Source organism: Aquabacterium sp., assembly GCF_016234775.1.
In the GTDB taxonomy this organism is placed as follows: Bacteria; Pseudomonadota; Gammaproteobacteria; order Burkholderiales; family Burkholderiaceae_C; genus Aquabacterium.
In genome coordinates, this window is sequence record NZ_JACRAH010000043.1 from 1 (window position 1) to 56,338 (window position 56,338).

47 protein-coding genes and 1 pseudogene are annotated in these 56,338 nt (G+C 62.1%); 34 read left to right on the forward strand and 14 right to left on the reverse strand.

Features of this window, described 5'->3' with window-relative positions; genetic code table 11:
* The 8 genes and pseudogenes from HY836_RS13280 to HY836_RS13315 form a co-directional block, all read left to right on the forward strand.
* Nucleotides 1–303, forward strand: a pseudogene (locus tag HY836_RS13280) (50S ribosomal protein L2); the annotation flags it as partial.
* Nucleotides 304–316: 13 nt separating this feature from the next.
* Nucleotides 317–592, forward strand: coding sequence for a 30S ribosomal protein S19 (rpsS, locus tag HY836_RS13285; RefSeq protein ID WP_035037932.1), 276 nt, complete (start codon nt 317–319; stop codon nt 590–592).
* Nucleotides 593–604: 12 nt separating this feature from the next.
* Nucleotides 605–934: a 50S ribosomal protein L22 gene (rplV, locus tag HY836_RS13290; protein WP_290641308.1), complete on the forward strand. Its 330-nt coding sequence runs from the start codon at nt 605–607 to the stop codon at nt 932–934.
* A gap of 13 nt (nt 935–947) precedes the next feature.
* Nucleotides 948–1,811 carry a 30S ribosomal protein S3 gene (gene rpsC / locus HY836_RS13295; protein ID WP_290676636.1) on the forward strand — a complete coding sequence of 288 codons (864 nt, stop codon included), beginning with the start codon at nt 948–950 and terminating at the stop codon, nt 1,809–1,811.
* A 2-nt stretch (nt 1,812–1,813) separates the two neighbouring features.
* On the forward strand, nt 1,814–2,230 hold the full coding sequence (rplP, locus tag HY836_RS13300) for a 50S ribosomal protein L16 (RefSeq protein WP_035037937.1): 417 nt from the start codon (nt 1,814–1,816) through the stop codon (nt 2,228–2,230).
* A 21-nt stretch (nt 2,231–2,251) separates the two neighbouring features.
* On the forward strand, nt 2,252–2,452 hold the full coding sequence (gene rpmC / locus HY836_RS13305; protein WP_290676637.1) for a 50S ribosomal protein L29: 201 nt from the start codon (nt 2,252–2,254) through the stop codon (nt 2,450–2,452).
* A complete protein-coding gene (gene rpsQ, locus HY836_RS13310) occupies nt 2,449–2,718 on the forward strand; it encodes a 30S ribosomal protein S17 (protein WP_290676638.1) in 270 nt (89 codons plus the stop codon). Before rpmC ends, rpsQ begins: the two co-directional genes overlap by 4 nt.
* 154 nt (nt 2,719–2,872) lie before the next feature.
* Complete coding sequence (locus HY836_RS13315) at nt 2,873–3,376, forward strand: peroxiredoxin (protein ID WP_290676639.1); 504 nt, start codon at nt 2,873–2,875, stop codon at nt 3,374–3,376.
* 97 nt (nt 3,377–3,473) lie between these two features.
* On the opposite strand, the gene HY836_RS13320 is transcribed toward HY836_RS13315, so the two are convergent.
* The gene (locus tag HY836_RS13320; protein WP_290676640.1) at nt 3,474–3,974 is read right to left on the reverse strand and encodes a DUF962 domain-containing protein; all 501 of its coding nucleotides are present in this window, start codon (nt 3,972–3,974) and stop codon (nt 3,474–3,476) included.
* 322 nt (nt 3,975–4,296) lie between these two features.
* On the opposite strand from HY836_RS13320, the gene HY836_RS13325 reads away from it, so the two are divergent.
* The 3 genes from HY836_RS13325 (at nt 4,297) to HY836_RS13335 (ending at nt 8,006) form a co-directional block, all read left to right on the forward strand.
* Entirely contained in the window at nt 4,297–5,415 is a 1,119-nt protein-coding gene (locus HY836_RS13325; RefSeq protein ID WP_290676641.1) for a 3-deoxy-7-phosphoheptulonate synthase, read from the forward strand.
* Nucleotides 5,416–5,514: 99 nt separating this feature from the next.
* Nucleotides 5,515–6,183 (forward strand): response regulator transcription factor, encoded by a 669-nt coding sequence (locus tag HY836_RS13330; protein WP_290676642.1) that lies wholly within the window; start codon nt 5,515–5,517, stop codon nt 6,181–6,183.
* Nucleotides 6,180–8,006, forward strand: coding sequence for a hybrid sensor histidine kinase/response regulator (locus HY836_RS13335; RefSeq protein WP_290676643.1), 1,827 nt, complete (start codon nt 6,180–6,182; stop codon nt 8,004–8,006). Before HY836_RS13330 ends, HY836_RS13335 begins: the two co-directional genes overlap by 4 nt.
* On the opposite strand, the gene HY836_RS13340 is transcribed toward HY836_RS13335, so the two are convergent.
* On the reverse strand, nt 7,948–9,114 hold the full coding sequence (locus HY836_RS13340) for an MFS transporter (protein ID WP_290676644.1): 1,167 nt from the start codon (nt 9,112–9,114) through the stop codon (nt 7,948–7,950). The genes HY836_RS13335 and HY836_RS13340 overlap by 59 nt on opposite strands.
* A 13-nt stretch (nt 9,115–9,127) precedes the next feature.
* On the reverse strand, nt 9,128–10,087 hold the full coding sequence (corA, locus tag HY836_RS13345; protein WP_290676645.1) for a magnesium/cobalt transporter CorA: 960 nt from the start codon (nt 10,085–10,087) through the stop codon (nt 9,128–9,130).
* A 321-nt stretch (nt 10,088–10,408) separates the two neighbouring features.
* On the opposite strand from corA, the gene HY836_RS13350 reads away from it, so the two are divergent.
* The 8 genes from HY836_RS13350 to HY836_RS13385 all read left to right on the forward strand — a co-directional run bounded on the left by HY836_RS13350 (nt 10,409) and on the right by HY836_RS13385 (nt 27,273).
* Entirely contained in the window at nt 10,409–11,347 is a 939-nt protein-coding gene (locus tag HY836_RS13350; RefSeq protein WP_290676646.1) for a LysR family transcriptional regulator, read from the forward strand.
* Nucleotides 11,348–11,431: 84 nt separating this feature from the next.
* The gene (locus HY836_RS13355; protein WP_290676647.1) at nt 11,432–12,664 is read left to right on the forward strand and encodes an acyl-CoA dehydrogenase family protein; all 1,233 of its coding nucleotides are present in this window, start codon (nt 11,432–11,434) and stop codon (nt 12,662–12,664) included.
* A gap of 12 nt (nt 12,665–12,676) precedes the next feature.
* Nucleotides 12,677–13,783 (forward strand): phosphotransferase family protein, encoded by a 1,107-nt coding sequence (locus tag HY836_RS13360; protein WP_290676648.1) that lies wholly within the window; start codon nt 12,677–12,679, stop codon nt 13,781–13,783.
* A gap of 30 nt (nt 13,784–13,813) precedes the next feature.
* Nucleotides 13,814–14,509, forward strand: coding sequence for a histidine phosphatase family protein (locus HY836_RS13365; protein WP_290676649.1), 696 nt, complete (start codon nt 13,814–13,816; stop codon nt 14,507–14,509).
* A 72-nt stretch (nt 14,510–14,581) separates the two neighbouring features.
* Nucleotides 14,582–15,529 (forward strand): alpha/beta hydrolase, encoded by a 948-nt coding sequence (locus tag HY836_RS13370; protein WP_290676650.1) that lies wholly within the window; start codon nt 14,582–14,584, stop codon nt 15,527–15,529.
* A gap of 33 nt (nt 15,530–15,562) precedes the next feature.
* A complete protein-coding gene (locus HY836_RS13375) occupies nt 15,563–16,318 on the forward strand; it encodes an SDR family oxidoreductase (protein WP_290676651.1) in 756 nt (251 codons plus the stop codon).
* Between the two features lie 139 nt (nt 16,319–16,457).
* On the forward strand, nt 16,458–18,197 hold the full coding sequence (locus HY836_RS13380; RefSeq protein ID WP_290676652.1) for a ShlB/FhaC/HecB family hemolysin secretion/activation protein: 1,740 nt from the start codon (nt 16,458–16,460) through the stop codon (nt 18,195–18,197).
* A 37-nt stretch (nt 18,198–18,234) separates the two neighbouring features.
* Complete coding sequence (locus HY836_RS13385; RefSeq protein ID WP_290676653.1) at nt 18,235–27,273, forward strand: hemagglutinin repeat-containing protein; 9,039 nt, start codon at nt 18,235–18,237, stop codon at nt 27,271–27,273.
* A gap of 32 nt (nt 27,274–27,305) precedes the next feature.
* Here the strand turns inward: HY836_RS13385 and HY836_RS13390 are convergent, their stop codons facing one another.
* The 3 genes from HY836_RS13390 to HY836_RS13400 are packed head-to-tail and all read right to left on the reverse strand — an operon-like array spanning nt 27,306 to nt 29,364.
* Nucleotides 27,306–27,671, reverse strand: a complete 366-nt coding sequence (locus HY836_RS13390; RefSeq protein WP_290676654.1) for a response regulator — start codon at nt 27,669–27,671, stop codon at nt 27,306–27,308.
* A gap of 13 nt (nt 27,672–27,684) precedes the next feature.
* Nucleotides 27,685–28,974: an HD-GYP domain-containing protein gene (locus HY836_RS13395; RefSeq protein WP_290676655.1), complete on the reverse strand. Its 1,290-nt coding sequence runs from the start codon at nt 28,972–28,974 to the stop codon at nt 27,685–27,687.
* Nucleotides 28,975–28,998: 24 nt separating this feature from the next.
* The gene (locus HY836_RS13400) at nt 28,999–29,364 is read right to left on the reverse strand and encodes a response regulator (RefSeq protein WP_290676656.1); all 366 of its coding nucleotides are present in this window, start codon (nt 29,362–29,364) and stop codon (nt 28,999–29,001) included.
* Nucleotides 29,365–29,544: 180 nt separating this feature from the next.
* Here HY836_RS13400 and HY836_RS13405 point away from each other — a divergent pair, with 180 nt between their 5' ends.
* Nucleotides 29,545–32,760 carry a CHASE domain-containing protein gene (locus HY836_RS13405; RefSeq protein WP_290676657.1) on the forward strand — a complete coding sequence of 1,072 codons (3,216 nt, stop codon included), beginning with the start codon at nt 29,545–29,547 and terminating at the stop codon, nt 32,758–32,760.
* A gap of 16 nt (nt 32,761–32,776) precedes the next feature.
* Here the strand turns inward: HY836_RS13405 and HY836_RS13410 are convergent, their stop codons facing one another.
* Nucleotides 32,777–34,834, reverse strand: a complete 2,058-nt coding sequence (locus HY836_RS13410; RefSeq protein ID WP_290676658.1) for an NADPH-dependent 2,4-dienoyl-CoA reductase — start codon at nt 34,832–34,834, stop codon at nt 32,777–32,779.
* A 219-nt stretch (nt 34,835–35,053) separates the two neighbouring features.
* Here HY836_RS13410 and HY836_RS13415 point away from each other — a divergent pair, with 219 nt between their 5' ends.
* The 3 genes from HY836_RS13415 (at nt 35,054) to HY836_RS13425 (ending at nt 37,117) form a co-directional block, all read left to right on the forward strand.
* The gene (locus tag HY836_RS13415) at nt 35,054–35,635 is read left to right on the forward strand and encodes an outer membrane beta-barrel protein (protein ID WP_290676659.1); all 582 of its coding nucleotides are present in this window, start codon (nt 35,054–35,056) and stop codon (nt 35,633–35,635) included.
* A gap of 161 nt (nt 35,636–35,796) precedes the next feature.
* Nucleotides 35,797–36,351, forward strand: coding sequence for an outer membrane beta-barrel protein (locus tag HY836_RS13420; protein ID WP_290676660.1), 555 nt, complete (start codon nt 35,797–35,799; stop codon nt 36,349–36,351).
* Between the two features lie 202 nt (nt 36,352–36,553).
* Nucleotides 36,554–37,117, forward strand: coding sequence for an outer membrane beta-barrel protein (locus tag HY836_RS13425; RefSeq protein ID WP_290676661.1), 564 nt, complete (start codon nt 36,554–36,556; stop codon nt 37,115–37,117).
* 87 nt (nt 37,118–37,204) lie between these two features.
* Here the strand turns inward: HY836_RS13425 and HY836_RS13430 are convergent, their stop codons facing one another.
* The 4 genes from HY836_RS13430 to HY836_RS13445 form a co-directional block, all read right to left on the reverse strand.
* Entirely contained in the window at nt 37,205–37,876 is a 672-nt protein-coding gene (locus HY836_RS13430) for a DUF799 domain-containing protein (protein WP_290676662.1), read from the reverse strand.
* Nucleotides 37,877–37,880: 4 nt separating this feature from the next.
* Nucleotides 37,881–38,255, reverse strand: a complete 375-nt coding sequence (locus HY836_RS13435) for a DUF4810 domain-containing protein (protein ID WP_367114697.1) — start codon at nt 38,253–38,255, stop codon at nt 37,881–37,883.
* Nucleotides 38,256–38,274: 19 nt separating this feature from the next.
* Complete coding sequence (locus HY836_RS13440; RefSeq protein WP_290676663.1) at nt 38,275–38,955, reverse strand: CsgG/HfaB family protein; 681 nt, start codon at nt 38,953–38,955, stop codon at nt 38,275–38,277.
* 157 nt (nt 38,956–39,112) lie between these two features.
* Entirely contained in the window at nt 39,113–41,308 is a 2,196-nt protein-coding gene (locus tag HY836_RS13445) for a malate synthase G (RefSeq protein ID WP_290676664.1), read from the reverse strand.
* Nucleotides 41,309–41,617: 309 nt separating this feature from the next.
* Here HY836_RS13445 and HY836_RS13450 point away from each other — a divergent pair, with 309 nt between their 5' ends.
* Nucleotides 41,618–42,541 carry a LysR family transcriptional regulator gene (locus tag HY836_RS13450; RefSeq protein WP_290676665.1) on the forward strand — a complete coding sequence of 308 codons (924 nt, stop codon included), beginning with the start codon at nt 41,618–41,620 and terminating at the stop codon, nt 42,539–42,541.
* Nucleotides 42,542–42,548: 7 nt separating this feature from the next.
* Nucleotides 42,549–43,004, forward strand: coding sequence for a DUF2214 family protein (locus tag HY836_RS13455; protein ID WP_290676666.1), 456 nt, complete (start codon nt 42,549–42,551; stop codon nt 43,002–43,004).
* 133 nt (nt 43,005–43,137) lie between these two features.
* On the opposite strand, the gene HY836_RS13460 is transcribed toward HY836_RS13455, so the two are convergent.
* Both HY836_RS13460 and HY836_RS13465 read right to left on the reverse strand, forming a co-directional pair.
* Nucleotides 43,138–43,419, reverse strand: a complete 282-nt coding sequence (locus HY836_RS13460; protein WP_290676667.1) for a hypothetical protein — start codon at nt 43,417–43,419, stop codon at nt 43,138–43,140.
* 181 nt (nt 43,420–43,600) lie between these two features.
* Nucleotides 43,601–44,938, reverse strand: a complete 1,338-nt coding sequence (locus HY836_RS13465) for a serine/threonine-protein kinase (RefSeq protein ID WP_290676668.1) — start codon at nt 44,936–44,938, stop codon at nt 43,601–43,603.
* 280 nt (nt 44,939–45,218) lie between these two features.
* On the opposite strand from HY836_RS13465, the gene HY836_RS13470 reads away from it, so the two are divergent.
* The 9 genes from HY836_RS13470 (at nt 45,219) to HY836_RS13510 (ending at nt 54,819) form a co-directional block, all read left to right on the forward strand.
* Nucleotides 45,219–46,112, forward strand: coding sequence for a metal-dependent hydrolase (locus HY836_RS13470; RefSeq protein ID WP_290676669.1), 894 nt, complete (start codon nt 45,219–45,221; stop codon nt 46,110–46,112).
* A gap of 44 nt (nt 46,113–46,156) precedes the next feature.
* Complete coding sequence (gene argS, locus HY836_RS13475; RefSeq protein WP_290676670.1) at nt 46,157–47,848, forward strand: arginine--tRNA ligase; 1,692 nt, start codon at nt 46,157–46,159, stop codon at nt 47,846–47,848.
* Nucleotides 47,849–47,879: 31 nt separating this feature from the next.
* Entirely contained in the window at nt 47,880–48,572 is a 693-nt protein-coding gene (locus HY836_RS13480; RefSeq protein WP_290676671.1) for an SPOR domain-containing protein, read from the forward strand.
* A gap of 30 nt (nt 48,573–48,602) precedes the next feature.
* Nucleotides 48,603–49,271: a thiol:disulfide interchange protein DsbA/DsbL gene (locus HY836_RS13485; RefSeq protein ID WP_290676672.1), complete on the forward strand. Its 669-nt coding sequence runs from the start codon at nt 48,603–48,605 to the stop codon at nt 49,269–49,271.
* A 126-nt stretch (nt 49,272–49,397) separates the two neighbouring features.
* Complete coding sequence (lptA, locus tag HY836_RS13490) at nt 49,398–50,039, forward strand: lipopolysaccharide transport periplasmic protein LptA (protein WP_290676673.1); 642 nt, start codon at nt 49,398–49,400, stop codon at nt 50,037–50,039.
* Nucleotide 50,040: 1 nt separating this feature from the next.
* Nucleotides 50,041–50,817 carry an LPS export ABC transporter ATP-binding protein gene (lptB, locus tag HY836_RS13495; protein WP_290676674.1) on the forward strand — a complete coding sequence of 259 codons (777 nt, stop codon included), beginning with the start codon at nt 50,041–50,043 and terminating at the stop codon, nt 50,815–50,817.
* Between the two features lie 23 nt (nt 50,818–50,840).
* A complete protein-coding gene (locus HY836_RS13500; RefSeq protein WP_290676675.1) occupies nt 50,841–52,385 on the forward strand; it encodes an RNA polymerase factor sigma-54 in 1,545 nt (514 codons plus the stop codon).
* A 92-nt stretch (nt 52,386–52,477) separates the two neighbouring features.
* The gene (locus HY836_RS13505) at nt 52,478–53,197 is read left to right on the forward strand and encodes a DUF599 domain-containing protein (RefSeq protein WP_290676676.1); all 720 of its coding nucleotides are present in this window, start codon (nt 52,478–52,480) and stop codon (nt 53,195–53,197) included.
* Between the two features lie 20 nt (nt 53,198–53,217).
* A complete protein-coding gene (locus HY836_RS13510; RefSeq protein WP_367114698.1) occupies nt 53,218–54,819 on the forward strand; it encodes a THUMP domain-containing protein in 1,602 nt (533 codons plus the stop codon).
* Between the two features lie 235 nt (nt 54,820–55,054).
* Here HY836_RS13510 and HY836_RS13515 read toward each other — a convergent pair whose 3' ends face one another.
* Nucleotides 55,055–55,861 (reverse strand): 16S rRNA (uracil(1498)-N(3))-methyltransferase, encoded by an 807-nt coding sequence (locus tag HY836_RS13515; RefSeq protein ID WP_367114699.1) that lies wholly within the window; start codon nt 55,859–55,861, stop codon nt 55,055–55,057.
* Between the last annotated feature and the right edge of the window lie 477 nt (nt 55,862–56,338).

The window sequence follows — 56,338 nt, forward strand, 5'->3', positions numbered from 1 at the left end:
CGCCTGCGCTCCGGTGAAGTTCGCAAGATCCACATCGAATGCCGCGCCACCCTGGGTGAAGTGAGCAACGAAGAGCACAGCCTGCGTCAATACGGTAAGGCCGGTGCCATCCGCTGGAAGGGTATCCGCCCGACCGTTCGTGGCGTCGCCATGAACCCGGTGGACCACCCGCACGGTGGTGGCGAAGGCCGTACTGGCGAAGGTCAAGTCCCTGTGTCCCCATGGAACACATTGACGAAGGGCTATCGCACCCGCAACAACAAGCGCACGCAGACCTTCATTGTGTCGCGTCGCAAAAAGTAAGAGGTAGGCTGATATGGCTCGTTCTCTTAAAAAGGGTCCTTTCATTGACCACCACTTGGCCGCCAAGGTCGAGAAGGCAGTGGCTACCAAGGACAAAAAACCCATCAAGACCTGGTCGCGTCGTTCCACGATCCTGCCTGAGTTCATCGGCCTGACGATTGCTGTGCACAACGGCAAGCAACACGTGCCCGTGTACATCCAGGATCAGATGGTTGGCCACAAGCTCGGCGAGTTCGCCCTGACCCGTACATTCAAGGGTCACCCAGGCGACAAGAAAGCCAAGAAATAAGGAGCAGCAACGATGGAAACCAAAGCAATCGTTCGCGGCGTTCGCCTCTCTTGCGACAAGGGTCGCCTGGTGGCTGACCTTATCCGTGGCAAGAAAGTCGATCAAGCCCTGAACATTCTGGAATTCACCCAGAAGAAGGCCGCCGGCATCATCAAGAAGGCTCTGGAGTCGGCAATCGCCAACGCCGAGCACAACGACGGTGCTGACATCGACGAACTGAAGGTCAAGACCATTTATGTGGAGCAAGGCACCACGCTGAAGCGTTTCACCGCCCGTGCAAAGGGCCGTGGCAACCGCATCAGCAAGCCAACTTGCCACATCTATGTGACCGTGGGCAACTAAGCAGAGGCTGACTATGGGACAAAAAATCCACCCAACCGGCTTCCGCCTGGCCGTCACCCGCAATTGGGCATCGCGTTGGTACGCTACCAACCGCAACTTTGCCTCGATGCTGGCTGAAGACCTGGAAGTCCGTGAATTCCTGAAGAAGAAGCTCAAGAACGCGGCTGTGTCGCGCATCTTGATCGAGCGTCCCGCCAAGAGCGCCCGCATCACCATTTTCTCGGCTCGTCCGGGCGTGGTGATCGGCAAGAAGGGCGAAGACATCGAGAACCTGAAGCTCGAACTGGCCAAGCGTCTGAATTGCCCGGTCTCTGTGAACATCGAAGAAGTGCGCAAGCCTGAAGTCGATGCACAGCTGATCGCCGATTCGATCACGCAGCAGCTGGAAAAGCGCATCATGTTCCGTCGCGCCATGAAGCGCGCGATGCAGAACGCCATGCGTCTGGGTGCTCAAGGCATCAAGATCATGTCGTCCGGTCGTCTGAACGGCATCGAAATCGCTCGTACCGAGTGGTACCGTGAAGGCCGCGTGCCTCTTCACACGCTGCGCGCCGACATCGACTACGGCACCTCCGAAGCTCACACCACCTATGGCGTGATCGGCGTGAAGGTGTGGGTCTACCGCGGTGACCGTCTGGCCAATGGCGAAGCCCCTGTGCTCAAGGGCGACGACAGCCAAGACGACCGTCGCAACCGTCGTGGTCCTCGTAACGACCGTCCTGGTGGCGATCGTCGTCCCGGCGGCCGTGGCGGCCCTGGCCGTGGTGCCCCTCGTGCTGATGGCGCTCCAGCTGATGGCAGTGACAAGCCTGCTGTCGCCGCTGATGCCAAGCGCGTTCGCAAGGTAGCACCTGCTGCCGAGGCGAAAGGAGAATAAACATGTTGCAACCTAATCGTCGCAAGTTCCGTAAGGAACACAAGGGCCGTAACACGGGTGTTGCCACCCGCGGTGCTGATGTGTCCTTTGGTGATTTCGGCCTGAAGGCGACCGAACGTGGCCGTATTACGGCTCGTCAGATCGAAGCCGCACGTCGTGCGATTTCGCGTCACATCAAGCGTGGCGGTCGTATCTTCATCCGCATCTTCCCGGACAAGCCCATTTCGAACAAGCCCGCCGAAGTCCGTATGGGTAACGGTAAGGGTAACGTCGAGTACTACGTCGCTGAAATTCAGCCCGGCAAGGTGCTCTACGAGATCCAGGGCGTGCCCGAAGAACTCGCTCGCGAGGCGTTCACGCTGGCCGCTGCCAAGCTGCCACTGAGCACCACGTTCGTTGGCCGCCAGTTCGGCATCTAATCTAGGCGTAAGGAGAAAGTTATGGCGAAAGCCTCTGAACTGCGCGCCAAGGATGTGGCCGCACTGGAAACCGAAATCAAGGACTTGCTGAAGTCGCACTTCAACCTGCGTATGCAGCGTGCTACCCAGCAGCTCAATGACCACTCGGCTCTGAAGAAGACTCGTCGCGACATCGCTCGCGTCAAGACGATTCTGGCTGAGAAGAAAGGAGCCGCCCAATGACGGAAGCTCAAACCAAAGTGACCCGTACCCTCGTGGGTAAGGTTGTCAGCGACGCTCGCGCCAAGACCGTGACCGTGCTGGTCGAGCGTCGTGTCAAGCACGAGCTTTACGGCAAGATCGTGGCCAAGTCGAGCAAGTACCATGCTCACGACGAGAACAATGAGTTCAAGTTGGGTGACGTGGTCGAGATCACGGAAAGCCGTCCTCTGTCCAAGACCAAGAACTGGGTTGTGTCCCGTCTGGTCGAGAAGGCACAAGGCGTCTGATCTTTGACGACTTTGGTGATCTGATCGATTGCCACAATGCCGCCGGGGAGTAATCCTCGACGGCAGCAAGCAAAACCGGCTTGCCAGTCATACTGGCGGCCGGTTTTTTCTTTTTCTGAACGTTTTTCAGCAGACCACGAACAAGGAGTTGGTGATGATCAAAGTCGGAGACAAGCTGCCCGCAGGCACATTGTTCGAGTACATCGAGGTGGAGGGCGAAGGTTGCAGCCTGGGTCCCAATGCGTTCGACATCAGCAAGTCGACCGCCGGCAAGACCATTGCCATCTTCGGCTTGCCCGGGGCCTTCACGCCGACCTGCTCGGCCCAGCACGCACCGGGCTATATCGCCAAGGCTGATGCCTTCAAGGCTGCAGGTGTGGATGAGATCTGGTGCGTGTCCGTCAACGACGCGTTCGTGATGGGGGCCTGGGGCCGTGAGTTGAAGGCAGCGGGCAAGGTGCGCATGTTGGCCGATGGCAGCGCGGACTTCGCCAAAGCCACAGGCCTGACACTGGACCTGGCCGCCAAGGGCCTGGGCCTGCGCTCCGGCCGCTACAGCATGCTGGTCAAGGACGGCGTGGTCACGGCCTTGAACGTGGAAGACGGCGGCGGCTACAAGGTCAGCGATGCCGAGACCTTGCTGGCGCAGATCAAATAACTCACCCGCAGATCGGGCAGCAAAAAGGCGGCTTCATGAGCCGCCAGTTTTTTGCTTGGACGCCTTGAAGCGGTGTGATGCGCAGGCGCGGCGTTGATCAGCGAGGCGAGCCAGCCCGCGCATTGACCTCGGCTTCGACTTCCTTGCGCATGCCCATCAGAAAGCCTGCTTCGGCGGCGATGAACAGGGGCCCGATCAGCAGGCCAATGATGTCATCGACAAAGGCGGGTTTGCGGCCTTCGAAGTAGTGCCCGATGAACTGGATGACCCAGCCGACAAAGAACAGGCCGCCGCCGACGCTCAACCAGGTGCTGGTGGGCAGCCCAGACAGTGAATGGGCCAAGACCAGGCAGCCCCAGAGGTAGGCGCCCAGCACCACGCCATAGCGCACATCCAGTCGCAGGTAGTAGGCGGTCACCAGTGCGGAGATCACGGCGCCCGGCGTCAGCCAGAGCAAGTCTGGCGACAGGGCCGGACGGGACAGCAGGATGCACACGGACGCCACGATCATCGGGATGCCGATGAAGTGGGTGACGATGTTGCGGCGGTCCCGGTGATAGGCGGCGTACTGGCTGAGTTGTTCTGTCAGGGTCTTCATGTCGACTTGAGGCGGTACTGGATTGTTGAGGATGCTAGCGGGCCCAGCGTGCGCAAGGTGTCACGTACCGGACGATTGCGTGTAACTTTGGCTATCGAGCCGATCGCTACAGATCAAACCGCGCCTCGAACAACCGTGCTACATTAACAAACATGAATCGCGCTCGCTTTTACTTTTGGTACTTTTACTTCTCGCCCGCAACCGGCGCAGGAGTGGCCAACGCGTAAGCGAACCACACCAGATCCTGAAAACCGCCGGTCTACCCCGGCGGTTTTTTTTCGACTTTGATTCGTCCGTAACATCGCCCGCAACAGGAAGCCCCATGAACGCCAAATCCAGTGCCGCAGAAGGCTGGGTACCGCCCGCCGACAAGACCTCGCAGACCGACGATCAGCGCATCAAGAACGTGACGCCGCTGCCGCCGCCCGAGCACTTGATCCGCTTCTTCCCGATTCGCGGCACGCCCGTCGAGACGCTGGTGTCGAGCACACGCAAGGCCATCGGCAAGATCGTGCACGGCAAGGACGACCGCATGCTGGTCATCATCGGCCCTTGCTCCATCCACGACCCGGCTGCGGCCATCGAGTACGCCCGCAAGCTGCTGGTGCTGCGTGAACAGTACGCCGACACGCTGGAAGTCGTGATGCGCGTGTACTTCGAGAAGCCCCGCACGACCGTGGGCTGGAAGGGCCTGATCAACGATCCGTACATGGACGAGAGCTTCAAGATCGACGAAGGCCTGCGCATGGCCCGTCATCTGCTGCTGGAGATCAACCGCCTGGGCATGCCCGCTGCCAGCGAGTTCCTGGATGTGGTCTCGCCTCAGTACATTGGTGACCTGATCAGTTGGGGCGCCATCGGCGCGCGCACGACCGAAAGCCAGGTGCACCGCGAACTGGCTTCCGGCTTGAGCGCCCCCATCGGCTTCAAGAATGGCACGGACGGCAACATCAAGATCGCCACGGACGCCATCCAGGCTGCCGCCCGCCCGCACCACTTCCTGTCGGTGCACAAGAATGGCCAGGTCGCCATCGTCGAGACGGCCGGCAACCCAGATTGCCACGTGATCCTGCGTGGCGGCAAGGCGCCGAACTATGACGCCGAGAGCGTGGCGGCTGCCTGCAAGGATCTGGAGTCAGCCAAGCTGCATCCTTCACTGATGGTGGACTTCTCGCACGCCAACAGCTCCAAGCAGCATGAGCGTCAGGTGGTGGTGGCCAAGGACATCGCCGAGCAGGTCTCTGGCGGTTCGACGAAGGTGTTCGGTGTGATGGTGGAAAGCCACCTGTGCGCTGGTGCTCAGAAGTTCACGCCTGGCAAGGATGATCCGTCCAAGCTGGTTTATGGGCAGAGCATCACCGATGCCTGCATTGGCTGGGATGATTCTGCGAACGTGCTGGGCATCCTGTCGGACGCCGTGAAGGCGCGACGCGCTCGCTGAGATCACCCTTAAGAGGGGAATCAGGGCCGATCCTAGGTGATCGGCCTTTTTTATTGGCGATGAGGCGCGATACTGCGAAGAAGTGTCTGTTTCTGCTTCATGAGTGCTGCAAGTCCCCATTTTTTGCTGGTTGATGACCACGCCCTGTTTCGCACCGGGCTGGGGATGATGCTGTCGCAGAACTGGCCGCAATCACGGGTGACGCAAGCCACGACGCTGACCCAGGCCAGAGCCGTGCTGGCACAGGAGCAGCCCGATCTGATCCTGCTGGATGTGCACCTGCCGGATGGGCACAGCCTGATGGACTTGCCCACCTTGCGTGCGTTGGCGCCAGATTGCCCCGTGCTGATGATGTCAGCGGAAGTCAATGGGCAGCAGATCCTGCAGGCCAGGCAGGCCGGCGTGACGGGTTTTCTGCCCAAGGTGGCCTCGGCCTCGGAGGTGCTGGAGGCCGTGCGCTCGGCGCTGGGGGGGCAGATGTCGTATGCGGCGGTGCCGTATGAGGTGCTGTCTCAGGCTGGTGGCGAAGGCGATACACCTGCTGCCGTGATGGAGGTCGCCGAGGCCGAACTCCGTCTGAATGATCGCCAGTTGAACATCCTGCGCTACCTGGGCCGCGGCACGCCGAACAAGGCGATTGCGCGCCAGATGGGCATGAACGAGAGCGAAGTGCGTGCGGAGGTGTCCTGGTTGACGGAGTGGCTGGGCGCGACCAGTCGCGAGCAGGCGCATGCCGAAGCAGTGGCTCGCGGGCTGTTGCAGCCATGAACCTGCGCATGCTGCTGGCGCGTGCCTGGCGCTTTGACAGCCCGAGGGTGCTGTCCGCGCAAATGGAGTTGCTGGACCGCAACCTGCCCTATGCCTTCGTGATCTCGGCCGTGGCGGCCTTATTGACCGGGCTGATCTGCAGCCGGGCGCTGCACTTGCCGGGTGCCTGGAACTGGGCCATGGCCACATGCGGCATGTCCCTGCTGTGCCTGTCCGTGCGGCAGGCTTTGCCCAGGCCCACCGATCGCGGCAAGGTGCTGATCTACGCGCACATGGTGCGATTGCTGGCCGGCCTCAGCGGGGTGTGTTGGGGCGCTTTCGGGGTGTTGCTGCTGGACCAGCCCAACCCCATGTCGATCGCCATCGTGCTGTGCGTGACGGCGGGCATCAATTCAGGGGGGCTGGCCGTGTTCGCGCCTTCGTGGCCTGTGGCCGTCACCTATTGGGTGACCAACATCGTGCCGGTGATGGCGGTGCTGCTGCGCTCGCGAGATGAGCTCAGTGTGATGATGGGGCTGGCGGTCATGCTCTACCTCATCGCGATGACGGTGTTTTCCTACTTCGCGTCGCGGGGTGCCTTGAGGGCCATCGAGCTGGGCTTCGAAAACGAGGGTCTGGTGTTGCGCTTGCGGGATCAGACCCAGCGAGCACTGGACGCCCGCCAGGTGGCAGAGCAGGCACTGGCGGAGGCCGAAGATGCCAACCGCGCCAAGACAGTATTCCTGGCTTCCGCCAGCCATGACTTGCGCCAGCCTTTGCATGCCATGGGCTTGTTCCTCAATGCGCTGGCTCGTGCCGAACTGAACGGCCGTCAGCATCAACTGCTGGAGCAGGCTCAGGCGTCAGCTCAGGCCACGGGCGAGATGCTCAACACCCTGATGGACTTTTCCAAGGTGGATGCAGGGGTGGTCAAGCCGCAGATGCAACCCTTCGCCTTGCAGCCCATGCTGCGCAAGCTGGAGCGCGAAATGGCGCCGTTAGCCGAAGAGAAGGGCCTGGCTTTCCGCATGCGGGACACTTCGGTGATCCTGCACGCCGACCCTGCCTTGGTCGAGATGATCCTGCGCAATCTGGTGCTCAATGCCATCCGCTATACCGAGCATGGGGCTGTGTTGATGGCGTGCCGTCGGCGTGGTGCGAGGGCATTGGTCGAGGTGTGGGATACCGGCATTGGCATTCCCGGGGATCATCACGCCGAGATCTTCCGGGAGTTCCACCAGTTGGGCAACCCGGAACGCGATCGTCGCAAGGGCCTGGGTTTGGGACTGGCCATTGTGGAAGGGTTGGCCAGGGCGATGAGCGTGGACGTGTCCTTGAAGTCGGTGCCGGGGCGGGGCTCGGTATTCAGGCTGGCGCTGCCGGTCAGCCAGTCGCCATGGCACGAGGCCGATGTCCTGCAGCACGATGAGCCTGATCTGAGTGGGTTGCGTGTGCTGCTGATCGACGATGATGAAACTGTGCGGGCGGCCATGTGCGATCTGCTGGCCGGTTGGGGGTGCTGGTGTGAAGCCGTGGCCTCTGATGATGAGGCCTTGCGGGTTTTGAACCGTTTCGATCCGGATGTGGTGCTGGCGGATTACCGTTTGCGCAGCCACCGCACCGGGCTGCAGGCTGTGGAGGCCGTGCGCAAGCGATTGGGCCACGACGTACCCGCGGCCATCATCACGGGGGACACGGCTGTGGAACGCTTGCGTGAGGCGCATGACAGCGGGCTGCCTTTGCTGCACAAGCCGGTGCCTGCAGACCGCTTGCAGTCCACCTTGTTCAGCTTGTGGCGCGAGGCCGTGAACCGTCAGCCCTTGTCTGCATCAGCAGCAGGCTGAGCGCGAGCACGGCCAGCCAGCTGCCTTGGCCGCCCACGCCAAAGTGATCGAACACCCAACCGCTGATGAGCGGCCCCAGGGCGCCGCCAGCCGTGTAGCCGGCGATCATGGCTGAGGTGCCTGCCAGGGCGGAGCTGTCGGCAAAATCATGGGCCACGCGGATCATGCTCAAGGTGTAGAGGGCACCGCCAATGCCGCCCCAGGCCGCGGCACAGATCCAGATCAGTGAGGGCCAGGTGGCAGCCTGCACGAAGGCGACGGCGCTGAGCACCAGCACGCCGGCCCCCAGGGCAAACAGGCGCCGGGCGGGCATGTGGTCGGCCAGCCACCCGGTGGGGTACTGGAAGAGGAAGCTGCCCATGCCGAGGGCGCCCGCAATCGAGGTGGCGGCCGCCAGGTTCATGCCGATCTGTGAGCCATAGGCCGTGGTGATGGAGCCCAGGCCCACTTCAAACACGCCGCCCACCACGGCGGCCCAGGCCAGTGCCGGCCGAAAACGCCAGGCGCTCATCAGGCTCATGGGCTCGTGGTCATCGTGCATGGCCTTGAGTCGGGTGATGGCCGGCGCCAGTGTGATCAGCAAGCCCAGCGCCAGGCCGCCTGCGGCGATGGCGTTGGACTCGGTCGGGCCGATACCCAGCAGGCCCGGCAGCATGGGGCCCAGGGCCATGCCGGCGCCCAGGAGCGCCTGATACAGCCCGGTGAGGCGCCCACGGTGGCTGGGCGGCACATTGTGGGCAATCAGGGCTTCGGTGGCGTTCCAGGCTGCCGCCGCGCCCATGCCGGCCATCAGGCCCAGGGCGCACCAGACGCGGTAATCCGACGTGACCAAGTAACCCAGGCAGGAGATCAACTCCAGCAGCAAACCGACCCGGTAGGCCTGGCCCACACCGATGCGCGCAAACACGTGCGGCACCAGCGGCACCAGCATGGCCACGCTGATGAAGGGCAGCATGGCAAACAGCCCGATCGCGGTGTTGCTGGCGCCACTGGTTTGCAGGCGCACGGCGAGCACCGGATTGAGCAGGCTGTAGCTCAGCACCACCAGTGTGGTGCCCAGCATCACGCGCAGCAGGCCTGGCGCGAGAGTCAAGCGGGGCGCGCTCACGGGTGTTGGCGCTTCAATTCAGCCAGCCTTTTCGACGGAAATACCAGAATGGCGTGACGGCCGACATGAGCATCAACACGACGGCAAATGGGTAGCCCAAAGACCAGTTCAGTTCCGGCATGGCCTGGAAGTTCATGCCGTAAATGCTGGCAATCAGTGTGGGGGGCAGGAAGGCCACGGAGGCCACCGAGAAGATCTTGATGATCTTGTTCTGGTTGATGTTGATGAAACCGACCGTGGCGTCCATCAGGAAGTTGATCTTGTCGAACAGGAAGGCGGTGTGGCTGTCCAGCGAGTCGATGTCGCGCAAAATCTGGCGGGCTTCCTCGAACTGGTCGGCATTGAGCATGCGGGCGCGCATCATGAAGCTCAGCGCGCGGCGCGTGTCCATCACGTTGCGGCGAATGCGGCCATTCAAGTCTTCCTGGCGGGCGATGGCGGCCAGGGCGTCGGCGGCAGCAGCGTCGTTCACCTCGTTTTGCAGCACCTTCTTGCTGACCTTTTCCAGGTCGTCGTAGATGCCCTCGAGCGTGTCGGCGGAGTACTCGGCGTCGGCGTCGTACAGCTTGAGCAGCACGTCCTTGGCGCCTTCAATCAGGGCCGGGATGCGGCGCGCGCGCATGCGCAGCAGGCGGAACACCGGCAGGTCTTCCTTGTGGACCGAGAACAGCACGTTTTCATGCAGGATGAAGGCCACGCGCACGTTGCGTGGTGTTTCGTCATCGTCGATCAGAAAGTCCGAGCGAATGTGGATGGCGCCTTCGTCTTCATAAAAACGGGCGGACTCTTCCAGGTCGTCATCAATGATGTCGGCAGGAATGACCAGGCCGAACTTGACGGCGATCCAGCCTTTTTCTTCCGGGGTGGGGTCTTCCAGGTCGACCCAGACCGGACGAGCAGGTGTCAGCTCGTCGAGGCTGTCGATTTCTTCCTGAAACAGCCGGCCGTTGGCCAGCGTGAACACGTTGAGCATGCGAACTCCAGCACTTGGGCGCCATCACGGCATGGTTGAACCGTGTGACGCGAAGCTTGGGTGAGAAGGGGTGATGTGGTGTGCCGCCCCCTCCCGCTGTCAGCCCCGTTGTTCAGGGCACACCTGGTTTGCGCGCCCCTGATTGCAGGGCCGGACCGGGTGGCTGGAGTGGGCGGTCACCTAGGGTGACTGTCCAAGGTGATCGCTCCAATGGCGCCGCTTTGGCGGCGAGGCTTTGATTATCGCTCGCTATGCTTGCCCATAAGGTGGGATGTGCTGCAAAAAGGTCCCGTGTTCCGGGTGGGTGTATGGTTTGGGGCCATGGCCATTCCGCTTTCCCGCATCGACCTCAACCTGTTTCGCGTGATGGATGCCGTGTACGAGCACGGCGGCATCTCCGGCGCCGCGCGGCATCTGCATCTGAGCCAGCCGGCCGTGAGCCACGCGCTGGCCCGCTTGCGGCGCCTGTGGGGTGACCCGCTGTTTGTGCGGCAGGGCAACAACATGGTGCCCACAGAGTTGACCAGGCGGGTGATCGGGGAGGTGCAGGCGCACTTGCGGGGCTTGCAATCCCTGATGGCGCAAGCCGAGACCTTCGACCCCGCAACGCTGGACATGACCCTGCGCCTGGGCATGCGCGATGTGCTGGAGGCCATCACCTTGCCGCCTCTGGTGGCCAGCCTGAGCAAGGTGGCGCCCCGCGCGCGCCTGGCCAGCGTGCGGGTGCCGCGCGACGCGCTGGAGCGGGTGCTGACGCAAGGCGAAGTCGACCTGGTGATCGACCGCGAGCGGCGTGTGGGCGGGCGCATCAAGGGCGAGCACCTGGCCGATGAAAAGCTGGCGGTGTTGATGCGCAAGGGGCACCCTTTGAGCAAGCGACGCTGGGACCTGGCGGCGTATTTCAAGTGCCAGCACGTGATGGTGACGCTGCAACCTGATCAGCCCGACCCGCTGCAGCCCGTGTGGGCGGCCAAGGGCCTGGGCGAGCGCGACGTGATCCTGCGCTGCCAGCACTACTTTGCGGCGGCCAACGTGGTGGCCCACAGCGACGCCTTGTTGACGCTGCCCCACACCTATGCCGAAGAGCTGACCCGGGCCTTGCCGCTGGTGCTGCGCGAGTTGCCTGCGCCGGTGCCGACGATGGCCATCTGGATGTACTGGCATGCCGACCGTGACGGCGACCCGGTGCACCGCTGGATGCGCGACAGCGTGGCCGACGGCGCGCGCCAGGCCATGCAGCTTATGCATGACTTGCGATGAAAATTCATCATTTGATGCACAGCTTGAGCCGGCGTAGCATCCCGTGTATTGATCCTCACATGACGACCCCATCAGGAGACCAGCATGGACTTCCAGCCCAGTGACCGCGCCAAGAAAACCGCCGAGCGCGTGCGTGCCTTCATCAAGGAACACATCGAGCCCATCGAGGGGCAGCACTGGCACGAGATCCTGGGGCAGCGCCACGGTGAAGACTGGACGCAGTGGAAGATCCCGCCGCGCGTGGAAGAACTGAAAGCCAAGGCCAAGGCCGAGGGCCTGTGGAACCTGTTCCTGCCTGATCCCGAACTGGGCGCAGGCCTGAGCGTGCTGGAGTACGCCTTCAGCGCCGAAGAAACCGGCCGCTCGATGATGGCGCCCGAAATCTTCAACTGCAATGCCCCGGACACCGGCAACATGGAGGTGATCTGGAAGTACGGCAGCGACGAGCAGAAGAAGCAATGGCTGACGCCGCTGCTGGCCGGCGAGATGCGTTCGGTGTTTTTCATGACCGAGCCCGATGTGGCCTCGTCTGACGCCACCAACATGGCGGCCACCGCCGTGATCGAGGGCGACGAGATTGTGCTGAACGGCAAGAAGTGGTGGTCGTCCGGCGTGGGTGATCCGCGCTGCAAGATCGGCATCTTCATGGCGCTCACGCCCAACCCCGATCTGGGCCGCCACAACCAGCACTCGATGGTGCTCGTGCCCATGGACACCCCGGGCGTCGAGATCAAGCGCATGCTGCCCGTGTTCGGCGAATACGACGAGCCACATGGCCACGGCGAGGTGCACTTCAACAATGTGCGCGTGCCGGTGAGCAACTTCATTGCCGGGCCGGGCAAGGGTTTCGAGATCGCGCAGGGCCGTTTGGGCCCCGGCCGCATCCACCACTGCATGCGCTGTATTGGCGCGGCCGAGAAGTCGCTGGAGCTGGCGATCAAGCGCGGCATCGAGCGCACGGCCTTCAAGAAGCAGCTGATCAACCTGGGCGGCAACCGCGAGCGCATCGCCGAAGCCCGTGTGGCCATTGACCAGGCCCGCCTGCTCACGCTGCAAGCGGCGTGGAAGATCGACACCGTGGGCGTGATGGGCGCGCTGACCGATGTGTCCGCCATCAAGGTGGTGGCCCCGACCATGCTGCAAAACGTGGTGGACTTCGCCATCCAGATGCACGGGGGCATGGGTGTCTCGCATGACGTGCCTTTGAGCGCCTTCTTCAACCAGGCCCGCAGCCTGCGCCTGGCCGACGGCCCCGATGAGGTCCACAAGGGCATGATCGCCCGCCTCGAGTTGATGAAATACGGCGTGATGAAGTAAGCGGGACTGACATTGAGCGACAACACGAACAACAAAGGCATCGAAGACCAGGGCGGGCGCGTCCGTGCTGGTGAAGAGCTCAATGTGGCCGGTGTGGACGCGTGGCTGAAAGGCCATGTGCCCAGCTTGCAAGGCCAACCCGAAATCACGCAGTTCTCGGGTGGCGCCTCGAACTGGACTTACCGCCTGAAGTACGCCAGTGGCGAGCATGGCGGCGACTTCATCCTGCGCCGCCCACCCGCTGGCACCAAGGCCAAGGGCGCGCATGACATGGGTCGGGAATACCGCGTGCAAAAGGCGCTCAAGCCCGTGTACCCCGTGGTGCCCACCATGATCGGCCTGTGTGAGGACGAGGCCGTGACCGGCAGCGAGTTCTACGTGATGGAGCGCATCGCCGGCATCATCCCGCGCAAGAACATGCCGCGTGGTTTGAGCCTTGACCAGCGCACCACACGCCAGTTGTGCACCAACGTGCTCGACAAGCTCGTCGAGCTGCACCAGGTGGATGTGCAAGCCACTGGCCTGGACAGCCTGGGCAAGGGCAGCGGTTATTGCAAGCGCCAGATCGAAGGCTGGAGCGACCGCTATACCAAGGCCAAGACCTGGAACGTGCCCTCATACAGCTACGTGATGGCCTGGCTGAAAGAGCGCACACCGCAAGATGTGGCCAACGTCGTCATCCACAACGATTGGCGCTTCGACAACGTGATCCTGGCCGAGCAGGACCCGACCAAGGTGATCGGTGTGCTCGATTGGGAAATGGCCACGCTGGGCGATCCGCTGATGGACCTCGGCAACGCCCTGGCCTACTGGATCCAGGCCGATGACAACAAGCTGATGATGGCCACGCGCCGCCAGCCCACGCACTTGCCTGGCATGCTGACGCGGGAAGAGGCGGTGGACTACTACCTGGACAAGTCCGGCTACAAGCTGGATCGCCAGCGGGACTGGGTCTTCTACGAGGTCTATGGCCTGTTTCGCCTGGCCGTGATCGCGCAGCAGATCTATTACCGCTATCACCACAAGCAGACGCGCAACCCGGCGTTCAAGAACTTCTGGATCATCGTCAACTACCTGGATTGGCGCTGCAAGGGCCTGATCAAGCAGGCCCGGCGCTGATGCCCTGATCGGCCACGAAAGACACACACCATGGGTGCCATCTATCTACTGCGACACGGCCAGGCTTCGTTTGGCTCCAACAACTACGACCAGCTCTCGCCCACAGGCCATCAACAGGCCAAGGTGCTGGGTGCGGCCTTGAAGGCGCGTGGCGTGCAGCCCGATGTGCTGGTCAGCGGCACCATGCAGCGCCATCTGGAAACGGCGGCTGGGGCTTTGGGCGAAATGGGCGTCGAGCGCACGGGTATGCACCAGCACTCCGGCGTCAACGAGTTCGACCATGAAAACGTGATCGAAGTGGCCGAGCCTCGTTATGTGGACAAGCTCGTCATGATGAGCGACATGGCCGCCTCGGGGGACCCACGTCGCACCTTTCAGAAGTTCTTCCAGGATGCCGTGACCCGCTGGGTGGGAGGCAACCACGATGACGAATACAAGGAGCCGTGGTCCGTCTTCAAGCTGCGCGTGGTGTCGGCCCTGGAAGACCTGGTGAAGCAGACGCCGCCCAAGGGCAGCACGCTGGTGTTCACTTCGGGCGGCACGATCAGCGTGATCTGCGCCCACCTGCTGGGCCTCAACGATGCGCAGGCCTTCACCATCAACTGGACGCTGGCCAATGTGGGCATCACCAAGATCCAGGCCGGGCGCGATGGCTTGCATTTGTTGTCGGTGAACGAGCATGCACACGTCGAGGGTGTGCAACCGTCATTGCTTACATACCGCTGACATCACTGACGCATACTGACGGGCTGCAGCCGGCACGCGGACGCCGGCCTTGACTCAAACAGGACAGCAAAGATGAAAGCCCTCAAGATCGCTGGTGGTGTATTGGCTTTGGTGGTGGCGCTGGCAGGCGTGGGTGTGGTGACGGCGTGGGCGCCGGATCGCGCACCCGAAACCCTGACTGCCCGCTGGGCCCAGGCCCCCTCGCAGTTCGTGGCCGTAGACGGCATGCAGGTGCACCTGCGTGACGAAGGCCCGCGTGAAGATCCTCAACCCATCGTGCTGCTGCACGGTACATCGGCCAGCCTGCATACCTGGGATGGCTGGGTGGCCGCCTTGAAGGACAAGCGCCGCGTCATCCGCGTGGACATGCCCGGCTTCGGCCTGACCGGCCCGACCCCTGATGGCCAGTACACCTTGCCGGTCTACACCCACTTCGTTGTGGCTGTGATGGACAGGCTGGGCGTCAAGCAGGCCGTGATCGCGGGCAATTCCTTTGGTGGCAACATCGCCTGGAAGACGGCGGTGGACTATCCGGATCGCGTCAGCAAGCTGGTGCTGGTGGACGCGGCCGGCTATGCCTATCAATCCAAGTCGATCCCGCTGGCCTTCAAGCTGGCGCAGATCCCGGCCTTGCGCCCGGTCATGAGCAAGCTGCTGCCCCGCCGCATGATCGAATCCAGCGTGAGCAATGTGTATGGTGATCCGTCGAAGATCACGCCCGAGCTGATCGACCGTTATTACGAGCTGACGCTGCGCGCCGGCAACCGCGATGCCCTGGTGCAGCGATTCGTGCAGAGCAAGTCCGGCGAGTCTGAAGACCAGATCAAGACGATCACCAAGCCCACGCTCATCATCTGGGGCGGGCAGGATCACTTGATCCCACCAGACAACGCCGACAAGTTCCAGCGCGACATCCAGGGCAGCCGCCTGGCGGTGTTCGATGCCCTCGGCCACGTGCCGCATGAAGAAGACCCGGCATCGACCGTGGCCGCTGTGCTGACCTTCCTGGATCAGCACTGATCACACATCAAGACATTCGGAGACAGACACACCATGGCCCAACGCAGACAGAACATCCTCATCACCGGCGCCAGTTCGGGCCTGGGTGAAGGCATGGCACGCGAGTTCGCTGCCATGGGCCGTAACCTGGCCTTGTGCGCGCGGCGTGTGGACAGGTTGGTGGAGCTCAAGGCCGAGCTGGAGGCCAAACATCCTGGCGTGAAGGTTCATGTGCGCTCGCTGGATGTGAACCAGCATGAGCAGGTGTTCGAGGTTTTCCGTGCGTTCAAGCAGGACCTGGGGCAGATCGACCGCGTCATCGTCAACGCAGGCCTGGGCAAGGGGCAGCCGATTGGCAAGGGCCGCTTCGATGCCAATCTGCAAACGGCTCAGACCAACTTCATCGCCGCCCTGGCGCAGTGCGAAGCGGCGGTTGAGATCTTCCGTGCGCAGAACAGCGGTCATCTGGTCAGCATCTCCTCGATGAGCGCCATGCGCGGGTTGCCGCGCAATCTCACTACTTACGCGGCGACCAAGGCAGGCCTGGCGGCCTTGACCGAGGGCATCCGTGCAGACCTGCTGCGCACGCCCATCAAGGTCACCACGATCTATCCGGGCTACATCGAAACCGAGCTGAGCAGCAAGTCGGCCAAGACGCCTTTGATGGTGGATACGGCTTCGGGCTGCCGGGCCCTTGTGGCCGCCATCGAGCGGGAGCCCGCCAAGGCTTGCGTGCCGAGTTGGCCATGGACGCTGGTGGGTTGGTACATGCGTAACGCGCCGCTGTCCTGGATTGCGAAGATGTCTTGATTCTTGATATTTCGTAGCTTTTTGTCACCATTTGGCACGTTTGGCTGATTTCCCTACCCTCTAACGAGGGTGCTTGCACTAGATTTGCTCCTTCAAGCCGATCAGTGGGGTCGGCGTTCATGCAGCTCGTGGCAACTGAATGGCAAATCAAGCATCCAAGGTGGTAGCGTCGTACGCGGCGTGGGGTCTGGTTCTCACAGTGGCGAGTTCGCCGGCATGGGCGCAAAGCCCGGCCGATCTGGACGCGGCGCGGCGGCAGGCGGAGGCGCTGCAGCGGCAGCAGCAAGAGCAGATCAAGCGTGATCAGGATGCCTTGCAGCCTGGCGAGAAAGCGCCGGGTGGGGTTGATACCCGCAAGCTGGTTCCCAAGGTGGATGCGTCCAAGGCAGGTGGCAAGTGCCGTGACATTGGTGAGATTGTCATCCATGGCGCGCCGCGCCTGCCCTCGTCGGTGCGTGAGCAGATCGACAAGCAGTTCGCCGGGCACTGCCTGGGTGTGACCGAGATCGAGCAGATCCTGGGTGAAATCACCAAGGACTACGTGCTGCGTGGGTATGTCACCACCCGTGCCTATCTGCCTGCGCAAGACCTGAGCAAGGGCAAGCTGGAGATCACGGTCGTCGAAGGCACGATCGAGAAACTGCGCATTGAAGACAAGGGTAGCCGCAGCTTTGCGCCGGGCAACACCATTCCCGCCAAACCGGGCGACGTGCTCAACCTGCGTGATCTGGAGCAGGGCATCGATCAAATCAACCGCCTGGCCTCCAACAAGGCCACGCTGGACATCCAACCCGGCAGCCAGGCGGGTGGCAGCGAAGTGGTAATCCGAAATGAGCCCGAATCTTTCTATCACTGGTTGTTTTCGTTTGACAACCAGGGGAGCGTGCACACAGGCAAGAACCAGGGTGGCGTCAGCCTGTCGACCGACAGCTTGTTGGGATGGTCTGAGTTCATGCTGTTCACGCACCGTGAGGCCATCCCCGGTGAAAAGTTGAACACCTGGTCAACCAGCGATTCGTTCATGCTGAGTGTGCCCTACGGTTACAACACCTTCAGCTACAACGGCTGCATTTCGCGCTATGTGAGCACCATCCTGGCGCCGAGCGGTCTGGAGCTCATTGCCAGTGGTGACAGCACCTGCAATGCCGTGACCTGGGACCGGGTGGTCTACCGCGATGCGAGTACACGCGCCAATGTGTCGAGCACCTACACGAACAAGGAGTCGCGCAGCTATCTGGAAGGGCAGTTGCTGGGCGTGAGCAGCCGCAAACTGACCGTGCTGGATCTGGACGGCAATGTCACGACGGGTCTCGGGCCGGGCATTCTGGGGCTCAGCGTGGGCTGGGCAGAGGGCTTGAGTTCTGCCGGTGCCTTGCGAGACATGGATGACCTGCCTTTTGAGGCGCCTCGGGCGCAGTTCAAGAAGCTCAAGTACGGCGCATCCTACAGCCTTCCCTTCCAGTGGTTGGGGAATGAGTGGTCGCTCAATTCGACCTTGACGGGGCAATCGGCGCGCACGACGCTGTATGGCTCTGAGCAGATGGCCATTGGTGGCATCTACACCGTTCGCGGATTCGTGAACAGCACGCTGGCAGGCGACAGTGGTTATTACCTGCGCAATGACCTCTCCATGCGCCAGACGATCTCCTTGGCCGGGGTGGCTTTGCCTACACGTTGGTTCGTGGCCTTGGACATGGGAGCCGTGCGCAACCGCGTGCCGGAAGTGCCCCAAGGTTCGTTGGTGGGCGCGGCTCTGGGCGCGTCTATCAGCTGGAAGGGGGCCACCTGGGACATCTTCGGTTCCTGCCCCGTGGCCATGCCGCAATTCCTGAATCGGGAATCCTGCCAGACCTGGTTTCGCCTGAGCCTCGCGATCTGATCGATCGTTCCCTTCTCCGCATTCGAAAGTAGTCGCCATGAACGGACACGCTTCCCTCAATCGCAGCTTTACCCTCGTCTGGAGCGACGCGCTGCAGACCTATGTCGTCGCCCCGGAAACAGCTCGCCGCCGCAGCAAGCGCTCGGGCTCTGCGCTCAAACCACTGGTGCACGCTGCTGTGGTGGCGGCGGCGGCCTTGGGTGCCCTGACAGAAGCCCATGCGCAGGTCAAAGCGGCCACGACCGTGGTGCCCACTGGTGGCAATGCCAATGCCTACATCGCACCCAATGGCGTGCCGGTGATCAACATCAACACGGCCAACGCCGCGGGGATCTCACACAACCAGTTCACGCGCTATGACGTTGAAATCAACGGCATGGTGCTCAACAACGGCAACACCAGTCAGGTGGCGCGCCAATCACAACTGGCTGGTCAGGTGATGGCCAACGTCAACCTGATTGATGAAGCGCGCATCATCCTCAACGAGGTGGTGTCCACGCGCCGAAGCACCCTGGCTGGCTTCACCGAGGTGCTGGGTCGCAAGGCCGATGTGATCGTGGCCAACCCCAACGGCATCACCTGTACGGGCTGCGGTTTCATCAACACGGATCGCGTGACGCTGACGACCGGTACGCCCAACATGGCGCCCAATGGCAGCCTCAATGGCTTCACCGTCAACCGGGGTGACATCCTCGTCAATGGTTCAGGCTTCAACGCCAGCGCGCAGCAGGTGCTGGATCTGGTCGCGCGTTCCGTGAGGATCGATGGGCAGATCAACGTGCCTGATCTGGGTATCGTGACCGGCGCCAATGTCTGGAGCTACGACACACGCAACGTGACGGGCAGCGCCACGGCCACGGGTACCGTGCCGGACTACGCCATCGACTCCAGCGCGCTGGGCGGCATGTACGCTGGCCGCATTCGCCTGGTGGCGACGGAAGCCGGTGTGGGCGTGCGCATGCTCGGCGAAGCAGCCGCCTCGGCTGACGACTTCACATTGACATCGGCAGGCAAGGTCGATATTCGCAGCAAGGTGTCTGCCGAACGCGATCTGAGTGTGACCAGCACGATGACGGGCGGCGATGCGGTGAGCCTGACGGATGCGAACTTGTCAGCAAGGCGCGATCTGGCGCTGACAGCGACAACAGGTGGCGCCACGCTCAATGGCAGCGTGCTGGTGGCCACCCATGACCTCAGCATGACGCTGGGGAGCTTGAGTGATACGGCATCCAGCACGGTGATGGATGACAACAACAAGCGCTATGCAGGCCATGCGCTGAACCTCAACGTGACACAGGCGGCCAGTCTGGACGGTACGACCTGGGGCAGTGGTGGCACCTGGTCTGGCACCGTGGGCAGCTTGTCTGTAGGTGCTTCCGGTGCGACCTTGTACGCATCAGATACCTTGTCGCTGACTGCCACGACGGGCAATCTGTCTCTGGCCACGGCGGCTGTGGTGGCCACGAATGACCTGAGTCTGACGGCCACGTCCGGCGCGATCAGCACGGCAGCCGGTGCTGGGCAGGGCATTCAGAGCAGCAGCGGCAACATCGCACTGACATCGGCCACGGGTTTGACCAACGCGGGCGTGATCACGGCCGATGCTGGCAACGTCACAGCGCGCCTGGACGGCACCGTCACCAACAGCGGCACCATCTTCGCGCATGGTGCGCTGGACATGGCCGATCGCAACAACACGACTACCGAGAACCTGAGCAACAGCGGCACCATGCTGGCCGAAGGCAGCTTGTCGCTGAAGGGCGCTGCCATGACCAACACGGGTGGCATCCAGGGCACCACGGGCAGCACGGTCACGGGCACCTCGTTCAACAACAGTGGCTTGTTCGTGGCCTCCGCCACCGCGGGTGATTCGGGCTCGTTCACGCTGGCATCCTTGACCAACAGCGGCACGGTCCAGTCGGCTGAAGACCTCTCGGTTGCACTCAGCAGCAGCTTGAGCAACAGCGGCAAGTTGCTGGCCGACCATGATCTGAGCATCGCCAACGGCAGCGCCTCGGTCAGCATGAGCAATACCAGCACGGGCGTGATCCAGGCAGCCAACGCGCTGTCTGTCACTGGCAGCCAGACAGCCTTTGGCACGCAAGCCGGTGTGCTGCTTGGCCATACAGCAACGTTGAACATCGCCAGCCTGAACAACAGTGGCACGCTGCAGTCTGACACCAGCATGAGCCTGACCACCAGTGGTGCGGCAATCAACAGCGGTACTGTGCTGGCCAAGACGTCGATGACGTTGACGGGTGCCAGCCTGAGCAACAGTGGATGGCTGGAGTCTGACACCACGATGGGCTTGAACCTGACCGGTGCCTTGACCAACACCAGCAGTGGCACCATTTTGGCCAAGACCACACAGTCCTTCACGGCGGGTAGCCTGAGCAACGATGGCGAGATTCAGGCCGATGGTGCGCAAACCGTGAACATCAGTGGCGCGGCCACCAACACCGGCACGATCCTGGCGCAAAGTACGCAGAGCTGGACTTCCGGCAGCCTGAACAACAGCGGTACCCTGGAAGCCGATGCGGCGCAAACCATGACTGTCAGCGGGGCCGTGACCAACAGTGGCACGCTGCTGGCCAGCACCACACAAACAGCCAGCCTGGGCAGCCTCAATAACAGCGGTATCTGGGAAGCCGATGACGGCGCCAGTTTGACGGTGACGGGTGCCATCACCAACTCCGGCAAGCTGATCACCTCCGCCACCACAGGGCACAACGGCAGCATCACGGCGGCTACGCTGAGCAACACCTCGGCGGGCACGATCCAGGCGGCGCAGAACCTGTCGATCAGCTTGAGCGGTGCCACGCTGAGCAACGCCGGCAAGATCCTGGCCGCCAACGACTTGAGCGTGAGCTCGACGGGCAGTGGCCTGACACTGAGCAACCTCAGTGGCGGCTACCTGCAATCGGGCACCAGTGCGGGCGATACGCTGACTTTGTCCGGTACGGGCTTTGTGCTGGACAACCAGGCCGGCTCGCGCCTGTTGAGCGATCAACTGCTGCTGACCCTCGCTTCCCTGACCAACGCGGGTACCTTGCAAGGTGGCACCGCCGCCAGCACCATCAGCGTGAGCGGCACGCTGAACAACAGCGGCACCATGACCCTCTCGACCAGCAATGGCGGCAGCGGTACGGTGACGGCGGATACCGTGACCAACAGCGGTACCCTGCAGTCACAAGGCGCCATGGCCTTGAACATCGCCACCATGCTGACCAACAGTGGCACGACCTTGTCCGGCGGCAATGTGACCGTGCGCGGCACGGATGCCAGCTATGCCATTGACAACACCGGTCGCTTGGAGGCCGGTGGTGCCTTGGATCTGAAGGGGCAAAGTGCCGGCAATGGCGTGACGATTTCGGTGGGTGGCAGCGGTGTATTGCGAGGCGCCTCGATGGCCATGAACACCAGCAGCCTGACCATCGCCAATGGCGGCATGGTCAACACCACCGGTGCCATGGACCTGACCCTGGGCAGCCTGAGCATGGGCGGCACCACGTCACGTATCGTGGCGGGCTCGGGTTCGTCCACCATCGGCATCAGCAACAGCTTCACCAACCCGGGTGCGATCTATGCATCGGGCAACCTGACGCTCACAGCGACCAGCATCAACAACAGCACCACGGGTGGCATCGCGGCGAGCGGCAACCTCACCACGCAAGCCACAGGTGGGGCGTTTGACAACTACGGTGCGCTGTACGCAGGCGGCACGCTGACCGCATCGTCGACGACCACCTTCACGAACCGCGGCACCACCTCGGCCGCCCAAGGCACGATCGATGCCGGTGGCGCCATCAGCATCAGTGCGCCTACCTTCGTCAACAGCAGCACGATCAATGGCAACGGCAACATCACCATCACGGCTGCGACCTTCCACAATGATGTGGCTGGTGGCGATACGCGCCAATGGGTGACGGTCAGCGATTCGGGTGACGTGTATGACCGCACCGATGACTGGTATGACTTCCCGGACGACTACAGGCGCGAGTACTGGTATCGCACGCGTCGCGTCGAGCAGCAGTTCTCCGGCGGTACGCCTACATTCAAGCCTCAGATTCTGGGCGGCCAGACGGTGACGATCCAGAACTTCAACACCGGCACCAACGTGGGCGGTGTGATTTCTGGCAACACGGTGACCTTGTCGGGCAATGGCGGTGGCAGCACCTTCACGAACAACGATCTGTCCCTGAACTACATCACCTATCGACACGACTGGAACTACTACACGCACTGGATCGCCCTGGGCCCGGCCAAGTATGACGATCATGTCTTGAACGACAACGCGGAAGTACAAACCGGGGCAGGCCAGGTCAGCAATATCGGGGCGGGCATCTTTGCCAATACGCTGAACGCTGGTGGTTTTGCCTTGACCAACGCCGGCTCGCCATACAGCGCGTCAGCCAACAGTCGCAGCACGAGTGGCACATCGGGCGGCAGCGTGAGCGGCAGCGTGTCGGGCACGTCCGGTACAACGGGTTCAGGAGGTTTGACGGGTGGGGGAGGCGTGGGAGGTACCACGCCGGTCGTTGGCAGCAATCCACTCGACTTTTCTGGCTTGATCCTTAGCTTGCCCGGTAACCCCAACGGTTACTTTGTGCCTGTGTTGGGCCCCAACGCGCGCTATCTGATCGAGACCAATAGCCTGTACGCAGTCGGGTCCAACTTCGTGGGGTCCAACTACCTGGCTGAACGGTATGGCTTCAATCCGGATACGGTTGAAAAGCGCCTGGGTGACTCGAACTACGAGGCCTACTTGATCCGTCAGCAACTGATCAAGCAGACTGGTAACAACATCATTGCGGGGCAGGCTGATGAATCCTCGCAGATGAAGAACCTGATGGACAACGCTGTCACACAGGGCAAGCAGTTGGGCCTGACGTGGGGGCAGCCGTTGTCTGCAACGCAGATTGGCAACTTGAAGGAGGACATGGTCTGGATGGTGGAGGTTACCGTGGCAGGCCAGAAGGTGCTGGCCCCCGTGGTCTACCTGTCGGCGGCTACGAAGGCAGGCATCGAGTCCGGTGCCGTGATCGCGGCCAAGGATGTCAACCTCAACCTGACCTCGCTGACCAACACGGGCGGCACGATCAGTGGCAGCAACTCGCTCAACATCACCTCGCAAGGCGACATCACCAACCTGAGCGGCACCATCAAGGGTGGTGACGTCAGCCTGGCGTCAACCAAGGGCAGCATCCGCAACGAGACCCTGGCCACGACCACAGGGGGCGACAAATACCAGAACACGGTGATCGGCAAGACCGCCACGATCACGGCCACCAAGGGGTTGACCCTGGACGCCGCCAAGGACATCACCGTCAAGGGCGGTCAGGTGGCAGCAGGTGGTGATGCGTCCCTGTCTGCCGGTGGCAATGTCACGTTCGACACCATCGAAAACAAGAAGGCCAATACCACCTCATCGAGCTCCTCCAATGGTTTGACCTCAAGCGTGACCACCACCACGGTGGCCACCACCGAGCAGATCAAGTCGGGCCTGACCAGCGGTGGCAACCTCAGCATCAAGTCCAAGAATGACATCACCCTGGCCGGTACGGACGTGAACGCCGGTGGCAATGCCAACCTGGATGCGGGCGGCAGCGTCAACCTGCTGGCACGCGCCAACAGCACCAAGACCACATCGAGCACGACCACGTCGGGCTTGGGCGTGGGTGGTGGCCTGGTGGGCAGTCAGACCACGGACAGCGTCAAGGGCAGCGACCGCAATGTGGGCACGACGCTCAACGTAGGCGGCAACGCCGCGGTGACGGCCAAGAAGGACATCACGCTGCAAGGTGCGACCGTAGACGTCAAGGGTGACGGCAAGCTCGACGCCGGCAACAACATCAACATCCTGGCCGGCAAGGACGCCGATTACAGCAAGACCACCACCAAGACGTCCACCTTCCTCAAGGTGGACAGCGGCAGCGGCGAATCCGGCTCGAACTCGCAGTCTTCGTCCGGTTCGAAGTCGGGCAACGGGGCCGCATCGGCCAACGCCAGTGCTTCCGCTGATGCGAACGCCAGTGGCAAGGGCGGCCTGATCCTGGGTGAAAGCTCCACGAGCACGACCACCACACTGGATCAGCGCAGCGTGGGTTCGAGCGTGAAGTTCGGCGGCAATGTGGATGTCAATGCCGGCAACACGCTCACGCTCAAGGGCTCGGAGTTGTCGGCTGGCGGGGATGCCAACATCAACGCCAAGGACGTGAAGGTCCTGGCCGGTGAAAACATCAAGACCAGCAGCACGACCACGTCGACCACGTCGATCGGCTTCATGGGCGAGAGCGACAACAAGGCCAATGCGCAGGCCAAGGCTGGTGCGTCGGCTGAATCGGGTGGTGCAGGCGCCTCCGGCAAGGCCAGCAAGTCCGGCGTGGGCGGCACGGCGGGCGCTGACGCCAACAAGCTGGGTGCACAAGCATCCGCTGATGCATCGGCCGAAGCCAGCAGCGAGAACAAGCTGGCCCTGGCGCGCACCAGCAACACCTCGGACAGCTCGTTGGACATCACCCACACTGGTTCTGCCATCAAGTCCGGTGGCAACATGAAGATCAACGCCAGCAACGCGCTGACCACGGTGGGCTCGTCCATCGAGTCGGGCGGGAACATGGATGTCAAGGCCAAGGACATGAGCTTCCAGGCCGCGCAGGACGTGCATGAAACCCGCAGTTCCAGCGATGTGACCTCGGTGGGCCTGTATGCCGACGCCAGCGCATCGGCCAAGGCGCAAGCCAACGCGAAGGCAGGTGGCGGCAGCATGTCGGCCAGCGGATCTGCGAGCGCCGAAGCCAAGGCTGAAGGCAGTGTGGGCCTGTATGGCAACAACACCAAGAGCAGCGATGTCAAGGGTGAGACCACTGCGGTGACCTCCAGCCTCAAGGCGGGTGGCAACATGACGCGCACGGCCACCAACAGCATCACCGATGTGGGCACCAACATCGAAGCGGGCGGTGACTTCTCGCAGTCGGCCAAGACCATCACCAGCAAGGCCGCTCAGAACACCACTTACGAGTCGTCCAAGTCTGAGAAGAACGAGGCCAAGCTGGGCCTGTATGCGGAAGCCGGGGCCAGCGCGTCAGCCAGTGCCAATGGCTCTGCGGGCATCGGTGGCGCCGTGAGCGGCACCAATACCAGCACCAGCGCGGATGCGGCCGCCGGAATCAAGGCCAGCTACGAAAACGACAAGAGCGCCAGCTCATCGTCAAGCAGCACGGCCGTGGTGTCCACCATCAAGGCGGGCGGCAAGGTGTCCAGCACATCGAGCGGCAAGACCAGCCTGGAAGGCACGCAGATCAACTCCGGTGGTGACACCGAGCTGAATGCAGGGTCGCTGGACTACAAGGCCGCGGCCAACACGAGCACGTCCACCAGCACCGAGGGCAAGGGCCAGGGCGAACTCAAGGTCGACATCAAGCTCAAGAGCGGCAGCCTGGCTGGCGGTTATGAGACATCGACCACCAAGGAAAGCTCTTCCGAGGCCGTGGTGGGTGGCATCAATGCCGGTGGCAACCTCAAGATCAACACCAAGGGTGATACCCGTCTGGAAGGCACGCAGCTCAGCTCGGGCGGCGACACCAGCATCACCACCGGTGGCAACCTGAAGGTCGATGCCGCGCGCAACACACAGACCAGCTCCACCACGGGTTACAACGTGGCGGCGGAGATCTCTGGTGGCAAGAGCAAGAGCGGCTCGTCCGGCGGCTTCGAGGCCAGTGGCGGCTACAACGACAGCAGCTCGAACGCTTCGCAAGCAGTGGTGAGCAACATCCAGTCGGGTGGCAAGCTCAACGTCAAGTCGGGTGGTAACGCCAGCTTCGAGGGCACCAACATCGCCTCCCAGGGTGATGCCAGCATCGCCGCCAAGGGCGACCTGGCCTTCAATGCGGCCAAGGACACGGCATCGAGCAAGTCCCTGGACGTGAGTGCCAACATCGGCGCCAGCAAGTCCAGCGACAAGGGCGGCACCAACGCCAAGACGGGCGAGACCACCAAGCCCTCGTCCAGCAAGGAAGGCTCTTTTGGTGCCAGCGCCGACTATGCGCAAAGCAACAGCACCACGGCCACAGGCGGCACGATCCAGTCGGGCGGCAACCTGAAGTTGTCGTCCGGCAAGGACACCACGCTGGAAGGCACGCAGGTGACGGCGCAAGGCAAGACCACGGTGGCAGCAGGCGGCAACGTCAACGTGAAGGCGGCAGAGAGCACCTCGTCCGACTTCGCGGTGGGCGGCTCGATCGGCGGCTCAACCAAGCGCGAAACCACCACAGGCGACGACGGCAAGAAGACCACCGCCAAGACCAATGAAATGGCCTCGGCGGACAACAGCTTCGGGCTCTCGGGCAGCAAGTCGACCACGTCCAGCGTGGCCAGCATCGGGGGCGGGCAAGGCGTGGACATCGTGGCCGGCAAGGACGTGACGCTGGTGGGCACCAAGGTGGACAGCGGTGGCGACACCAAGATCGCCGCAGGTGGCAATGTCAACCTCAAGGCTGCCACGAGCAGCACGGTGGGCGGTGCTATCGGCGGCACGGCAGGTGATGGCGGCGGGGTGATCAACCGCGCCGAGATCGGTGGCAGCACCAGCAAGGAAGGCGTCAACATCAATGGCGCGGGCAACCTGCAGATCAACTCGGGCGGCCGTACCTCGATGGAAGGCACGCAGGCCAAGGTGGATGGTGCGGCCAGCATCAATGCGGCGGGCGGCATCGAGAAATCGAGTGCCGTGAGCGGCGGCGCGACCGTGGGCATGACCAAGGTGGGCGCTGAGGTGGATGTGGCCAAGACCAGCATCCAGGCCAAGGGCGGTGTCACCGAGAAGACGGGGGCTGCCGCCGGACCTCAGGTGAAGGCGGTGGTTCAGGTGCCGACCAACTTGCCACCTGGCAAGAAGATCGACATCAAGACGGCTGATGGCAAACCCATGCCCACATGGGTGAAGTTTGATCCGGCAACCGGTGCCTTCACGGGTACCCCGCCGGCCGACTTCAAGGGCACGCTGAACCTGGTGGTCAAGGTGCCTCAGGCTGATGGCAGCGTCAAGAGTGTGCCGGTGAAGATCGGGCAGTGATGTTCTGAGTCAATAGAGGCGTCGGCAGGCTGTCAGATCGGGCACAACTTGCTGACGGCCTCGATCAGGTAGGTGGGCTGGAAGGGTTTGGTGATCCAGACCCTCACACCCATGTCCGCCGCTTCAGCCTTGCGCTCTACTTGGCTGTCCGTGGTGAGCATCACCACCGGCGTGAATTTGTAGTTCGTGCTGCGCAGGTGCCGCACAAATTCGATGCCGTTCATGCCGGGCATGTTGAGGTCGCACACCACCACGTGGATGGATCGCCCATCGAGCAAGGCGCAAGCCTCTTCTGCGTTGGCCGCCTCTGTGATCTCGTAGCCAGCTCGCTCCAGCGCGACCTTGACGACCATGCGAAAGCTGCCCGAGTCTTCGATGATCAGTACGTTCTTGCTCACGATAATCTCCCGTTCATGATCCCACCTTGCCTGACTCGGTATCGAAGTAATAGGTCATGCGTTTGCGAGGTGACAAGTAGGCATGGGCGTCGCTTGACAGTTGCTGAGGCCGCATGGTTTTGGTGACGGATACGTCTTGCTCCACTTCCAGGTCCACCACGATGGCTTCTTCTTTGGGTACTGAGGGGTCGTACACCAGTACCACCGGCCGCAATGGCTTGGTCGTGTTGACCGATACCACCATGGCCATTGCGCCATTGGAGAGCACCACGATCGTGCCGGGCGGGTACACACCCATGCAGCGCACAAAGGTGCTCATGGCCAGTTGATCGAACTGATTGCGCTGCTGCGCAAACATCATCGACAAGGCCTCGTGGGGCGTCATGGCCTTGGCCGGGTTGGCCGGGTTGCAGTATTTGTCATAAGCGTTGACCAGCGACACGATGCGCGACAGCAAGGACATCTGCGCCGCCGTGACGCCGTTGGGATAACCACTGCCATCGACCCGCTCATGGTGTTGGGCGATCACTTGCAGCACTTCGTTGGGCAGGTTCATGCGTTTGGCGATGTTCACGCCATATTCGCAGTGCATCTGCATGAGGGCTGCTTCGGCCTTGGTCAGGGCTTCCTGCTTGCGCACGATGCGGTCGGGTATCTCCAACTCGCCTATGTCATGGAAGAGCGCACCCATGCCGACCATTTGAACCACAGGCGCTGGGGCCTTGAGTTCCTTGGCCAGCATCATCGACAGCAGCGAGACGTTCAGCGAGTGGTAGTAGACGTCCTCGCCGCCCACCTTGTCCGCCATCAGCTGGATGGACACATCGGCATCCACCAGCATGGAGTCGGCGATCGTTTTGATCAGCGTGCCGGCTTCGGCCTTGACCTCTTCGGGGCGCGAAAAGATGTTCTGGTTGATGGATTTGATCGTCTTGGCTGCGGACAGCAACTCCTTCTCGCAGGCCGCAGACTTGATGCGTTGCGCTTCCAGCCGTTTCATGCGCGCCTGCTTGGCCTGGAAGACCGGGTCTTCACTGCGAGGCAGCGGCGGGGGGGGCGGTGGAGGCGGGGTGTCGCTGGGTTTGGGTGCCGGGAGGGGCTTGCTGTCGCTCTTGCTCGGCGAGTAGCGCACGCGTTTGAGGGACAGCCCTTGGATCGTGGCGACCTGGTCCAGTGACTTTATCTTGAAGCTGGAGAAGGTGAAGGGGTGTTCCGTCCAGCTCAGATCCAGATGGACGTACAGCCCGATGCACAGTTGCTCGGGCAGGATGTAGTGCTCATTGGATGCTGTGTCAGCGCTCATGGGGCATGACTCTATGCAGGCACATCAACTCAGTTGGCGCGTGACGACGTCCAGCAATTGCCGGGGGGAGAAGGGTTTGGTCAGGTAGCCATCGGCGCCGGCCTGTTTGCCCTGTTGCTTGTCGTTGTCCTGCCCCTTGGCGCTGAGGATCACGACCTTCATCTTCTTGAGCGAAGCATCACCCTTGATGTGACTGCACACGCCAAAGCCATCCAGCGAGCCCGGCATCATCACGTCGAGCAAGACCAGATCAGGCTTGAGCTGGCGGGCCATCTGCAGGCCGATATCGCCGTTTTCTGCCTCGTGGATATCGAAATCCTCGATCTCCAGGGTCATTCTGATCAATTCGCGGATGTCCGCTTGGTCTTCAACGATCAGCACGCGTTTCATCTTGTGAACCTCCAGGGGCATACCAGTGAGTATCAGACTCAAGCTTGGTCCGGAAAAGCCGAAGATGGCTGAGAAAGTCATCTTTGTTTTGAGAAAAATGCACGTCTGCGACAGCTTGCTGCTTCTGGCGGTTCGGCCCGGCTTTGGCTGGGTGGCTGAACACGCCTGCAGGGAGGCCAGATGATCCACAGCGCCTGGCGTCAGGTCTTCGGGTCGGCTCGGTTGCTGGTCGAGTTTCTGTTGATTGTGGCCGGTTGTGAAGTGGTTGTCATGTTCCTGCTGCCATGGCTGGCTCCCAGCGTGAGCGACTGGCAGGAAGCGCTCCTGGATGCAGCGATGTTGTCCATGCTGGCGGCCCCACTGGTCGCCTGGCGTGCCCACCGCATGGTGCAGCGTGTGGCATCTGCGCCCAGCATCTCCGATGACCTGCTGCATAGCCGTGCGACCGTGTTGCCAGCGCTCGTCTTTATGGTCGGTGTGAGCCTGACGGTATCCCTGGCCTGGGGGCTGCACAGGCAGACCCAGCAGGCCGCCCAGGTCCGTTTTGACCATGTGGCGACGCGCCTGGAGCATGTGGTCAGAGAGCGCTTTGATCGTGCACTGGATGGTCTGCGTGACACCATCCGGGCGTCGGACATGCTGGGGCACCCCTTGCGCCGGCAGGAGTTGCGCACCTGGATTGCAACCAGAGACTGGCTCAAGGAGTCGCCTGGTACGCTGGCCTTGAGCGTGATCCAGCCATTGGCCCGCAACGATGTGTCCCTGTACGAGGCACAACGCCAGGTCGAAGGTTTTTCAGACTTCCGGATTCGCACTGCGGGTGTTGCGCCGGATCTGTATGTGATCGATGCGATCGAACCCTGGCGTACCAATCAGAAGGCGCTGGGCTTTGATCTGGGGTCGGAGCCGGTGCGCCGTGAAGCTTTGCAGCGGGCCGTGGACACGGGGCAGCCTTCGCTGACCTCGCAAGTTACATTGGTACAGGACCACGGCAAACGGCCGGGCTTGCTTTATTTCATGCCCATCTATCAAAAGGATGTGCCGCTGGATACGGTTGCGCAACGGCGCGCGGCCTTGCGGGCGCTGGTGTCCGCCCCGATTCTGGTCGAAGACCTGTTGCAAGGGCTGGATCCAAGCTTGCAGCCGCAGGCCAGCTTTGCCCTGTACGAGGTACAGCGGGACGGTGTCTGGGGCAGGCTGGCTGGTTCCGTGCCACCTGGCACAAGCGCCACGCGAGCCTTGTTCGAGCATGTGATGGAGCTGGAGGTGGGAGGGCGTTCGCTGCGGTTGCAGGTGCGCTCCACACCAGGGTTTGATGGGGCCAACGGCTATGGCATGGCGGTCTGGCTGGCCTTGCTGGGCATCATGCTCAGCGCCATGGCGGCGGTGTCTGTCTGGTTGATGAACACCGGGCGCATGCGAGCCCAGGCCATGGCGAACGTCATGACCCAGGATCTGCTTGATGCACAGCGCGAAGCTGAAAAAGCCTCCCGTGAAGGCGCTGTGCTGGTTGCTACCTTGAACCAGTTCAGCATGGTCTGCGTCACCAACCCGGAAGGTGGCATCACCGATGTCAACGACGCCTTGTGCGAGGCCAGTGGCTACAGCAGGGACGAGTTGCTGGGGCAGAACCCGCGTCTGCTGGGGTCTGGTGAACACGATCCCTTCTTCTGGATCACCGTGTGGCAGACCTTGTTGCACGGGCAACCCTGGGTGGGCGAGGTCTGCAATCGCCGCAAGGATGGTGAGCTTTACTGGGTCCAGTGTGTCATCTCGCCCATCACCGATGCGCGCGGTGAGATCGACAAGTACATCTCGATTGCCTATGACATCACGCGCACGCATCGTGCGCAAGATGAACTCAAGGCCAATGCCGAGCGCTACAACCTCGCCATTGATGGTGGCAGCGATGGCATGTGGGACTGGATGAACGTCAATGCGCAGGAGGAGTGGTGGTCGCCCCAGTTCTACCGCTTGCTCGGTTATGAACCCAGCGAGATCCCGGCCAACCTGGTGATCTTCGATGCCATGCTGCATCCCGATGATCAGAAGGCAACCTTTGTGGCCATCGAGAAAGCCTTCAAGGATCACCAGCCCTTCGACATCGAGTACCGTCTCAAGACCAAATCTGGCGCATACCGATGGTTCCGTTCGCGTGCCAAGGTCTACTTCGACGATTTTGGCGCGGCCACACGCATGGCTGGCTCCATTCAGGACGTGCACGATCGCAAGGAGGCACAGGCCAAACTGCGTGAGCACAGTCAGCAGATGTCGGCGATTTTCTCGCTTTCACCCGATGCCTTCGTGTCCTTCGACATGACGGGGCATGTAAGTTACATCAGCCCGGCCTGGTCGCATCTCACGGGGATCTCTGGTCATGGCCTGATTGGCGAGGACGAGGACACCTTCAGCATGCGACTTTTCGAGCGCACGGTGGCGGGACAGGCGGTGGGCAGCATGGCTGCGCTCAAGCAGATGGACCATTCGGCCGCGCAGCCTGGCGAAGCGGTTGAAGGCGGGCGTGTGGTCATCGAGATGAAGCCGCCCGCCAGGCGCATGCTGGAGATGCGCCTGAGCCGCAGTGAGGGTGGGGCGGTGTCGCAAGTGCTGCACTTGCGCGACGTGACGCACGAGACCGAGGTCGACCAGATGAAGAGCGCCTTCCTGTCCATGGCCGCGCACGAGTTGCGCACCCCCATGGCCAGCATCTATGGCTTCACCGAATTGCTGCTTACGCGCGAACTCAAACCCGAGAAGCAAAGAGATCTGCTCAGCCGCATTTATCGTCAAAGCGAAGCCATGGCGGCCATCATCAATGAGTTGCTGGATCTCGCCCGCATTGAGGCGCGTCAGGGCAAGGACTTCAGCTTCGGTGCCTTCAACCTGGCCGATCTGGTGGGTGATGTCATCCGCGACTTCAAGCAGCCGCAAGACCGGTCGCTTCCTCAGACCGATTGGCCGGACGAGCCAATCCTGGTCTGGGTGGACAGACAGAAGATGCAGCAGGCTACGCTCAATGTGCTGTCCAACGCCTACAAGTATTCACCACAAGGTGGCGATGTGCATGTGCGCGTGGTCATGCAGGAGCTTCATGGCAAGCCGCATGTGGGCGTGCAGATCGAGGATCACGGGCTCGGCCTGTCGCCCGATCAGTTGGCGCGTGTGGGCGAGCGCTTCTACCGCGCCGACAAGTCAGGCAGCATTCCCGGCACTGGCCTGGGCGTGACCATCGTCAAGGAAATCATGGAGTTGATGGGCGGGCATGTCACGCTGAGCAGCGAACTGGGCCAAGGCACGATCTTCACCTTGTGGATGCCTCGCATGGAGGCGGCTCCCTCGCAATTTGTTCAGCTAGACAGTTCGAGTCATGCCAACGAGGTCGAGCCGGCCGTTTGATGGCCGGCACGTCTTGTCAGAGCGACGCAGCCAGTCGCGCAGCTTGGTCGATGGCTTTCTTGGCGTCCAGCTCGCCTGCTTCGAACGCCCCACCAATGATGTGCACCTGTCGGCCGCTGGCGCTCAGCTCATCAGCCAGTGAACGCAGCGGCACCTGGCCTGCGCACAGCACCACGTTGTCGCAGGCGATCCAGGTTGGGTCCTTGCGCTCTTCGCCATAGCTGATCAGCAGGCCTTCATCGCCGATGCGCTCGTAGTTGACGCCGCCCACCATCTCCACGTTTTTCATCTTCAGCGCGCTGCGGTGGATCCAGCCCGTGGTCTTGCCCAGACCAGCGCCCAGCTTGCCCTTCTTGCGCTGCAGCAGCACGACTTCACGCGCTGGTGGTGTCACTGCCAGCTTGCCCGTGCTCAGGCCACCTGGCGACAGGGCCGGGTCGGTCACGCCCCACTCGGCCTTCCACGCTTCGAGGTCCAGCGTGGTGGAGTGACCGTCATGCACCAGGTACTCGGCCACGTCAAAGCCGATGCCACCTGCGCCAATCACGGCCACCTTCTTGCCCACTGGCTTCTTGTGGCGAAGCACATCGATGTAGCTCAGCACCTTGGGGTGATCCTGTCCGGGGATTTTCGGGTCGCGCGGGTTCACGCCCGTGGCCACGATCACCTCGTCATAGCCCTGCAGCCGCGCTGCATCCACTCTGGTCTGCAAATGCAGCTTCACGCCCGTCAACTCGACACGGCGCTTGAAGTAACGCAGCATCTCGTGGAACTCTTCCTTGCCGGGCACCTGCTTGGCCATGTTGAGCTGGCCACCGATCTCATCGGCCGCATCGAACAGGTCCACGCTGAAGCCGCGCTCGGCCAGATGGGTGGCGGCGGTCAGGCCGGCAGGGCCCGCGCCCACCACGGCCACGCGGCGCTTGTTGGCTGTGGGCTTGAAGACCAGCTCCGTCTCATGACAGGCGCGTGGGTTGACCAGGCAGGACGTCAGCTTGTTGCGGAAGATGTGGTCCAGGCACGCCTGGTTGCAGGCGATGCAGGTGTTGATTTCGTCTGCACGGCCTTGTGCCGCCTTCTTCACGAAAGCAGGGTCGGCTAGCAAAGGGCGTGCCATCGAGATCATGTCGGCGCTGCCATCGGCCAGCACGGCCTCGGCCACCTCGGGCGTATTGATGCGGTTGGAGGTCACCAGCGGGATGTTGATACCTGAGGCAGCCAGCTCGGCCTTCATCTTCTGCGTGACCCAGGTGAAGGCGCGGCGCGGCACGCTGGTGGCAATCGTGGGCACACGCGCTTCGTGCCAGCCAATGCCCGTGTTGATGATGCTGGCACCCCCCTTGGCGATGGCCTTGCCCAATGTGACCACCTCGTCCCACGTGGAGCCATCGGGCACCAGGTCGATCATGGACAGGCGGTAGATGATGATGAAGTCCTTGCCAACGGCTTCACGCGTGCGTTCGACGATCTCGACCGGCAGGCGCATGCGGTTGCTGTAATCGCCACCCCATTGGTCGGTGCGCTTGTTGGTGTGGCGAGCCAGGAACTGGTTGATGAAGTAGCCTTCGGAGCCCATGATCTCCACGCCGTCGTAGCCTGCCTCGCGCGCCTTGACCGCGCAGTTGACGAAGGCGCGGATCTGGCGTTCCACACCGCGTGCCGACAGGGCAAAGGGCTTGAACATCGAGATGGGCGACTGGATGCGCGAAGGCGCCACCGCCAGCGGGTGGTAGGCATAGCGCCCCGTGTGCAGGATCTGCAGGGCGATCTTGCCGCCGGCCTGGTGCACGGCTTGGGTCACCACCTGATGGCGTCGTGCCGCGCCCGACGTGGCCAACGTGCCCGCGAAAGGCTTGGTCCAGCCAGCCAGATTGGGCGCGAAGCCACCCGTCACGATCAGGCCGACATCACCTTCAGCGCGCTCGCGAAAATAGGCGGCTAGTTTGCTCAGGTCGCGGCTGTCTTCCAGGCCCGTGTGCATCGAGCCCATGAGCACGCGGTTCTTGAGCGTCGTGAAACCCAGGTCAAGGGGCGACAGCAGATGGGGGTAGGCGGAGGTGTCTGGCGTGCTCATCGGTTTATCGCTGGTGGGCCGGTATCGGAATGCAATTATCGAATCCATGCGCACTGAGCGACCCGGATTCAGCGGGGCGCTACACGACACGCCAAGTCGCGGGAAGCGCCTAGGGTGTGCTGGCCGTGCAGCATGTTCCAATAGAGGATTGTGTGAGAGAGGGGCGAGTTACGTACACTGCCCATCAACTGATTGACCGATCCTCGGAGGAGACTCGTGATGAAACGTATTTTGCTGGCTGCTGCATTGGTGGCGTTGACAGGCGCTGTCGGTGCCGAAATGACCTCGTTCCGTATTGGTGCGACGCTTGGTTCGGCCCGAATCGACATGGATTGCTCGGGCACCACTACGTGTGACAAGACCGATACCAGCTTCAAGATCTACGGCGATTACCGTCTCTCTGACATGTGGGCGGTTGAGGCGGGTTACATGAAACTGGGTCAGCTCAAGGCCACGGCTTACGATCCAGGTGACTCCACGACGAGTGAATCCACGGTCAAGGTCACCGCACCCTATCTGGCGCTGGCCGGGCGGGCTGAGATCATCCCTGACCTCAATTGTGTGGTGCGCGTAGGCTTGGCCCGTGTTCGGACGGAGATGCATGTGACGGAGCCCACCTTGCCCGTGGACTTGAGGCTCAAGACGATCAAGGTGAAGCCTTATGTGGGCTTGGGGCTGGAATATTCGATCATGCCAACTCTCCAGGCTGTGGCTGGCGCCGATTTCACGCATGCTGAAGCGCACGATTTGGTGACCGGCACCGTGCGTTCGTTCAACCTGGGCGTGCAATACGGTTTCTGAAAATTTTCTGAAAGTTTTTGTGATTAGCCAAAGGCTCCGTTTTCGGGGCCTTTTTTTGTTGTGAAGCCGGCACGAAGCCCCGCATTCATGGGGGCGCGCATTCTTTGCGTTTCCTTACACTCGTCCGCGGCATCGATCGCCAAAAACTCTAGAGGACCTTTATGAAGAAGATTTTGCTGGCCAGCGCACTGGCCACCATGATGGGAGGCGCTTTCGCTCAGGTGTACGTGGGCGGCGCTTTTGGCATGACCCAAGTGGCGCTGGACTGCTCTGGTGCATCAACTTGCGACAAGTCGGACACAGGTTTCAAGTTCTACGGTGGCTACCAGTTCAACCCCACTTGGTCGGTTGAAGTGGGTTACATCGATTTCGGCGCAGCCAAGTACACCTACTGGGACGGCGTGAACGTCGGTGGCAAGTTTGAAGTGTCGGCTTTGACCCTGGCTGCTGCAGCGCGAGCTCCTTTCTCTCCAGTGCTGACGGGCGTGGCTCGTCTGGGTCTTGCCAACGCGAAGACCGAATGGTCTGAAAGCGCCATGGGTCTGACCATCTCCGAGTCCGAAACCAAGGCTAAGGCCTACTTCGGTCTGGGCCTGGAATACACATTCACCAAGCAACTGCGTGGCACGTTGAGCGCTGACTTCACCCAAGGTGAAATCGGTGGCAGCACAGGTAGTGTTCGCGCATTCGGCGCTGGCCTGCAATACGGCTTCTGATTCTGGCGGCTTGCCCGCTTGAGTTGAACCGAGCCCCTCCTGGAGGGGCTTTTTTCATGCCATCTCGAAGCTGCGATACAAACACCCACAGTCTTTACGTCCAAACTGTGCCTTTCATCCCTGCTTCATGGGGGGGTGAGCCTCATTCAACGAGGCATGATGCGTCCTTCATTTGGAATAGATCTCAAACGGAGCAGACACCATGAAGCATTTCGTGATCGGCGCATTGGCGCTGGTACTGGCAGGCGTGGCCGCGGCCGAGAACTACGTGGGCGCCACGATTGGCTCCAGCAGCATTGACATTGACTGCGGCAGCCCGGCCAGTTGCGACAAGGGGGATACGGGGTTCAAGCTGTATGGCGGCTTTGACGTGGCGCGTCGTGCTTCGATCAATGGCCTTGCGCTGGAGGTCGGCTACATCGACTTTGGCAAAGCCACAGCCTCGTTCGGCCCCGCGCGTGCCAATGTCGAAGTCTCGGCTGTGACGTTTGCCGCTGCGCTACGTGGGCAGTTCACCCCCTCTTTGGCTGGTGTGGGACGCCTGGGGTTGGGCTACGTCGAAGGCAAGGCGAGTGGCTCGGTGGCGGGATTCGCTGCGGGCAGCGAATCGTCTTCCGAATTGAAGCTCTATGGTGGCCTGGGTCTTGAGTACACCCTCAACAAGCAGTTCAAGCTGGTGGGTGCAGCTGACTTCACGACCTACGAGACAGGCCACAACAGTGGTTCGGCCAGCCTGATCAGCATTGGTGCGCAATACGGGTTCTGATTCATCGGCAGATCAGAAAACTGAAAGGCCAACCGCGCTGTCGCGCGATTGGCCTTTTTAGCGAGCTGTCGAGCTTTGCGTCTGGCTTTATTGGCCGTCGGTCCCGTATTTGGGCGAACGAGGGCCATACAGCAGACCGTTGGGATGACCAGCAGACAGCAGTCTGGAACTGGTCACTCCTGCTACCTGGTGCGCTACATCGGTCGTGCTGTTGATGATCTGCTTGACGATGGCCGCAATCAGCAAACCCGCTAAACCACCCTGGTTGTTGTTATTGTTCTCGGCACTGGAGGCCGAAGCTGATCCAGTCCAGAGCGTATTGCCAGAGTTCAGGTCAACGAGTTTGGCTTCAGCAGTCACGATGGCTGCGCTATCGAGCACGGTGTAAGTCGTGCCATAGCGATTGATCTTGATGTACAGCGCGGCATCAGCGCCAAAGATTTCCTTCAGCTTGGCAGGCGTGACCGAGTGGATTTCCGGCGGGTTGACCATGCCGTTCTGGCGGAACGTTTCACTCATCAGTGCGACGGGCATCACGTAATAGCCGCTTTCGGCCAATGGGTAGGTCACCACTGACAGCAGGCTGGGCGTGGCAGTCACATCCGGAGAGTCGTTCAGAGGGGGCAGCACCAGCAGCGACCTTGGTTGTGCTTGTTTGAACGCTGTGTAGTCAACCTTCTGTACGGGATGGTTGGCGCATCCTGTCAGAGTCAGCAGTACGCTGGCAGCCAGCAGCAACATTGTTTGTGGCAATCGCATGGTGTCAGCCTCCGTTCTTCTTCATGTTGTTGAGCAGAAAATCCATGTACTTGGCCGATTCGGGGAACAGGCTCTTTTCCTTCTGCCAGGCCGTTGCAGATTGGTCAGTGCGACCCGTCTGCAAATACAACAGGCCGAGATGCGCGTAGTAGCCTGGAGGGGCCGAGGCACCCTTGGATGCCATGGTCTGCAAACCTTCTTCAAGGCCTTGAATCTGTTGTTCGGGGCTGCTCTTGCCATCACCCTTCAGGCTTTGGTAGAGCGAATCCTGGTAGCCACCCCAGGCGTACAGTGTTTTGGGGGTCGAGCAACCGGCGACGGACAATGCCGCAGCCAGAGCCAGGGCGTAAAGCCCGAGCCGTTGTGTCATCGGTTTCATGTGAAGTACTTCAGTCGAGTTACTGTGCAGAGGGCTTCCAGGCGCCGGAGTCAATGGCGTCTGCCATGCGGTCCACGGCTTCGCGAATAGCCAGATCCAGAACCTTGCCGTTGAGCGTGGCGTCGTAGCTCGCGGTGCCGCCAAAACCGATGACTTCACGGTTGGACAGACTGAACTCGCCTGCACCTTGTGTTGAGTACACCACTTCAGACGTTGTGATGTTCACGATGTTGAGGGTGACCTTGGCGTAGGCAACTTGGGTCTTGCCACGCCCCAGCAGGCCGAACAATTGGTGATCGCCAACTTCCTTGCGGCCAAACTCGGTGACATCACCTGTCACGACAAAGTCCGCGCCCTTGATCTTTTGCGCGCTGCCCTTGTAGGTGGCCTCTTGCTTGATCTCGGCCATGTTGTCGCGATCCAGCACGTTGAAGCGGTTGGTCAGTTGCAGATGACTGATCAGGATGGTTTTGGCCTGGCTGCCCAGTCGATCCGGCCCTTCAGTGAAGACGCCGCGCATGAAGCTGGAACGGTTGTCGAACTTGCCAACCGAGATGGGGGAGCGAGGGCCGCTGTAGGTGCGTGTGGCCGCTTGTACTTGTGGCGAGGTGATGGCCTGTGATGACTCAGTGGCGCAGCCGCCAAGGACTGCGGCGGAGACGACTGCCGAACCGAAGATTGCGAGGGTGTTTGGGCGCATGTAATTTCCCTGAATGGTCTAGAAACAAATTGGAAACGGAAAACTATAGCGGATGAGACCTGACTTGCTGGATGACGCAAAAAAAGCAAACCCCGCTTTTGAGGGCGGGGTTTGTTCGCAAAGAGGAGCACCTGTTGGTGCTCCGCGTGAGGCGTGATCAGCCTTGCGCCTTGACCTTCAAACGCCATGCATGCAGCAGCGGCTCGGTGTAGCCGGAAGGTTGTTCCTTGCCCTTGAACACCAGATCCAGCGCAGCCTGGAAGGCCGCACCAGTGGGGTTGGCCGCCAGCGACTTGTAAGCCGCATCGCCAGCGTTCTGGCCGTCCACCACGGCAGCCATGCGGCTGAAGGTGTCACGTACCTGGGCTTCGGTCACCACGCCATGGTGCAGCCAGTTGGCCACGTGCTGGCTGGAGATACGCAGCGTGGCGCGGTCTTCCATCAGGCCCACGTTGTGGATGTCAGGCACCTTGGAGCAGCCCACGCCCTGGTCGATCCAGCGCACCACATAACCCAGGATGCCCTGGATGTTGTTGTCCAGCTCTTGCTGCTTGTCGGCATCGGACCAGTTGGTGTCAGCGGCCACGGGGATGGTCAGCAGCTTGTCCATCAGGCTTTGTGCGTCTTCGCCAGACTTCTCAATCTCGACTTGCACCGCGGCCACGTTCACCTGGTGGTAGTGGATGGCGTGCAGCGTGGCGGCAGTGGGCGAAGGCGTCCAGGCCGTGTTGGCGCCAGCCTTGGGGTGACCGATCTTCTGCTTGAGCATCTCGGCCATCAGGTCAGGCATGGCCCACATGCCCTTGCCGATCTGGGCGCGGCCACGCAGGCCACATTGCAGACCGATCAGCACGTTACGGCGCTCGTAAGCGGCGATCCAGTCGCTGCCCTTGATGTCGCCCTTGCGCATCATCGGGCCGGCCAGCATGGCGGTGTGCATTTCGTCGCCGGTGCGGTCCAGGAAGCCGGTGTTGATGAAGGCCACGCGGCTTTGTGCGGCAGCGATACAGGCCTTCAGGTTGGCCGAGGTGCGGCGCTCTTCGTCCATGATGCCCAGCTTGACGGTGCTGTCAGGCAGGCCCAGCAGTTGTTCAACGCGGGTGAACAGCTCGGCGGCGAAAGCCACTTCGGCAGGGCCGTGCATCTTGGGCTTGACGATGTAGACCGAACCCTTGCGCGAGTTGTTGATGCTGGCGCCATCGATCTTGCCGTGGCCTTGCAGGTCGTGCATGGCGATGGTGGTGGTTACCACGGCGTCCATGATGCCTTCAGGGATCTCTTTGCTGTCAGCGCCCCACAGGATGGCGGGGTTCGTCATCAGGTGGCCCACGTTACGCACGAACATCAGCGAGCGGCCGTGCAGCTTGACTTCAGCACCATTGGCGCCGATGTACACGCGGTCGGCGTTGAGCTTGCGGGTGAAGCTCTTGCCGCCCTTGGCGACTTCTTCCGTCAGCGTGCCCAGCTGAATGCCCAGCCAGTTGCTGTAGCCCAGCACCTTGTCTTCGGCGTCCACGGCAGCCACGGAGTCTTCCAGGTCCAGGATGGTGGACAGGGCCGATTCCAGGATCAGGTCGGACACACCGGCGGCGTCGGTCTTGCCGATCGGCGTGGTGGCGTCGATCTGGATGTCGATGTGCAGGCCGTTGTTGACCAGCAGCACGCTCTTGGGTGCAGCAGCATCACCCTGGAAGCCCACGAATTGTTCGGGTTGCAGCAGGCCGGTGGTCTTGCCGCCAGCCAGGCTCACAACCAGCTTGCCGCCTTCCACGCGGTAGCCGGTCGATTCCTTGTGCGAAGCGCCTTCCAGCGGGGCCGATTGGTCCAGGAAGTTGCGTGCAAAGGCGATCACCTTGGTGCCGCGCACGGGGTTGTAGCCCTTGCCCTTTTCAGCGCCGTCGGTTTCAGGGATGGCATCGGTGCCATACAGGGCGTCGTACAGGCTGCCCCAACGTGCGTTGGCGGCGTTCAGCGCGTAGCGGGCGTTCAGGATGGGCACGACCAGCTGAGGGCCGGCTTGCGTGGCCAGTTCGGCGTCCACATTCGAGGTGGTCACCTTGGTGTCGGCAGGCACGGGCACCACGTAGCCGATCTTTTCCAGGTGGGCGCGGTAGGCGGCCATGTTGGTGATCGGGCCAGGGTTGGCGGTGTGCCAGGCGTCCATCTCGGTCTGGATGCGGTCACGTTCGGCCAGCAGGGCGGCGTTCTTGGGGGCCAGATCCTTGACGATGGCGTCGAAACCGGCCCAGAACTTGGCGCTATCAACACCCGTGCCCGGCAGCACTTTGTCTTCGATGAAACGGAACAGTTCTGTTGCGACTTGCAAGCCGTGGACGGTGGTGCGTGCGGTCATGGGAAACCTCGTCAAGGAAAGGGATGAACAGTAGAAGGGAAACAGCGCCCGAGTGCCTGTGCATGCCTGCACGCACAGGGCCGGATTTCAGGTCCGTTTTCAGTGCGGGCAGTTTATTCGATACTTGTCAGAACATTAACAGCCTGAAAATACATTGATTCATGACTTTTTTGCACGAATCGGCCGCAGGCTGTGTGGGGAACGGGTCAACAGGGTTGCCCCCGGATTGTGTTGTGGGCATGACCTGATCAACATGCAGCGTTCAGTCGTGGCCAGCCTGGGTCGCTTACAGGCAACCGGTGAGGAACCATGGATCGACTCAAGCAGATCGAATCCTTTGTGGCCGTGTCCACGAAGGGCAGCCTGACGGCGGCAGCCACTGCCGAGGGCGTCGCGCCAGCCGTCATCGGCCGCCGCATTGACGCACTGGAAGAACGCCTGGGCGTGAAGCTCCTGGTGCGCACCACGCGCCGTATCAGCCTCACGCACGAGGGCAGCGCTTTCCTGGAAGACGCGCAGCGCCTGCTGGTGGATCTGGCCAACGCCGAGGCCAGCGTCAGCGCGGGCGGGCTGCAGGCCAGCGGGCATTTGCGCATCACCGCGCCAGCCGGTTTCGGGCGGCGGCATGTGGCGCCCCTGGTCCCGCACTTCGTGGGGCAGCACCCGGAGGTCTCGCTGTCGCTGAACCTGTCCGATCGCCTGGTGGACCTCGTCAACGAAGGCTTTGACTGCGCCGTGCGCGTGGGCGATCTGCCTGATTCCAGCCTGGTCAGCGTGCGCCTGGCCGACAACCGTCGCCTGTGTGTGGCCAGCCCGGCCTATCTGCAACGGCGTGGCCGCCCCACTCGCCCGGAAGACATTACCCGCCACGACTGCCTCACCTTGAGCTCGGAAGCCAGCCAGACGCGTGGCTGGGCCTTCATGATCGACCACCAGCTCAGCCATGTTCGTCCGCCCACGCGCCTGGATTGCTCGGATGGCCAGGTGCTGCACGCCTGGTGCCTGGAGGGCCTGGGCCTGGCCTGGCGCTCCTGGTGGGAGGTCGAAGCCGATGTGCGTGCAGGCCGTCTGGTCAGCGTGCTGGATGAATACGCGGCGCCGCCCAATGGCATCTACGCCGTCTTCGCGCAACGCAAGCATCTGCCACTGCGCCTGCGTCTGTGGATCGACTTCATCAAAGAAGCCTACGGCGATCCGGCTTATTGGCAGGGCAGCACGTCTGCTCCGGCATGATGGGCGGATGCTGACTGAATCGCTCCTGGCTTACGCCCACTTCGTCGCCATCCTCAGTGTGGTGGTTTTTCTCACCAGCGAGGCGGCGCTGTGCCGTGCCGAGTGGCTCAATGCGGCCGTGGTGCGTCGTCTGGCCCGTGTGGATGTGATTTATCTGTGCGCGGCGGTGGCCGTGCTGCTCACGGGCCTGGCCCGTACCTGGTTGGGCATGAAGGGCGCGGGCTGGTACTGGCATCAGCCGCTGCTGCACCTCAAGCTCACCTTGTTTGTGGTGATCGTGCTGATCTCGCTCAAGCCGACTCTCAGCTTCATCCGCTGGCGCAAGGTGCTGGAGGCGACGGGGCAGTTGCCGTCGGAAGACGAGGTCAAAGGCGTGCGCAAGCTCATCATGCTGGAAGCGCACTTGCTGGTGCTGATCCCACTGGCGGCCACGCTGCTGGCGCGGGGTGTCTGGACGCGGTGATCAATTCGATCGCGCCATGAGGCGCCATGAAAACAGGCCCCGAAAGGCCTGTTGCTTGTACTGACCATCACATCACCGTAGCGCTTGCCCGAGAGGTGTCGGGCTGATCCGGTCAGATGCGGGCCAATGTCGCTTACTTCGATGCAGCCGGCGCAGCAGCGCCAGCTTCCTTCTCGCACTTCTTCATGAAGCTGTTCTTGGCGGCGCCAGCCAGGGCCTTGCCGTTCTTGTCCACGGCCTTGGCCGCGCAGGCTGCGCCACCTTCTTCCTTGTCGCACTTCTTCATGAAGCTGTTCTTGGCGGCACCGGCCAGGGCCTTGCCATTCTTGTCAACCGCCTTGGCTTCGCAAGCGGGGCTGGCGTGAGCCAGGGTGGACAACAGGGCCAGGGAAACGGAAGCAATCAGAGCGCGCATGTCAGAACTCCAGATGGTTGGTTGGCTAGGCGGGCCATGCAGGTTGCGGCCGCGTCTCCACCCTCAACGCGCGAGCTCAAATCGAGGATGACGCGCGCCAGTCTGTATTTGCGGACAAATGGTGCTTGACGCCCCCCACCGGGGTGTTGCCCTCGCAAGGGGCTATGGCGCACCCCTGGAATCACATGATCCGCCGCGGGTGTGCCAAGGCCTCGTGGGCCGCATGCAGACGCCTCACCAGCACGCGGATGAAGGCTTCGTCAAAAAGGTGCCGGCAAGCGGGGCTCAGCTGCTGCATGGCCTCCGGCGTGAACGAGATCGTCGTGGTCGGCTCGGTCACCACCACATCGGTGCTGTGCCGACGCAGTTCAGGGCTGGGCGCCAGGTAGGCCATCTCGCCCACCGAGGTGCCCGCGCCCAGCAGCGCCACGCGCTTGGCGTTGCGGTACACCTCGACGCTTCCTTGCGCAATGATGTGAAAGGTGCGGCCCTCTTCGCCACGTCGATACAGCGCATGGCCGAACGAGAAGCGCTGCCACTTGGCACGGTGCACCACTTCCCACAGCTCCACATCACCAAAGGTCGAGAAAAAATCCAGCGAGCGCAGCAGGTTGAAGCGCTCCGAATCCAGCACGCCTTGCAGGTGGCCGCGCGGTACCTTGTGCTCGGTGATCAGGCCGGACAGGGCTTGTGCGAATTCGGCCCAGTTGGCGTAGCGGTCCTTCGGGTCCTTGGCCAGCGCCTTGAGGATCACGCAGTCCACCGCCGCATCCACACCTGAACGCATACCCGACAGCGGTGCAGCATCCTGGTTGTAGATCAGGTTCATCAGCGCCGCTTGCGATGGCGCGTCGAACGGCGGCCTGCCCGCCACCAGGTGGTACAGCACGGCGCCCAGGCCGTAGATGTCGGCGCGGCAGTCCAGCACCTGGCCGTCGATCTGCTCGGGGGGCATGTAGGCCAGCGAGCCCACCTGGTGCACCTGGGTGCAATCGGCCGACATGTTCAGCACGCTGCCGAAGTCTGTGATCTTCACGTCCGTGACCACGCCTTGCGCGTTCGTGATCGCCAGGATGTTGGCCGGCTTCACGTCGCGGTGGATCAGGCCCTGTCGGTACACATAACCCAGCGCCATCGCGCACTTGAAGCCGATTTCAACAATCAGTTCCAGCGGCAGCAGTTGATCCGGGCGGCAGTAGGCGCGCAGCGTCGTGCCGGGCACATATTCCATCACCACATAGGGCGAGGTCGGATCGGGTACCGCATCAAAGATCTGGATGACATTGGGGTGCTGCAGGCGCCCGACCAGCGCGGCCTCGGCGGCAAAGAAGCGCGCATAGACGGGGCCGTCGACCGCATCGCCCAATGCGGACGAGCGCACGCGCTTGATCGCCACATCGCGTTCGTTGAAGTCGTCCCGGCACAGGAAGACCTCGCTGGTGGCGCCTTCGCCCAGTCGCTTGAGGATCCGGTACTTGCCGATCAGTCCGGAGTCGAGATCGATGTCGATGTCACCCATGGAGGCCCAATGTGTCGCGCCTTGAACCCTTCACCGTCCGCAGACGGCTGAGCCCTTTGGCAGCCATGACGCCATGTTGGCACTGTGCGCCCAATGCCGCCCGCTGAAAAGACCCCTGCAGAGTGTGCATTTCTCCGCACTTTTGTCGCCAGATGGCACACGCCCTTGTCGCTCAGGATGCCTTGCTGTCGGCCAATAGCCTATCAGTGGCGGGTGCCCGCGTGGGATCGTGCGAACTTGCAGTCAATCCGCGTTTGACCAACCCTGCACCGGACTCGCCATGACCACCTCCCATCAGAGACAAGCCCACAATCCGCAGATCATCCCGCGCGAGAAGCTCGACTTCCACCTGAACGACCAGGACATCCCCCGCTACTGGTGGGACAAGAGCGCCTTCAAGACGCGTTTTGCCGATGCCATGTCCACCACCTTTCCCGTGGGCGAGCGCTTCTTCATCTCCTGCGTGCGTGACTACCGCGAGCGCGTGACCGATCCCGCCCTGCAGCAGGAAATCAAGGATTTCATCCGCCAGGAAGGCCAGCACGGCATGGTGCACGACCTGTTCAACGGCCGCCTCAAGGAGCAGGGCGTGGCCGTCGGCGCCCTGGAGCGCATCTACAAATACTGGCTGTTCGATTTCTTCCGCAAGTACGCCTCGCGCAAGCACACGCTGGCGTTTACGGCGGCGGCCGAGCACATGACGGCCATCATGGTCCACCTGCTGTTCGACACCCCCGAGATGATCGAGCAGGCCGACCCGCGTCTGGCGGGCATGTATGCCTGGCACGCCATGGAAGAGATGGAGCACAAGGCCGTGGCCTTTGACGTGATGCAGAAGGTCGCCAAGGTGGGTTATGGCATGCGCATCCTGGCCTTCATCGAAATCAGCGTGTTCTTCCCTCTGGCCACTTTCCTGGTCATGGATCACATGTTCAAGGTGGACGGCATGTCTCGCTGGCAGCGCGCCAAGGCCTGGACCAAGGGCCTGTGGTGGCTCTATGGCATCGGCGGCCTGTTCACCAAGCCCTCCTTCCTGGGGCACTACCTGGCCTACCTCAAGCCCGGCTTCCACCCCTGGCAGGCGGGCGAATTGGGTACCTACAAGCTGTGGCTGGCCGAGCTGGAGCGCAGCGGCGACCCCATCGCCGCCGGCCAGACCCTGCGCATGGCCTGAGCGCGCCGCCAGATTCGCGTCTCAGGCCCCGTAGAATCCAGGGCATGATCCAAGCCAAGCGTGCCCTTCTTTCTGCACTGGGTGAAGCCCTGCGCCAGGTTGTGCCTGATGCCGCAGCCTCCTTCAACCCTGTTTTTGAAGCCCCCAAGCAGGCTGCCCACGGCGATCTGGCCGTGACGGCAGCCATGCAACTGGCCAAGCCCCTCAAAAAGAACCCTCGTGAACTGGCGACCGCCCTGGTCGATGCGCTCAACGCGCAAGCTGCCGTGCAGCAATGGGTGTCGGCCATCGAGATCGCCGGGCCGGGCTTCATCAACCTGCGCCTCAAGCCCGAAGCCAAGCAGTCCATCGTGACCGATGTGCTGGCCGATGGCGAGAAGTTCGGCTGGCAGCCGCCCACCGACAAGAAGGTCCTGGTCGAGTTCGTTTCCGCCAACCCCACGGGCCCGCTGCACGTGGGCCACGGCCGCCAGGGCGCCCTGGGCGATGCCCTGTGCAATCTGTTCGAAACGCAGGGCCAGCAGGTCACGCGCGAGTTCTATTACAACGATGCCGGTGTGCAGATCAGCACCCTGGCCTGGTCCACGCATGCACGCATCAAGGGCCTCAAGCCCGGTGACGAGCACTGGCCCGAGTCCGCCTACAACGGTGACTACATCCAGGACATCGCCAACGACTTCCTGGCCAGGAAGACCGTCAAGGCCGACGACCGCGAATTCACCGCTTCGGGCGACCCCGAAGACATCGACGGCATCCGCCAGTTTGCCGTGGCCTACCTGCGCCACGAACAGGATCTGGACCTGAAGGCCTTCGACGTTCGCTTCGACAACTACTACCTCGAATCCAGCCTCTATACATCGGGCCGGGTTGAGGCCGCGGTGCAAAAGCTGAACGACGCCGGAAAGACGTTTGAAGAAGGCGGCGCCCTGTGGCTGCGCTCCACCGACTACGGTGACGACAAGGACCGCGTCATGCGCAAGTCCGACGGCGGCTACACCTACTTCGTGCCCGATGTGGCCTATCACATCGCCAAGTGGGAGCGCGGCTTCCAGCAGTGCGTCAACATCCAGGGCTCCGACCACCACGGCACCATCGCCCGTGTGCGCGCCGGCCTGCAAGCCGCGGGTGTGGGCATCCCTCAGGGCTGGCCCGACTACGTGCTGCACAAGATGGTCACCGTGATGAAGAACGGCGAGGAGGTGAAGATCTCCAAGCGCGCCGGCAGCTACGTCACCCTGCGCGACCTGATCGAGTGGACCAGCAAGGACGCGGTGCGCTTCTTCCTGATCAGCCGCAAGGCCGACACCGAATTCACCTTTGACGTCGATCTGGCCTTGAAGCAGAACGACGAGAACCCCGTGTTCTACGTCCAGTACGCCCATGCTCGCATCCATTCGGTGCGCGCCCAGTATGTCGAGAAGAGCGGTGGTGATCTGGCTGCGTTGTCGCAAGCCAATCTGGGGCTGTTGTCTGCTGACACGGAACTGGCCCTGATGACGAAGCTGGCCGAATTCCCTGGCATGCTGACGTCCGCCGCTCAAGGCTTGGCGCCGCACGACGTGGCCTTCTACCTGCGTGACCTGGCCAGCGCCTTCCACAGCTACTACGCTGCGGAACGTTTCCTGGTAGAAGATGTCGAACTCAGCCGTGCCCGCGTGGCGCTGCTGACGGCCACAGCCCAGGTGCTGCGCAACGGCTTGTCGCTGCTGGGTGTGAGCGCACCTGAGAAGATGTAAAGAATCTGGCCAGCCAGAGAGGATCTCATCCATGAATTCCCAACGCGGAGGCTTTTTCCTCGGCATGATCGTTGGCCTGTTGATCGGGCTGGCGCTCGCCCTGGGTGTGGCGCTCTACATCACCAAGGTGCCGCTGCCCTTCATCGACAAGGTGCCCCAGCGCACCGCCGAGCAGGACGCCGCCGAAGCCGAAAAGAACAAGAACTGGGATCCCAACAGCCCGCTGTACGGCAAGAACCCCGCCAAACCGCGTCCGGTGCAGGTTGAAGCCCCAGTGGCGTCTGATGCGGCGGCTTCTGGTGCGGCACCCGTTGGGGTGGAGACTCCCGTTGCGCCCGCCGTACCGGCTGCGCCTGTGGCGTCCGCCGCCAGTTCCGCCAAGGAAGCCAAAGCTGCGGCCAAGGCCGCCAGCGGCGCGGCTTCGACGGCTCGCAACCCGGCTGCCATTCTTTCTGGCGAAGCCGTGTCCACCAATCCAGTCGCTGACTCGTTGAGTTACCAGGTGCAGGCTGGTGCTTATGGCAGCCAGGCTGAAGCCGAAACACAACGCGCCAAATTGGCCATGATGGGCTTGGAGCCCCGCATCCAGGAGCGCGAAGTCAACGGCCGCACCATGTACCGAGTCCGGATCGGGCCATTTGCCCAGCGAGAACAAGCCGATGAGGTGCGTGTCAAGCTGCAGGCCGCTGGCGTCGAGTCGGCCCTGGTTCGGGTTCAGAAATAAAAGCTTGGGTTTACCGAAAGGACGTGTTCCATGAATCGCCGTGAGTTTTCGCTTCAGACCTTGAGTGCTGCCGCTGGGGCCTTCGGGCTGGGCATGGCTGCTGTGTCGCCTTCCCTGGCGCTGGCGCAAGGCGGTCCGGTTGAGGGCACCCATTTCTTCAAATTGTCGCAGGCTGTCCCTTCTGGTGCGCCCGCAGGCAAGATCGAAGTACTGGAATTCTTCTGGTACGGGTGTCCGCACTGCAAGCATTTCGAGCCAGCGTTGGCTGCCTGGGCTGCCAAACTGCCGGCCGATGTGTCTTTCCGCCGCGTGCCGGTGGTGTTGCGAGAGAACCCTGGCGCCATCCATCAGCGCCTGTTCTACGCGCTGGACTCGCTGGGCTTGCTGCCTGCGATGCATGCCAAGGTCTTCCATGCCCTGCATGAAGAAGGCCTGCGCCTGGATTCTCCAGAAACCATCGGTGACTTCATGGCCAAGAACGGCGTCGACAAGGGCAGGTTCCTGAGCACGTTGGATTCGTTTGGTGTGCAAAGCAAGTGCAAGCAGGCGCGCGCACTGGCCGATGCGTACAAGCTGGATGGCGTACCGACCGTGGGCGTGGGCGGTCAGTACTTCACTTCGGTGGGGCTGAATGGCTCCAACGAGAAGACACTGGCCACCGTCAATGCCTTGATCGACAAGGTGCGCAAGGTCAAATAATCGCCTTGCCTGAGTGGGGGCGATGCGCCCTTATCTCCGTGTGTGCAAATCCGACCGTGGTGCGCCGAATTCGCCAAATTGACCACCACGGCGCAGCGCTTCATGGCTACAATGAATGCAAAATTCATGCCGAAGATGCTGCTGATTTACCCTAACCATTCTCGTTTGATCCTGGTCGCCAGTCTGCTGGCTGCGATGTGGGCGGCGCCCGCCCAGGCCGAGAAAACAGATCGTGCCCAGCCGCTCAATTTTGCGGCGGATTCAGCCCGGGTGGATGACGCCCAGCGCCTGAACATCCTCAGTGGCAACGTCGAGATCACCAAAGGCTCCATGACGGTGCACGCTGATCGCGTCGAGGTGCGCCAGAACGCGGATGGCTCGCAGACGGCCACCGCCATGGGCGGTCAGGGCGGGCGAGCTTACTTCAAGCAAAAGCGCGAAGGCCTGGACGAGTCCATCGAGGGCGAAGCCGAGAAGGTGGTCTACGAAGGCAAGGATGACACCGTGCGCTTTACCGGGCGTGCCGTGATGCGTCGCCTCAAGGGCGTGACGCTGACCGACGAAGTCACTGGCCAGACCATCATCTACGACAACAAGACATCCGTCTTCCAGGTGGTTGGCGCATCCGGCAGCACAACAACCACCAAGGGGCGTGTGCGTGGTGTGATCACGCCGCGTGGTGCCGCAGAGCCTGTGACGGCGCCCAATGAAAAAGGCCCCAGCCTGACGCCGGCCGCCACCTTGTCTCAGCCTGAAAGCGGGCGTTGAGATGAGCGTTGCGCCTGCCCTATCCCTGCCAGCAGAAGTCAGTCAGCTGCGTGCTGAAGGCTTGAAGAAGCGCTACGGCGCCCGCACCGTTGTCCATGACGTGCATGTGGCCGTCAAGGCCGGCGAGGTGGTCGGGCTGCTGGGCCCTAACGGCGCAGGCAAGACCACCAGCTTTTACATGATCGTCGGTCTGGTTCGCGCCGATGCCGGCCTGATCGACATCGACGGGCAGCGCGTCGAAAAGCTGCCCATTCACCAGCGTTCACGCCTGGGCTTGAGCTACCTGCCGCAGGAAGCCTCCATCTTTCGCCAGCTCAACGTCGAAGACAACATCCGCGCCGTGCTGGAGTTGCAGGTCGACGAGAACGGCAAGCGCCTGAGCAAGCCTGTCATCGACGAGCGCCTCAACACGCTCCTGCATGACCTCAGCATCGAGAAGCTGCGCACCAGTCCTTCGCTGGCCTTATCGGGTGGCGAGCGCCGCCGCGTCGAGATCGCGCGTGCCCTGGCCACGCAACCGCGCTTCATCCTGCTGGACGAGCCCTTTGCCGGCGTGGACCCGATCGCCGTGATCGAGATCCAGCGCATCATCAGCTTCCTCAAAGCGCGCGGCATCGGCGTGCTGATCACCGATCACAACGTGCGCGAAACCCTCGGCATCTGCGACAGGGCCTACATCATCAGCGAGGGCCGGGTGCTGGCGGAAGGCCGCCCGGCGGACATCATCAACAACGCCGAAGTCCGCAAGGTCTACCTCGGCGAACATTTCCGCATGTAAGCGCGACCCGGCAGGTAGCAGCCATGAAGCCCTCTTTGCAGTTCCGGCTGTCTCAACATCTTGCGCTCACCCCGCAACTCCAGCAGTCCATTCGCTTGCTGCAACTGTCGACCCTGGAGTTGCACCAGGAGGTCGAGCAGATGCTCGAGCAAAACCCCTTCCTGGAGCCGGAAGAAGAGTTCTCACCGCTCGAGACTGCCGCCACCGCCGAGTTCGAGCGCCAGCGCAACGAGCGCGTCAGCACGGAAGACAGTGGCGCGGACCGCGAAGGCGGTACCGTCGAGGCTGAAACACCTGCGCTGGACACGGCCGATCTGGGCACCACCGAGCGCGACGACTGGGAAAACGGCACCGAGCGAGAAGACTTCGACGGCATCAGCGAAACGCCTTCGCGCAACAGCAGCAGTGGCGAGGACGATGATTTCGACCCGCTGGAGCGCAACAGCATCGCCATTTCCCTGCAAGAGCATCTGCGCCAGCAACTCAACGGCACCCGCCTGAGCGAGCAGGACATGGCGGCGGTGGACATCCTCATTGAGTCGCTCAACGAAGATGGTTACCTGGCCGATCCGCTGGAAGAGATCGCCGAAAGCCTGACCCCCGAAGACGCTGATGAGGAGCTGCGCGATGAGATCCTCTCGCGTCTGAAGTGCGCACTGGGCTGGCTGCAGAATCTGGAGCCCGTCGGTGTGGGCGCGGCCAACCTGTCCGAGTGCCTGGTGCTGCAACTGCGCACGCTGCCGGTCAGCGAAGCGCGTCAGGTCGCCATCCTCATTTGTCAGCATCACCTCGAATTGCTGGCTCGCCGAGACATGAAAAAGCTCGCGGCGGCCACGGGCGCGGAAGAGTCGCTGATCAAAGAGGCGCAAGGCCTGATCGTCACCCTGGAGCCCAAGCCGGGCCGGGCCTTCACGCGCGCTGAAGCCAACATCATCGTGCCCGATGTCATCGTGCAAAAGTCGGGCCGGGGCTGGAAAGTCGTGCTCAACCCGGACGTGATGCCCAAGCTGCGCATCAACGATCTGTATGCGCAGGCTCTGCGGTCCTCCCGTTCGCCGCGCGGTACGGCTGCTACCGAAAGCCACACCGCGCTGAGTTCGCGCCTGCAGGAGGCCCGCTGGTTCGTCAAGAACATCCAGCAGCGCTTCGACACCATCTTGCGTGTGTCCCAGGCCATCGTGGATCGCCAGAAGAACTTCTTCACCCATGGCGAGATCGCCATGAAGCCGCTGGTGCTGCGCGAGATCGCTGACGAGCTCGGCTTGCACGAATCCACCATCTCGCGTGTGACCACCGCCAAGTACATGAACACGCCTTTCGGCACCTTCGAGCTGAAGTACTTTTTTGGTTCTTCGCTCAACACCGAGGCGGGCGGCAATGCATCCAGCACTGCTGTGCGTGCGCTCATCAAGCAACTCGTGTCTGCCGAAGATCCCAAGAAGCCCTTGTCCGACAGCCAGCTCTCCAGCATGCTGGAAGAGCAGGGCATCCAGGTGGCGCGCCGTACCGTGGCCAAGTACCGGGAAGCCCTCAAGATCGCGCCTGCCAATCTGCGCAAGGATCTTTGATCGGGCTGATCGGTTTAAGCTCGGGAGGCTCATTCGGATGCGCAAGGCGTCCGGCCTTGCCGCCATGCCTGCGCCATTGAATTTCCTGCTACATGCCGACTTCGTTTTCGCACCTCATCAGCATCCTGCCCTGGCAGGACTGGGCCGCACTCGCCCTGTTCTTCTTTGGTTGGGTAGGCTACGCCCAGTTCGCCAGCCACCGCGCCAAGGTGGAGAGCACCCTGCTGGCCAGTACCAATCACTACCGCCGCCTGTGGATGGTGCAAGTCACCCATCGTGATCAACGCATTGTGGATGCTGCGGTGACGCAGAACCTCGCCAGCAGCCCCAGCTTCTGGGCTTCCACCACCATCCTGGTGCTGGGTGGTTTGCTGGCCGTGCTGGGCACGAACGAGCGCGCCAGCGAACTGGTCAAGGACCTGCCCTTTGCTGCGCGCACCTCCATGCTGGTGTTTGACGTCAAGATCATCGTGCTGCTGGCCGTGTTCGTCTACGCCTTCTTTCGCTTCACCTGGTCCATGCGCGTGTACTCCTTTGGCGCCATCCTGGTGGGCGCCGCGCCCAATGTCGATGTGTTCGACAGCGGCGAGGCTGATCGCAAGGCTTTTGCCGAACGTGCCGGCAAGCTCATGGGCGCAGCCGCCGAAAGCTTCGCCGACGGCCTGCGCGCCTACTACCTTTCTTTTGCCGTGATTGGCTGGTTCGTCTCGCCCGCCCTCTTTGCCATTGGCACCCTGGCTGTGCTGTGGATCCTGTATCGGCGAGAATTCCGCTCCGACGTGTTGGCCATCCTGCGCCCTGACGCGCCCTGATCTATTTCTGATTGCTCACCATGCCCATCAAGCCCCCTCGTCGTCCCGTTGTGTCCTCGGCTACCGGCCGCCCTTCGGGATCCCGTGAGGGCGATGCGCCTCAGGGCGAGCGCGCCGACCACCGTGCCGCGCCTCGCTCTGCTGCATCGGGGCCGGGGCGTGGGTACGACCGGCCTTCGGGTCCCAGGACTGACCGACCCGCGCCCGCCCGTTCTCCCGTTCGACCCGAGGATCGCCCGCGATCGGCCGCGCCTGTGCTCGCTGCAGATCGCCCCATGGCGCTCTACATGTCCTGTGCATCCGGCGTCGAGTCCTTGCTGGCCGAAGAAGTTGATCGCATCCTGGATGGCAAAGGGCAGGTCGTCGCATCCCGTGGTGGTGTCGAGATCCAACCGCCGGCTCAGTTGCGTCAACCCAGCGAGCGCCACGCCGCCATGGCCTATTTCGCCATGCGCCTCAATCTGGAGAGCCGTCTGGCGCAGCGCGTGCTGTGGCGCGTGGCCTCCCGCGTCTACCGCAATGAAGATGACATCTACCACCTGGGCCGCAGTGTCAACTGGTCGGACTGGATCACGCCCCGCCACACCATGCGCGTGGACGTCACCTCGCGCCGCAGCCATCTGCAAAGCCTGAACTTCGCTGCCTTGCGCGTGAAGGATGCCGTCTGCGACGACCTGCGTGAACGCACAGGCGAGCGCCCCGACGTCGACACGCGCTACCCCGACCTCAGCCTGGTCCTCTACATGGATGACATGGAGGCCACCCTCTATGTGGACACGTCCGGCGAGGCCTTGTTCAAGCGCGGCTGGCGCGAAGACACTGGCGAGGCCCCTCTCAAGGAGACGCTGGCCGCCGCGATGCTGGCGGCGGCAGGCTGGCAAGGCCGCCCTGAAGACGGCGCCCTGCTGGACCCTTGCTGCGGCGCCGGCACCATCCCCATCGAAGCGGCCCAGATTGCCTGCGGCATCGCGCCCGGCCTGCAGCGTCGCTTTGCCTTCGAGAAGCTGCTGCCATTCCGATCCCACCTGGGCGAATGGCAGGCCATGAAGCAGGCCGCCCGCGAACGCCAGCATCCACCGCAAGTGGCCATCTACGCCGGCGACGTCTCCTTCCGCATGACCGACTTCGCCACGCGCAATGCCGAGCGAGCTGGCGTCAAGCAGTACATCGAGTTCAAGACGGCAGACGCCTTGCAGCGCCCCGTGCCTTGCGAGCGTGGTGTGCTCATGTTCAACCCGCCCTATGGCGAGCGGATCGATACCAAGGGCTCGGTGCGCAATGCTTATCGCGCGCGGTCCGAGTCGGAGTCCGACGACGACATGCCAGCCAGCCACATCAGGGCAGGTCGCGAGCAATTCCAGGATGAGGAGGCTGCAACCTTCTTCCAGCGCCTGTCATCGCACTGGAAAAAGCAATACACCGGCTGGAACGCCTGGATCCTCAGCCCCGACATGAAGCTGCCCAGCGCCATGCGCCTGAAGGAAAGCCGCCGTGTCGTGATGTTCAACGGCCCGATCGAATGCCGATTGTTCCGATTTGATCTGGTGGCGGGCGGCAACCGCCGTGCCGCTGCTGCGTCAGCCGATACGCCTGCCGAGCCCGGTCAAGCTGACGCATCCTGATTTCTGTAGCTCTGTAGCTCTGTAGCTCTGTAGCTCTGTGGTCTGTGGTCTGTGGTCTGTGGTCTGTGGTCTGTGGTCTGTGGTCTGTGGTCTGTGGTCTGGCGAGCGCTGCTGTTGCTGTGCCGCGAGTAGCCGCTTCGGGCGTTCAGCGCTTAAGCCGTGGGCCTTTGCGCGCTGCAGACGACAACTCAACAGCGCCAGGGTCGCTCAGCCAATTGGCCGGATTTGAGCTGGGTCACTCGAAGGTCGCCCCGATCACACTCAATGCAGCCAGCGGCGCCGTGTCAGCACGCAAGACGCGAGCGCCCAATGTGATGGCGGTCCAGCCGGCATCCAGTGCGGCCTGCTCCTCTGCAGGCGACAAGCCGCCTTCCGGCCCACTCAGAAACATGAAGCCAGGGGCGTCGCCCTCAACGGCTTCATTGGTCTGGCCGTTCGCCCGTGTGCCCGCCGTCGCGTCGACCTTGTCATGTAGCCAACTGCGCAAGCTCACGGCATCACGCAGACTCAGCACGCCTTTGTGCTGCGAGGTGCCATCTGCTATCCCCTCTGTCGCATCTCGCAGCCAGCTCGGTAGCGTTTGCACCGCGCGAACCTCGGGGACCGCCGCGCGCCCCGACTGTTCGCACGCCGACACCGCCACCGCCTGCCAGTGCGCCACCTTCTTGGCGGCGCGCTCACCATCCAGTCGCAGCACCGAGCGCTCGCAAATCAGGGGTTGAATGGCATGCACGCCCAACTCCGAGGCCTTCTCTACCAGCGCGTCCATTCGATCGTTGGCCGGCATCCCCATGGCCAGGGTCACCCGAACAGGCAGTTCGCGATGGTTGGGTACCTGCTCTTCAATCTCGACCGTCACCTGCTTGCGACCCATCTCGGTGACGCGAGCCCGATGTTCCCGCCCGCGCCCGTCAAATAGCTGAATCAGCCCGCCTGGTTGCATGCGCAACACCTGCACATGCCTGGCGGGGCCGTCGGGCAGCTCGCAAGAAGAGCCAGGCAGCAAGGGGAAGTCATCTCCGACATGAAAACGAGGCAACACGGATGGGCAACCTTTCTATTCTGGTGTGTTGGTTTGTGCGCGCTTGCCGCAGGTGACGCCATTCAATCGACGGCGCACCAACCCGCTACAACGGGCATTGTCCCTTCAAGTGGTCCGTGGATGATGGCCGCGAGCGCAGGAAAACCGGCTTCCCCCGAGCCGGGACTGCCGCAGTCGCACCATCCCTGACCCTTCGCGCGAAGCCCTCTTGCTAGGCGAAACAGTACTTTTTCAACTTTTTTGCAAAAGGGCTTGCGCAGGCTGTCAAATCAGTGCCATAATTGCGTTCTTCGCTGCTCACGACGACAAACAAGTCGACAAGCAAACAAGCGAAAAGTTCTTTAAAAATTAACAGCCGATAAGCGTGGGTGTTTGGATGAAAGAAGCCAAATGCTCACGGATAGATAGAGACGAAATTCACTTGTAGTGAAGATCTGATCAATTCCGTTTAGTGAGTGAGTTTTTAAACAGAGATTA

Excerpts from the sequence above, each read along its gene's own strand:
- HY836_RS13425 (WP_290676661.1), top strand. The coding sequence starts at position 36,554 with ATGAAGCATTTCGTGATCGGCGCATTGGCGCTGGTACTGGCAGGCGTG.
- HY836_RS13430 (WP_290676662.1), bottom strand. The coding sequence starts at position 37,876 with ATGCGATTGCCACAAACAATGTTGCTGCTGGCTGCCAGCGTACTGCTG.
- HY836_RS13500 (WP_290676675.1), top strand. The coding sequence starts at position 50,841 with ATGAAGCCCTCTTTGCAGTTCCGGCTGTCTCAACATCTTGCGCTCACC.
- HY836_RS13320 (WP_290676640.1), bottom strand. The coding sequence starts at position 3,974 with ATGAAGACCCTGACAGAACAACTCAGCCAGTACGCCGCCTATCACCGG.
- HY836_RS13350 (WP_290676646.1), top strand. The coding sequence starts at position 10,409 with ATGGCCATTCCGCTTTCCCGCATCGACCTCAACCTGTTTCGCGTGATG.
- HY836_RS13395 (WP_290676655.1), bottom strand. The coding sequence starts at position 28,974 with ATGAGCGCTGACACAGCATCCAATGAGCACTACATCCTGCCCGAGCAA.
- lptB (WP_290676674.1), top strand. The coding sequence starts at position 50,041 with ATGAGCGTTGCGCCTGCCCTATCCCTGCCAGCAGAAGTCAGTCAGCTG.
- HY836_RS13435 (WP_367114697.1), bottom strand. The coding sequence starts at position 38,255 with ATGAAACCGATGACACAACGGCTCGGGCTTTACGCCCTGGCTCTGGCT.
- HY836_RS13355 (WP_290676647.1), top strand. The coding sequence starts at position 11,432 with ATGGACTTCCAGCCCAGTGACCGCGCCAAGAAAACCGCCGAGCGCGTG.
- HY836_RS13510 (WP_367114698.1), top strand. The coding sequence starts at position 53,218 with ATGCCCATCAAGCCCCCTCGTCGTCCCGTTGTGTCCTCGGCTACCGGC.
- rplV (WP_290641308.1), top strand. The coding sequence starts at position 605 with ATGGAAACCAAAGCAATCGTTCGCGGCGTTCGCCTCTCTTGCGACAAG.
- HY836_RS13470 (WP_290676669.1), top strand. The coding sequence starts at position 45,219 with ATGACCACCTCCCATCAGAGACAAGCCCACAATCCGCAGATCATCCCG.
- rplP (WP_035037937.1), top strand. The coding sequence starts at position 1,814 with ATGTTGCAACCTAATCGTCGCAAGTTCCGTAAGGAACACAAGGGCCGT.
- rpsQ (WP_290676638.1), top strand. The coding sequence starts at position 2,449 with ATGACGGAAGCTCAAACCAAAGTGACCCGTACCCTCGTGGGTAAGGTT.
- HY836_RS13380 (WP_290676652.1), top strand. The coding sequence starts at position 16,458 with ATGGCAAATCAAGCATCCAAGGTGGTAGCGTCGTACGCGGCGTGGGGT.
- lptA (WP_290676673.1), top strand. The coding sequence starts at position 49,398 with ATGCCGAAGATGCTGCTGATTTACCCTAACCATTCTCGTTTGATCCTG.
- HY836_RS13335 (WP_290676643.1), top strand. The coding sequence starts at position 6,180 with ATGAACCTGCGCATGCTGCTGGCGCGTGCCTGGCGCTTTGACAGCCCG.
- rpsS (WP_035037932.1), top strand. The coding sequence starts at position 317 with ATGGCTCGTTCTCTTAAAAAGGGTCCTTTCATTGACCACCACTTGGCC.
- HY836_RS13400 (WP_290676656.1), bottom strand. The coding sequence starts at position 29,364 with ATGAAACGCGTGCTGATCGTTGAAGACCAAGCGGACATCCGCGAATTG.
- HY836_RS13370 (WP_290676650.1), top strand. The coding sequence starts at position 14,582 with ATGAAAGCCCTCAAGATCGCTGGTGGTGTATTGGCTTTGGTGGTGGCG.
- HY836_RS13465 (WP_290676668.1), bottom strand. The coding sequence starts at position 44,938 with ATGGGTGACATCGACATCGATCTCGACTCCGGACTGATCGGCAAGTAC.
- HY836_RS13450 (WP_290676665.1), top strand. The coding sequence starts at position 41,618 with ATGGATCGACTCAAGCAGATCGAATCCTTTGTGGCCGTGTCCACGAAG.
- HY836_RS13480 (WP_290676671.1), top strand. The coding sequence starts at position 47,880 with ATGAATTCCCAACGCGGAGGCTTTTTCCTCGGCATGATCGTTGGCCTG.
- HY836_RS13325 (WP_290676641.1), top strand. The coding sequence starts at position 4,297 with ATGAACGCCAAATCCAGTGCCGCAGAAGGCTGGGTACCGCCCGCCGAC.
- HY836_RS13415 (WP_290676659.1), top strand. The coding sequence starts at position 35,054 with ATGAAACGTATTTTGCTGGCTGCTGCATTGGTGGCGTTGACAGGCGCT.
- HY836_RS13440 (WP_290676663.1), bottom strand. The coding sequence starts at position 38,955 with ATGCGCCCAAACACCCTCGCAATCTTCGGTTCGGCAGTCGTCTCCGCC.
- rpsC (WP_290676636.1), top strand. The coding sequence starts at position 948 with ATGGGACAAAAAATCCACCCAACCGGCTTCCGCCTGGCCGTCACCCGC.
- HY836_RS13410 (WP_290676658.1), bottom strand. The coding sequence starts at position 34,834 with ATGAGCACGCCAGACACCTCCGCCTACCCCCATCTGCTGTCGCCCCTT.
- HY836_RS13375 (WP_290676651.1), top strand. The coding sequence starts at position 15,563 with ATGGCCCAACGCAGACAGAACATCCTCATCACCGGCGCCAGTTCGGGC.
- HY836_RS13330 (WP_290676642.1), top strand. The coding sequence starts at position 5,515 with ATGAGTGCTGCAAGTCCCCATTTTTTGCTGGTTGATGACCACGCCCTG.
- rpmC (WP_290676637.1), top strand. The coding sequence starts at position 2,252 with ATGGCGAAAGCCTCTGAACTGCGCGCCAAGGATGTGGCCGCACTGGAA.
- HY836_RS13420 (WP_290676660.1), top strand. The coding sequence starts at position 35,797 with ATGAAGAAGATTTTGCTGGCCAGCGCACTGGCCACCATGATGGGAGGC.
- HY836_RS13445 (WP_290676664.1), bottom strand. The coding sequence starts at position 41,308 with ATGACCGCACGCACCACCGTCCACGGCTTGCAAGTCGCAACAGAACTG.
- corA (WP_290676645.1), bottom strand. The coding sequence starts at position 10,087 with ATGCTCAACGTGTTCACGCTGGCCAACGGCCGGCTGTTTCAGGAAGAA.
- HY836_RS13385 (WP_290676653.1), top strand. The coding sequence starts at position 18,235 with ATGAACGGACACGCTTCCCTCAATCGCAGCTTTACCCTCGTCTGGAGC.
- HY836_RS13485 (WP_290676672.1), top strand. The coding sequence starts at position 48,603 with ATGAATCGCCGTGAGTTTTCGCTTCAGACCTTGAGTGCTGCCGCTGGG.
- HY836_RS13455 (WP_290676666.1), top strand. The coding sequence starts at position 42,549 with ATGCTGACTGAATCGCTCCTGGCTTACGCCCACTTCGTCGCCATCCTC.
- HY836_RS13315 (WP_290676639.1), top strand. The coding sequence starts at position 2,873 with ATGATCAAAGTCGGAGACAAGCTGCCCGCAGGCACATTGTTCGAGTAC.
- HY836_RS13505 (WP_290676676.1), top strand. The coding sequence starts at position 52,478 with ATGCCGACTTCGTTTTCGCACCTCATCAGCATCCTGCCCTGGCAGGAC.
- HY836_RS13405 (WP_290676657.1), top strand. The coding sequence starts at position 29,545 with ATGATCCACAGCGCCTGGCGTCAGGTCTTCGGGTCGGCTCGGTTGCTG.
- HY836_RS13365 (WP_290676649.1), top strand. The coding sequence starts at position 13,814 with ATGGGTGCCATCTATCTACTGCGACACGGCCAGGCTTCGTTTGGCTCC.
- HY836_RS13460 (WP_290676667.1), bottom strand. The coding sequence starts at position 43,419 with ATGCGCGCTCTGATTGCTTCCGTTTCCCTGGCCCTGTTGTCCACCCTG.
- argS (WP_290676670.1), top strand. The coding sequence starts at position 46,157 with ATGATCCAAGCCAAGCGTGCCCTTCTTTCTGCACTGGGTGAAGCCCTG.